At 68.0% G+C, this 57,671-nt stretch carries 50 protein-coding genes (2 of these 50 only partly in view); 42 read left to right on the top strand and 8 right to left on the bottom strand.

The window, feature by feature from the left end:
• The 5 genes in view from HBE64_RS13175 to HBE64_RS13155 are tightly spaced (at most 45 nt apart) and all read left to right on the top strand, a layout consistent with a single transcriptional unit that may run on beyond the window.
• On the top strand, positions 1-1,036 hold the 3' portion of the coding sequence (locus HBE64_RS13175; RefSeq protein WP_167102670.1) for an ABC transporter substrate-binding protein. Its footprint begins 281 nt before the window's first position; the window shows 1,036 of its 1,317 coding nt (coding positions 282-1,317); its start codon lies off the left edge, out of view; its stop codon occupies positions 1,034-1,036.
• 45 nt (positions 1,037-1,081) lie between these two features.
• Positions 1,082-1,936, top strand: a complete 855-nt coding sequence (locus HBE64_RS13170) for a carbohydrate ABC transporter permease (RefSeq protein WP_243841314.1) — start codon at positions 1,082-1,084, stop codon at positions 1,934-1,936.
• A complete protein-coding gene (locus HBE64_RS13165; protein WP_167102667.1) occupies positions 1,933-2,748 on the top strand; it encodes a carbohydrate ABC transporter permease in 816 nt (271 codons plus the stop codon). The genes HBE64_RS13170 and HBE64_RS13165 overlap by 4 nt, the downstream gene beginning before the upstream one ends.
• A gap of 26 nt (positions 2,749-2,774) precedes the next feature.
• Positions 2,775-3,854, top strand: coding sequence for an ABC transporter ATP-binding protein (locus tag HBE64_RS13160; RefSeq protein WP_167102664.1), 1,080 nt, complete (start codon positions 2,775-2,777; stop codon positions 3,852-3,854).
• Positions 3,851-4,600, top strand: coding sequence for an inositol monophosphatase (locus HBE64_RS13155; protein WP_243841313.1), 750 nt, complete (start codon positions 3,851-3,853; stop codon positions 4,598-4,600). The genes HBE64_RS13160 and HBE64_RS13155 overlap by 4 nt, the downstream gene beginning before the upstream one ends.
• A gap of 1 nt (position 4,601) precedes the next feature.
• Here the strand turns inward: HBE64_RS13155 and HBE64_RS13150 are convergent, their stop codons facing one another.
• Positions 4,602-5,804 (bottom strand): serine hydrolase, encoded by a 1,203-nt coding sequence (locus HBE64_RS13150; RefSeq protein ID WP_167102662.1) that lies wholly within the window; start codon positions 5,802-5,804, stop codon positions 4,602-4,604.
• A 146-nt stretch (positions 5,805-5,950) separates the two neighbouring features.
• Here HBE64_RS13150 and pyrR point away from each other — a divergent pair, with 146 nt between their 5' ends.
• The 7 genes from pyrR to pyrF are packed head-to-tail and all read left to right on the top strand — an operon-like array spanning position 5,951 to position 14,590.
• On the top strand, positions 5,951-6,493 hold the full coding sequence (pyrR, locus tag HBE64_RS13145; RefSeq protein WP_243841650.1) for a bifunctional pyr operon transcriptional regulator/uracil phosphoribosyltransferase PyrR: 543 nt from the start codon (positions 5,951-5,953) through the stop codon (positions 6,491-6,493).
• Positions 6,490-7,443: an aspartate carbamoyltransferase catalytic subunit gene (locus HBE64_RS13140; RefSeq protein ID WP_167102655.1), complete on the top strand. Its 954-nt coding sequence runs from the start codon at positions 6,490-6,492 to the stop codon at positions 7,441-7,443. The genes pyrR and HBE64_RS13140 overlap by 4 nt, the downstream gene beginning before the upstream one ends.
• The gene (locus tag HBE64_RS13135; protein WP_167102652.1) at positions 7,440-8,747 is read left to right on the top strand and encodes a dihydroorotase; all 1,308 of its coding nucleotides are present in this window, start codon (positions 7,440-7,442) and stop codon (positions 8,745-8,747) included. The genes HBE64_RS13140 and HBE64_RS13135 overlap by 4 nt, the downstream gene beginning before the upstream one ends.
• Positions 8,744-9,271 (top strand): transporter, encoded by a 528-nt coding sequence (locus HBE64_RS13130; RefSeq protein WP_167102649.1) that lies wholly within the window; start codon positions 8,744-8,746, stop codon positions 9,269-9,271. Before HBE64_RS13135 ends, HBE64_RS13130 begins: the two co-directional genes overlap by 4 nt.
• Positions 9,268-10,392 (top strand): glutamine-hydrolyzing carbamoyl-phosphate synthase small subunit, encoded by a 1,125-nt coding sequence (gene carA / locus HBE64_RS13125; RefSeq protein ID WP_243841312.1) that lies wholly within the window; start codon positions 9,268-9,270, stop codon positions 10,390-10,392. The genes HBE64_RS13130 and carA overlap by 4 nt, the downstream gene beginning before the upstream one ends.
• Entirely contained in the window at positions 10,393-13,734 is a 3,342-nt protein-coding gene (carB, locus tag HBE64_RS13120; protein WP_167102644.1) for a carbamoyl-phosphate synthase large subunit, read from the top strand. It begins immediately after the preceding gene.
• Positions 13,727-14,590 (top strand): orotidine-5'-phosphate decarboxylase, encoded by an 864-nt coding sequence (gene pyrF, locus HBE64_RS13115; protein ID WP_167102641.1) that lies wholly within the window; start codon positions 13,727-13,729, stop codon positions 14,588-14,590. Before carB ends, pyrF begins: the two co-directional genes overlap by 8 nt.
• A gap of 18 nt (positions 14,591-14,608) precedes the next feature.
• Here the strand turns inward: pyrF and ctaD are convergent, their stop codons facing one another.
• Entirely contained in the window at positions 14,609-16,336 is a 1,728-nt protein-coding gene (gene ctaD, locus HBE64_RS13110; RefSeq protein WP_167109154.1) for a cytochrome c oxidase subunit I, read from the bottom strand.
• A gap of 480 nt (positions 16,337-16,816) precedes the next feature.
• Between ctaD and mihF the strand changes: the two genes are divergently transcribed.
• The 5 genes from mihF (at position 16,817) to metK (ending at position 20,724) form a co-directional block, all read left to right on the top strand.
• The gene (mihF, locus tag HBE64_RS13105) at positions 16,817-17,140 is read left to right on the top strand and encodes an integration host factor, actinobacterial type (RefSeq protein WP_036338016.1); all 324 of its coding nucleotides are present in this window, start codon (positions 16,817-16,819) and stop codon (positions 17,138-17,140) included.
• Positions 17,141-17,142: 2 nt separating this feature from the next.
• Positions 17,143-17,733, top strand: a complete 591-nt coding sequence (gene gmk, locus HBE64_RS13100; RefSeq protein WP_167102639.1) for a guanylate kinase — start codon at positions 17,143-17,145, stop codon at positions 17,731-17,733.
• Between the two features lie 96 nt (positions 17,734-17,829).
• A complete protein-coding gene (gene rpoZ, locus HBE64_RS13095) occupies positions 17,830-18,132 on the top strand; it encodes a DNA-directed RNA polymerase subunit omega (RefSeq protein ID WP_059019942.1) in 303 nt (100 codons plus the stop codon).
• Between the two features lie 23 nt (positions 18,133-18,155).
• The gene (coaBC, locus tag HBE64_RS13090) at positions 18,156-19,403 is read left to right on the top strand and encodes a bifunctional phosphopantothenoylcysteine decarboxylase/phosphopantothenate--cysteine ligase CoaBC (protein ID WP_167102636.1); all 1,248 of its coding nucleotides are present in this window, start codon (positions 18,156-18,158) and stop codon (positions 19,401-19,403) included.
• 118 nt (positions 19,404-19,521) lie between these two features.
• Positions 19,522-20,724, top strand: a complete 1,203-nt coding sequence (gene metK, locus HBE64_RS13085) for a methionine adenosyltransferase (RefSeq protein WP_167102634.1) — start codon at positions 19,522-19,524, stop codon at positions 20,722-20,724.
• 72 nt (positions 20,725-20,796) lie between these two features.
• On the opposite strand, the gene HBE64_RS13080 is transcribed toward metK, so the two are convergent.
• Positions 20,797-21,192, bottom strand: a complete 396-nt coding sequence (locus HBE64_RS13080) for a hemophore-related protein (protein ID WP_243841311.1) — start codon at positions 21,190-21,192, stop codon at positions 20,797-20,799.
• Positions 21,193-21,267: 75 nt separating this feature from the next.
• Positions 21,268-22,242 (bottom strand): alpha/beta hydrolase, encoded by a 975-nt coding sequence (locus HBE64_RS13075; protein ID WP_167102631.1) that lies wholly within the window; start codon positions 22,240-22,242, stop codon positions 21,268-21,270.
• Between HBE64_RS13075 and HBE64_RS13070 the strand changes: the two genes are divergently transcribed.
• The 8 genes from HBE64_RS13070 (at position 22,241) to ribD (ending at position 31,524) form a co-directional block, all read left to right on the top strand.
• Positions 22,241-22,942: a lysoplasmalogenase gene (locus HBE64_RS13070; protein ID WP_208300684.1), complete on the top strand. Its 702-nt coding sequence runs from the start codon at positions 22,241-22,243 to the stop codon at positions 22,940-22,942. The genes HBE64_RS13075 and HBE64_RS13070 overlap by 2 nt on opposite strands.
• An 89-nt stretch (positions 22,943-23,031) precedes the next feature.
• Positions 23,032-24,975 carry a primosomal protein N' gene (locus tag HBE64_RS13065; RefSeq protein ID WP_167109150.1) on the top strand — a complete coding sequence of 648 codons (1,944 nt, stop codon included), beginning with the start codon at positions 23,032-23,034 and terminating at the stop codon, positions 24,973-24,975.
• Positions 24,976-25,004: 29 nt separating this feature from the next.
• The gene (locus HBE64_RS13060; RefSeq protein ID WP_167102625.1) at positions 25,005-26,816 is read left to right on the top strand and encodes a DUF2207 domain-containing protein; all 1,812 of its coding nucleotides are present in this window, start codon (positions 25,005-25,007) and stop codon (positions 26,814-26,816) included.
• Complete coding sequence (locus tag HBE64_RS13055; protein ID WP_167102623.1) at positions 26,810-27,346, top strand: LemA family protein; 537 nt, start codon at positions 26,810-26,812, stop codon at positions 27,344-27,346. The genes HBE64_RS13060 and HBE64_RS13055 overlap by 7 nt, the downstream gene beginning before the upstream one ends.
• 27 nt (positions 27,347-27,373) lie before the next feature.
• On the top strand, positions 27,374-28,303 hold the full coding sequence (gene fmt, locus HBE64_RS13050; RefSeq protein ID WP_167102620.1) for a methionyl-tRNA formyltransferase: 930 nt from the start codon (positions 27,374-27,376) through the stop codon (positions 28,301-28,303).
• Positions 28,300-29,799: an RsmB/NOP family class I SAM-dependent RNA methyltransferase gene (locus tag HBE64_RS13045; protein ID WP_167102618.1), complete on the top strand. Its 1,500-nt coding sequence runs from the start codon at positions 28,300-28,302 to the stop codon at positions 29,797-29,799. Before fmt ends, HBE64_RS13045 begins: the two co-directional genes overlap by 4 nt.
• A 22-nt stretch (positions 29,800-29,821) precedes the next feature.
• Entirely contained in the window at positions 29,822-30,508 is a 687-nt protein-coding gene (rpe, locus tag HBE64_RS13040) for a ribulose-phosphate 3-epimerase (protein WP_371743983.1), read from the top strand.
• Positions 30,505-31,524: a bifunctional diaminohydroxyphosphoribosylaminopyrimidine deaminase/5-amino-6-(5-phosphoribosylamino)uracil reductase RibD gene (ribD, locus tag HBE64_RS13035; protein WP_243841310.1), complete on the top strand. Its 1,020-nt coding sequence runs from the start codon at positions 30,505-30,507 to the stop codon at positions 31,522-31,524. The genes rpe and ribD overlap by 4 nt, the downstream gene beginning before the upstream one ends.
• Before the next feature lie 13 nt (positions 31,525-31,537).
• Here the strand turns inward: ribD and HBE64_RS13030 are convergent, their stop codons facing one another.
• Positions 31,538-32,089, bottom strand: a complete 552-nt coding sequence (locus tag HBE64_RS13030; protein ID WP_167102615.1) for a type 1 glutamine amidotransferase domain-containing protein — start codon at positions 32,087-32,089, stop codon at positions 31,538-31,540.
• Between the two features lie 30 nt (positions 32,090-32,119).
• Positions 32,120-32,959, bottom strand: coding sequence for a GntR family transcriptional regulator (locus tag HBE64_RS13025; RefSeq protein WP_167102612.1), 840 nt, complete (start codon positions 32,957-32,959; stop codon positions 32,120-32,122).
• A gap of 197 nt (positions 32,960-33,156) precedes the next feature.
• Here HBE64_RS13025 and HBE64_RS13020 point away from each other — a divergent pair, with 197 nt between their 5' ends.
• From HBE64_RS13020 to lysA, 11 genes are all read left to right on the top strand, one after another.
• Positions 33,157-34,797 carry an ABC transporter substrate-binding protein gene (locus HBE64_RS13020; RefSeq protein WP_167102609.1) on the top strand — a complete coding sequence of 547 codons (1,641 nt, stop codon included), beginning with the start codon at positions 33,157-33,159 and terminating at the stop codon, positions 34,795-34,797.
• A 7-nt stretch (positions 34,798-34,804) separates the two neighbouring features.
• Entirely contained in the window at positions 34,805-35,773 is a 969-nt protein-coding gene (locus HBE64_RS13015) for an ABC transporter permease (RefSeq protein ID WP_167102607.1), read from the top strand.
• The gene (locus HBE64_RS13010) at positions 35,770-36,678 is read left to right on the top strand and encodes an ABC transporter permease (protein WP_167102604.1); all 909 of its coding nucleotides are present in this window, start codon (positions 35,770-35,772) and stop codon (positions 36,676-36,678) included. Before HBE64_RS13015 ends, HBE64_RS13010 begins: the two co-directional genes overlap by 4 nt.
• Complete coding sequence (locus HBE64_RS13005; RefSeq protein WP_167102602.1) at positions 36,675-37,664, top strand: ABC transporter ATP-binding protein; 990 nt, start codon at positions 36,675-36,677, stop codon at positions 37,662-37,664. Before HBE64_RS13010 ends, HBE64_RS13005 begins: the two co-directional genes overlap by 4 nt.
• Positions 37,665-37,669: 5 nt before the next feature.
• Positions 37,670-38,710, top strand: coding sequence for an ABC transporter ATP-binding protein (locus HBE64_RS13000; RefSeq protein ID WP_243841649.1), 1,041 nt, complete (start codon positions 37,670-37,672; stop codon positions 38,708-38,710).
• Positions 38,694-39,878, top strand: a complete 1,185-nt coding sequence (locus HBE64_RS12995; RefSeq protein WP_167102596.1) for a M20 family metallopeptidase — start codon at positions 38,694-38,696, stop codon at positions 39,876-39,878. Before HBE64_RS13000 ends, HBE64_RS12995 begins: the two co-directional genes overlap by 17 nt.
• Before the next feature lie 29 nt (positions 39,879-39,907).
• Positions 39,908-41,353 (top strand): APC family permease, encoded by a 1,446-nt coding sequence (locus tag HBE64_RS12990; RefSeq protein WP_167102593.1) that lies wholly within the window; start codon positions 39,908-39,910, stop codon positions 41,351-41,353.
• A gap of 63 nt (positions 41,354-41,416) precedes the next feature.
• The gene (locus tag HBE64_RS12985; protein WP_167102589.1) at positions 41,417-42,781 is read left to right on the top strand and encodes an aspartate aminotransferase family protein; all 1,365 of its coding nucleotides are present in this window, start codon (positions 41,417-41,419) and stop codon (positions 42,779-42,781) included.
• Positions 42,778-44,190: an FGGY-family carbohydrate kinase gene (locus tag HBE64_RS12980; RefSeq protein WP_167102586.1), complete on the top strand. Its 1,413-nt coding sequence runs from the start codon at positions 42,778-42,780 to the stop codon at positions 44,188-44,190. The genes HBE64_RS12985 and HBE64_RS12980 overlap by 4 nt, the downstream gene beginning before the upstream one ends.
• Positions 44,187-44,909: a glucosamine-6-phosphate deaminase gene (locus HBE64_RS12975; protein WP_167102584.1), complete on the top strand. Its 723-nt coding sequence runs from the start codon at positions 44,187-44,189 to the stop codon at positions 44,907-44,909. The genes HBE64_RS12980 and HBE64_RS12975 overlap by 4 nt, the downstream gene beginning before the upstream one ends.
• A 20-nt stretch (positions 44,910-44,929) precedes the next feature.
• Positions 44,930-46,204: a diaminopimelate decarboxylase gene (gene lysA / locus HBE64_RS12970; RefSeq protein ID WP_167102581.1), complete on the top strand. Its 1,275-nt coding sequence runs from the start codon at positions 44,930-44,932 to the stop codon at positions 46,202-46,204.
• Here the strand turns inward: lysA and HBE64_RS12965 are convergent.
• The gene (locus tag HBE64_RS12965) at positions 46,187-47,749 is read right to left on the bottom strand and encodes an MFS transporter (protein WP_167102578.1); all 1,563 of its coding nucleotides are present in this window, start codon (positions 47,747-47,749) and stop codon (positions 46,187-46,189) included. The two genes, lysA and HBE64_RS12965, sit on opposite strands and share 18 nt — an antisense overlap.
• Positions 47,750-47,765: 16 nt before the next feature.
• The gene (locus HBE64_RS12960; protein WP_167102575.1) at positions 47,766-48,461 is read right to left on the bottom strand and encodes an LppX_LprAFG lipoprotein; all 696 of its coding nucleotides are present in this window, start codon (positions 48,459-48,461) and stop codon (positions 47,766-47,768) included.
• A gap of 87 nt (positions 48,462-48,548) precedes the next feature.
• On the opposite strand from HBE64_RS12960, the gene HBE64_RS12955 reads away from it, so the two are divergent.
• From HBE64_RS12955 to HBE64_RS12930, 6 genes are all read left to right on the top strand, one after another.
• Positions 48,549-49,034, top strand: coding sequence for a GNAT family N-acetyltransferase (locus HBE64_RS12955; RefSeq protein WP_167102572.1), 486 nt, complete (start codon positions 48,549-48,551; stop codon positions 49,032-49,034).
• Positions 49,035-49,044: 10 nt separating this feature from the next.
• On the top strand, positions 49,045-49,644 hold the full coding sequence (locus HBE64_RS12950; RefSeq protein ID WP_167102569.1) for a riboflavin synthase: 600 nt from the start codon (positions 49,045-49,047) through the stop codon (positions 49,642-49,644).
• A 230-nt stretch (positions 49,645-49,874) separates the two neighbouring features.
• Positions 49,875-55,679 (top strand): Ig-like domain-containing protein, encoded by a 5,805-nt coding sequence (locus HBE64_RS12945; RefSeq protein ID WP_167102566.1) that lies wholly within the window; start codon positions 49,875-49,877, stop codon positions 55,677-55,679.
• 167 nt (positions 55,680-55,846) lie between these two features.
• Positions 55,847-57,124, top strand: a complete 1,278-nt coding sequence (locus HBE64_RS12940) for a bifunctional 3,4-dihydroxy-2-butanone-4-phosphate synthase/GTP cyclohydrolase II (RefSeq protein ID WP_167102563.1) — start codon at positions 55,847-55,849, stop codon at positions 57,122-57,124.
• Positions 57,125-57,134: 10 nt separating this feature from the next.
• Entirely contained in the window at positions 57,135-57,614 is a 480-nt protein-coding gene (gene ribH / locus HBE64_RS12935; RefSeq protein WP_167102560.1) for a 6,7-dimethyl-8-ribityllumazine synthase, read from the top strand.
• On the top strand, positions 57,611-57,671 hold the beginning of the coding sequence (locus tag HBE64_RS12930; protein ID WP_167102557.1) for a PH domain-containing protein. Its footprint extends 404 nt past the window's final position; 61 of the gene's 465 nt are visible here — the first part of the coding sequence; the start codon lies at positions 57,611-57,613; the stop codon falls past the right edge of the window. The genes ribH and HBE64_RS12930 overlap by 4 nt, the downstream gene beginning before the upstream one ends.

Raw genomic sequence — 57,671 nt, 5'->3', positions numbered from 1 at the left:
CAAACTGGTCGCTTCGTTCCAGGCCCCGAAGGCGACGTATGACCTCGTCGTCGTCGACAACGTCTGGATGAAGGACTTCGTCGCCGCGAACTGGTTGCAGCCCTTGGATTCTCGCATCGACTCGACGCCGGACTACAACTACGCGGACTTCTTCAAGCCGCTCACCGACATCGACACCGTCGACGGCAAGCGGTACGCCGTGCCGTTCTACAACTATGCGCTGGGCTACATCTACAACGTGCCCGACTACCAGAAGGCCGGGCTGACCGAACCGAAGTCGCTCGACGATCTGGTCGCCAACTCCAAGAAGCTGGTCTCCGGCGATCGGGCCGGGATCGCGATGCAGCCGCAGCGCGGCTACAAGGTCTTCGAGGAGTGGGCCAACTTCTTGTTCGCAGCCGGCGGTTCGATCTACGACGACTCCGGCAAGTACACCCTCGACACCCCCGAAGCCAAGAAGGCGCTCGAGGCCTACGTCGACCTGTACAACACCGCCGCCCCGAAGAACAGCATCAACTGGGGCTTCGACGAGGCGGGCCGCTCGGTGTCCAGTGGGCAGTCGGCTTCGCTGGTGAGCTACAACTGGAATCTGCCGTCGCTGAACGCGCCTGACGGCACCGCGGCCAAGTCCGGCGTCGGCCCGTTCAAGCTCACCGCGATGCCCGGTGGCGTCGACGTGCTGGGGTCGTGGAGCTGGGCGATCCCGTCCAACTCCGGAAATTCCGATGCCGCATGGGCGTTCGTGTCCTGGCTTACCTCCAAGCCGATCGACGTCGAGCGGGTGGTCAAGGGCGGTGCGGTGATCCGCACGAGCAGCACACAGGATCCCAAGGTGCTCGGTGACGGCTTCGGCTCCGACTACTACGCCGTGGTCAAGGACATCCTGTCCAAGGCCAAGCCGCTCAGTAACCAGACCAACGCCGAGGAGATGATCCAGGCCGTCGGAACGGAACTGAACGAAGCCGTGGCCGGCACCAAGAGCATCGACGATGCCCTGCGGGACGCCCAGGCCGCCGCGGAGAAGACCCGAGGCTGATCCAGTGGTGGATCCGGCGGCCGCGACGACGGGGGAGGACACGACATGACCAGATTCAAATACGGGATGTTGAGTCCGCTGCTGGCAACGTTCGTCGCGGTCGTCGGATTCCCACTCGTCTACGCGCTCTACCTCAGCGCCACCGACTACAAGCTCACCGACCGGGGCGCACCGCGCTTCGTCGGCGTCACCAACTACGTCAACACACTGACCAACGCCGACTTCTGGCAGGCGTTCGGCACCACCGCCACCTACGTGCTGGTCGCCGTCGCGCTCGAACTGGTCATCGGCCTGATACTGGCAATGGCGCTACAACGGCAGAAGTGGGCCCGCGACGTGACCCGCGCAATGTTGTTGGCGCCCATGTTCATCACCCCGGTCGCGGTCGGCCTGACCTTCCGCTTCCTGCTCAATGATCAGCTGGGCGCCATCCCGTACGTGCTGAAGAAGGTCGGTGTCGACATCGACTTCCTGGGTTCGGGCCATGCCCTCTATACCCTGGCGCTCATCGACGTCTGGCAGTGGACGCCGTTCATGGTCTTGCTGCTGCTCGCCGGCCTGGAGTCGATTCCCAAACAACCCCTGGAGGCAGCCCGCGTCGACGGCGCACCGCCGTGGTATGTGTTCCGCCGGGTCATCCTGCCGCTGCTGCGGCCGGTGCTCGCGGTCGCGGTCCTGCTGCGCGCGCTGGATGCCATGAAGGTCTTCGAATACGTCTACGCCACCACCAAGGGCGGTCCGGGCACCGAAACGCAGACCCTGCAGTACTACACGTATCAAACCGGCGTGCAGTTCTTCCGGCTCGGCAGTGCGGCGTCGATGGCCTTCGTCGTGCTGGCCGTGGTCCTGACCGCCGTGGTGATCACTTTCCGGCTGTTGGAGAGGAACCGCGAAGCATGAGCGGTGTGAAGGGGTACACGCTGGCCCGGATCGTGCTGCTGTGGGTCGGTGTCGTCGTGGTGATCATGCCAATCGCGTGGATCGTGCTGGCCAGCTTCAAGTCTCCGGTCCAGCTCAACGATCCGGGTCTGGTGTTCTTCGCCCCGAATCTGGACAGCTGGCGCTCGGTGCTGTCCTCGGGCATCCTCGACGCCGCGGCCCGCAGCTTTCTGGTCGCCTTCATCAGTGTCGCCATCAGCCTGGTCGTCGGCTGTATGGGCGCCTACGTCATCACCCGATACCGGGCCGGTGGAACCGCCACCCGATTCGGACTGCTTGCCGCGCAGATGATCCCGCCCGCCGTTCTGGTCTTCCCGTTCCTCACCATGGCCTACGCCCTGCGTCTGCAGGACAGTCTGGTGCCGGTGATCTTCGCCCACCTCAGCTTCGTCGCGCCGGTCGTGACGTGGTTTCTGCTGGGTTTCTTCGAGGCCGTCCCGAAATCCATCGAAGAGCAGGCCCGCGTCGACGGCCTCGGCCGGTTCCGGGCGTTCCTGCTGGTGGTCTTGCCACAGGTGCTGCCGGGGATCGGTGCCTCGGCGATCTTCGGTTTCACCCTGTCGTGGAACGACATGTTCTACGGACTGATCCTGGCACCCGGCAACGCCAAGATTCTCCCGGTGGCCATCGCCGGGTTCAACACGTTCCGCGGCGTTCAAATCGGCTCGATGTGTGCGGCCATCCTCATCGCCGTGGTGCCGGTCGTCATCGCGAGTTTCTTCGTACAGCGCCGCCTGGTCCAAGGCATCAGCGGCGGCGCGGTCAAGACCTAGAGCACGGCAGGAGAGCACGAAACACCATGTCCACAGTCACATTCAGCGGTGTGAACAAGTCCTACACGGACGTTCGTATCGTCCACGACTTCAATCTGGAGATGCCCGACGGCTCATTCACCGTTCTGGTGGGACCCTCGGGATGCGGCAAGTCCACGTCGTTGCGAATGCTGGCCGGACTGGAGCCCGTCACCTCGGGCACCATCCGGATCGGGGACAAGGACGTCACGGCGCTGGAGCCGAAGGACCGCGACATCGCGATGGTGTTCCAGAACTACGCGCTCTATCCGCACCTGACGGTCGAGCAGAACATTGCGTTCCCACTGCGAGCCAAGAAGGTCGCCAAAGCGCAGGCGCGTGAACGAGCTGCCGCCGTCGCCGAGACCCTCGGCCTGACCGCCGCATTGTCACGAAAGCCCAAGGATCTCAGCGGCGGTCAGCAGCAACGCGTCGCCATCGGACGCGCGATCATCCGCGAGCCCGCCGTGTTCCTGTTCGACGAGCCGTTGAGCAACCTCGACGCCAAGCTGCGCGTCGAGACCCGCACCGAACTACTGCGCATCCAGCGCCGGCTGGGCATCACGTCGCTGTATGTGACCCACGACCAGGAAGAGGCGATGACGCTGTCCGACCGGATGGTCGTGATGAACGAGGGGCGCATCGTCCAGCAGGGTGCACCGCTGGAGGTCTACAACAAGCCAGCCAACACCTTCGTCGCCGGGTTCGTGGGCAGCCCGAAGATGAACCTGGTGCCCGGCTTGGTCACCGACGGCGTCTTCCGCTCCGCCGACGGCCTGGTGCTGGCGGTGGGCAACGTTACTGCCCGGCAAGCAGACCCGGTGACACTCGGTTTCCGTCCGGAGGATCTCGTGATCGAGCCCGCCGACGCTGCCGCCGAGCCGGCCGCAACCGGCCGGGTGGCCCTCATCGAACATCTGGGCCCGCGGGCCATTGTCGCCGTCGAGGCGCCCGGCACCACTCTGGTCAGCGTGGTCAACATGGCCGGCCTGGGCGGCTTGGGCGAAGGTGCCGTGGTGACGATGTCGGTGCGCCCGGGCGGAGTCCACGTCTTCGACGCGACGACCGGCGCCCGGATCGAATCGTGACCGCGGCATTGGACACGGCCGAACTGCTCGACGTGGCGCTGGCGGCCGCCCGACGCGGGGCACTCGTGCTCACTTCCGGCGCACAGGGCATCGTGCAGATCACCACCAAGGGTGACGACGGCAACCTGGTGACCAATGTCGACGTCGAGGCCGAACGTGCGGTGCGCGACGTCATCGAATCGCGGCGGCCCGACGACGAGATCACCGGCGAGGAACTTCCGCCGACGGGCAGCCAGCACCACGCCGGGATCCGCTGGTCGATCGATCCGCTGGACGGCACCACAAACTTCACCAGGGGAATCCCGTACTACGCCACGTGTGTCGGCGCGGTCGACGCCGAGGGCCGCTGGCTTGCCGGGGCGGTCGTCGCACCGGCACTGGCCAAGACCTACTTCGCCCACCGCGGCGCGGGGGCCTGGCTTGCCGACGGCGCCGGGGTTCGTCGGCTCACCGGACCCGGCAACGGGGGAGCGCGCGTGCTGGGCATGGGCTACTCGTACTCCGCGGAGGTCCGCACCGAGCAGTTCGCGGCCGTCGGGCAGCAGATGCGCGGCTACACCGACGCCCGCATCCTCGGCTCGGCGGCGCTGGCGATCTGCGCCGTCGCCGAGGGCGCGCTGGACGGATTCGTCGAAACCGACCTCGGCGAACACGATTGGGCCGCAGCCGCTGTCATCGCCGAGGAGGCCGGGTTGCGGGTCAGCAGGCCCGGACCGGGCTCGTCGGCACTGGCGGTGGAACGGTGACCTACAGGCCCAGGCCCGCGTAGGTGCGGCGCACGAACTTCGGCTGCACCGACTGCAGCTTGACCTGCGAGGTGTTCCCCGCCACCGCGGCGGCAGGCGCGCTGAAGTTCGGATAGTTCTGGATCAGGTAGATCAGGATCAGATCGTTGGCCGGGTCGGCCTGCCACCACGTGCCGTAGGCACCGGGCCAACTGAACGTGCCTTCACCGCCGGGCCCGTACAACTGTGCCGATTTCGACGGATCGGTCACCACCGACAGGTTCAGGCCGAACCCGCGGCCCACCCAGAACGGCATCCCCAGGAACGGGTAGTTCTTCTGCTCGGCGGTCAACCGGTCGCTGCGCATCGCCTGCACCGACTCCGCGGAGAGCACCCGCACCCCGTCGGCCTCGCCGCCGCCCAACAGCATTCGGGCGAACCGCAGGTAGTCGTCGACGGTCGTCACCAGGCTGGCCCCGCCCTGACAGAACCGGGGCTCGGTCACCGGTATCGGGCCCATCGCGTCGTGGTGCAGCCCGGTCTCCTCGTCGAGGCGGTACATGGTGGCCGCCCGGGCCCGTTTGGCGGGGGAGATGAAGAACCCAGTGTCGGCCATGCCCAGCGGCTCGAAGATCCGCTCGGTGAGCACGGCGTGCAGCGACTTGCCTTCGATGCGCGACACGACGATGCCGAGCACGTCGGTGGCGTGGCTGTAGGTCAGCCGCTCGCCCGGCTGATGGACCAGGGGTAGCTGCGCGACCTCGGCCAGCCAGTGGTCCTGGTCCTGGCGGAAGGAGACCTGCGCGTATGCCCGGCTGAGCGGGCCGAGGACCGAGAACGTGTAGGCCAGGCCGCTACGATGGGTCATCAGGTCGTCGATGGTGATCGGCCGCCGGGCCGGCACCGTGCGGTCCAGCGGGCCGGTGGGATCGACGAGCACCTGCATGTCGGCCAGCTCAGGGAGCCAACGGCTGACCGGATCGGTCAGCGCCAGCTTGCCCTCCTCGACCAGGGCCATCGCCGCGGCCACCGTCACCGGCTTGGTCATCGAGGCGATGCGGAAGATCGTGTCGCGCTGCATCGGCAGGTTGGCTTCGACGTCCCGAGAGCCGATCTCGTTGACCTGCAGCACTTTTCCGTGTTGCCACACCAAAGTCACAGCCCCGGCCAGCAGTCCGGCGTCGACCGCCTGGGCGATAGAGGTGCGGTTCTCCGCGAGATTCACCGGACGAAGTCTACCCAGGCCGCCCACGCGGCCATCGCGCCGAATGGGTGCTAAGCTGCCGGACAGTTCGACATCCTTTAACGATCCGTCCAGAGAGGCGGAGAAGGAGGTCTGGTCAGCTCGTGGGCTCCACCGACCGGGAATTGATGTCCGCCGCGGACGTCGGCCGTACCGTCTCTCGCATCGCCCATCAAATCATCGAAAAGACCGCGCTCGACGGTCCTGACGCGCCACGCATCGTGCTGCTCGGCATCCCGACCAGGGGTGTCACCCTCGCCAACCGGCTGGCCGCCAAGATTCACGAATTCTCCGGCGTCACCGTCGCTTGCGGCGGCCTGGACATCACGCTGTACCGCGACGACCTGGACTTCAGGCCGCCCCGCGCACTGGAAGAGACCTCCATTCCCGCCGGCGGCATCGACAACGCGCTGGTGATCCTCGTCGACGACGTGCTCTACACCGGGCGCTCGGTCCGCTCGGCGCTCGACGCCCTGCGCGACATCGGCAGGCCCACCGCCGTGCAACTGGCGGTCCTGGTCGACCGCGGTCACCGCGAGCTGCCGCTGCGGGCCGACTACGTCGGCAAGAACGTCCCCACCTCACGCAGCGAGAACGTCAAGGTGCGCCTGACCGAGGACGACGACATCGAAGGCATCTGGATCGCACCGCACGGAGGGCCGGCTAGATGAGTGTCAGGCACCTGCTGTCGGCGGCCGACCTGAGCCGCGACGAGGCCACCGCGATCCTCGACAATGCCGACCGGTTCAAGCAGGCGCTGCTGGGCCGCGAGGTCAAGAAGCTGCCCACCCTGCGCGGGCGCACCATCATCACGATGTTCTACGAGAACTCCACCCGCACCCGGGTGTCGTTCGAGGTGGCCGGCAAGTGGATGAGCGCCGACGTGATCAACGTCAGCGCGTCCGGCTCATCGGTGTCGAAGGGCGAGTCGCTGCGCGACACCGCGCTGACCCTGCGCGCCGCAGGGGCTGACGCGCTGATCATCCGCCATCCCGCCTCCGGTGCCGCCCAGCAGCTGGCGGAGTGGACGCTGGAGCCCGACGGCACCGGACCCAGCGTCATCAATGCCGGTGACGGCACCCACGAACACCCGACGCAGGCGCTGCTGGATGCGCTGACCCTGCGCCAGCGCCTCGGCGACATCGAAGGCCGCCGCGTGGTCATCGTCGGCGACATCCTGCACAGCCGGGTGGCCCGCTCCAATGTGACTCTGCTGCACACCCTGGGTGCCGAGGTGGTGCTGGTGTCGCCGCCGACGCTGCTGCCGGTCGGTGTCTCGCAGTGGCCGGTGACGGTGTCGCACGACCTGGATGCCGAACTGCCCGCCGCCGACGCGGTGATGATGCTGCGGGTGCAGGCCGAGCGGATGAACGGCGGGTTCTTCCCGTCCGAGCGGGAGTACTCGATCCGCTACGGGCTGTCCGACCGCCGTCAGGCGATGCTGTCCGATCATGCGGTGGTGCTGCACCCGGGGCCGATGCTGCGCGGTATGGAGATCTCGTTCTCGGTGGCCGACTCATCGCAATCGGCGGTGCTGCAACAGGTTTCCAACGGTGTGCACGTGCGGATGGCGGTGCTGTTCCATCTACTGGTCGGCACGGACGAGGCGGTGACGGTATGACGCAGACCCAGCCAGTGCTGATCAGGGGCGTGCTGCTCTACGGCGAAGGCGAGCCGGTCGACGTGCTCGTGGCCGACGGCCAGATCGCCGAGATCGGCGCCAAACTCGTCGCCCCCGACGACGCCGACGTGATCGACGCCAGCGGTCAGGTGCTGCTGCCGGGCTTCGTCGACCTGCACACCCACCTGCGCGAGCCGGGCCGCGAATACGCCGAGGACATCGAAACCGGTTCGGCGGCAGCGGCTCTGGGTGGCTACACCGCGGTGTTCGCGATGGCCAACACCGATCCGGTGGCCGACAGCCCGGTGGTGACCGACCACGTCTGGCGGCGCGGTCAGCAGGTCGGCCTTGTCGACGTCCACCCCGTGGGTGCCGTCACGGTCGGCCTGAAAGGCAAACAGCTCACCGAGATGGGGCTGATGGCCGCCGGGGTGGCACAGGTCAAGCTGTTCTCCGACGACGGTGTCTGCGTGGACGACCCGTTGGTGATGCGCCGCGCGCTGGAGTACGCCACCGGACTCGGGGTGTTGATCGCCCAGCACGCCGAGGAGCCGCGACTGACCGTCGGTGCCGTCGCGCACGAGGGCCCCAACGCCGCCCGGCTGGGCCTGGCGGGCTGGCCGCGGGCCGCCGAGGAGTCGATCGTGGCCCGGGATGCGATTCTGGCCCGCGACGCAGGAGCCCGGGTGCACATCTGCCACGCCTCGACGGCAGGCACCGTCGAGATCGTCAAATGGGCTAAGCAGCAGGGTATTTCGATCACCGCAGAGGTCACACCACACCACCTGATGCTCGACGACAGCCGGCTGGCGACCTACGACGGCGTCAACCGGGTCAACCCGCCACTGCGCGAGGCCTCCGATGCGGTGGCGTTGCGCCAGGCGCTGGCCGACGGCGTCATCGACTGTGTGGCCACCGACCACGCGCCGCACGCCGAGCACGAGAAGTGCTGCGAGTTCTCTGTCGCACGGCCGGGCATGCTGGGCCTGCAGACCGCGCTGTCGGTCGTGGTGGACACGATGGTGCGCACCGGGCTGCTGGACTGGCGCGGCGTCGCGCGGGTGATGAGTGAGAACCCGGCCCGCATCGTCGGTCTCGACGACCAGGGCCGGCCGCTGGAAGTGGGCGAACCCGCGAACCTCGTCGTCGTCGAACCGAACGCCGAGTGGGTGGTCGACGGCGCCGAGCTGGCCAGCCGGTCGGCCAATACGCCCTATGCGGCAATGACATTGCCGGCGAAAGTCACCGCGACACTGCTGCGGGGCTCGGTGACCGCGAGGGACGGGAAGAGCCCGGCGCAATGAATACCGGCACGGCGGTGGCGACGTTCGTCTTCGCATTCTTCATCGTCGTGATCATCGGAGCCGTGATCCGCCGGATGCTCAGCGGCTGGAAGCATCGCTCGCAGCGGCAGGCCGAACTGGTCGGCGAGTTCCCGCCGATGCCCGATCTGCTCGGCTCGGCCACCGTCGCACCCACCCGCGGCCTCTATGTCGGCAGCACGCTGGCACCCAATTGGCTGGAACGCATCACCGTCGGCGACGTCGGGTTCCGGTCCAAGGCGGTGCTGACCCGCTATCCCGAAGGCATCCTGCTCGAGCGATCCGGGGCCACCCCGATCTGGATGCCGCAGGACGCGATCACCTCGATTCGCACCGAACGGGCGATGGCCGGGAAGGTCATCCCGGGCGGCGGCCGGGGCAAACCCGATGCGCAGGCGGCGATTCTGACGATCCGCTGGCGGCTGCCGTCGGGCACCGAAATCGACACCGGCTTCCGCGGCGACGACCGCGGCGACTACGCGAGATGGACAGGAGAAGCAGCGTGACGGGTAAAGCCCATCTTGTGCTGGAGGACGGGCGGGTCTACACCGGAACCGAGTTCGGTGCGGCCGGCGAGACTCTCGGCGAGGCGGTGTTCTCCACCGGCATGTCCGGCTACCAGGAGACCCTGACCGATCCGAGCTATCACCGCCAGATCGTGGTGGCCACCGCCCCGCAGATCGGCAACACGGGCTGGAACCACGAGGACGCCGAGAGCCGCGGCGACAAGATCTGGGTGGCCGGCTACGCCGTGCGCGACCCCTCGCCGCGGGCGTCGAACTGGCGGGCCACCGGCACCCTCGAGGACGAGCTCAAGCGTCAGCGCATCGTCGGGATCGCCGGGATCGACACCCGCGCGGTGGTGCGCCACCTGCGCACCCGTGGGTCGATGAAGGCCGGGGTCTTCTCCGGGCCCGCACTGGCCGACGCCGACGAGCTGCTGCGCCGCGTCCGCAGCCAGCCCGCGATGCTCGGCGCCGACCTGGCCGGCGAAGTCAGCACAGATGAGACCTACATCGTGGAACCCGAAGGGGCGCAGCGCTTCACCGTCGTCGCGCTGGATCTGGGCATCAAGACCAACACGCCGCGCAACTTCGCGCTGCGCGGTATCCGGACCCATGTGCTGCCGTCGTCGGCCACCTTCGAACAGATCGCCGACCTCAAGCCCGACGGGGTTTTCCTGTCCAACGGACCCGGCGACCCGGCCACCGCCGACCACGTCGTCGGTGTCACCCGTGAGGTGCTCGGGTCCGGAACACCGCTGTTCGGAATCTGTTTCGGCAACCAGATCCTGGGCCGCGCCCTGGGCCGGTCCACCTACAAGATGGCGTTCGGCCACCGCGGCATCAACGTGCCGGTCATCGACCACACCACCGGCGCGGTGGCGATCACCGCACAGAACCACGGGTTCGCCCTCGAAGGCGAGGCGGGCGAACAGTTCGACACCGACTTCGGGCCCGCGATCGTCAGCCACACCTGTGCCAACGACGGTGTGGTAGAAGGCATCAAACTGCTTGACGGGCGCGCCTTCTCGGTGCAGTACCACCCGGAGGCCGCAGCCGGGCCGCACGACGCCAACTACCTGTTCGACCAGTTCGTCGACCTGATGGAAGACAGGAAGCACTAGATGCCACGCCGTACCGACCTCAACCACGTCCTGGTCATCGGCTCCGGGCCGATCGTCATCGGCCAGGCCTGTGAGTTCGACTACTCGGGCACCCAGGCCTGCCGGGTGTTGCGCGCCGAGGGGCTGACCGTGAGCCTGGTCAACTCCAATCCGGCGACGATCATGACCGACCCGGAATACGCCGACTTCACCTACGTCGAACCGATCACCCCGGCGTTCGTCGAGAAGGTCTTCGCCCAGCAGGCCGAGCGTGGCAACCCGATCGACGCCGTGCTCGCCACCCTCGGCGGACAGACTGCGCTGAACACCGCGGTCGCGCTGCACGAGAACGGCGCCCTGGAGCGCTACGGCGTAGAACTCATCGGCGCGGACTTCGAAGCCATCCAGCGCGGTGAGGACCGGCAGAAGTTCAAGGATATCGTCGCCAAGGTCGGCGGCGAATCCGCCCGCAGCCGAGTCTGTTTCACTATGGCCGAAGTGCGCGACACGGTCGCCGAGTTGGGCCTGCCGGTGGTGGTGCGTCCCTCGTTCACCATGGGCGGCCTCGGGTCCGGCATGGCGCATTCGCTCGAAGACGTCGAGCGGATGGCCGGCGACGGGCTCGCCGCGTCGCCGAGTGCCAACGTGCTCATCGAGGAATCCATCTTCGGGTGGAAGGAGTACGAACTCGAGCTGATGCGCGACGGCCGCGACAACGTGGTGGTGGTCTGCTCGATCGAGAACGTCGACCCGATGGGTGTGCACACCGGCGACTCGGTGACCGTCGCCCCGGCGATGACGCTGACCGACCGCGAGTACCAGACGATGCGGGATCTGGGTATCGCGATCCTGCGCGAGGTCGGCGTCGACACCGGCGGCTGCAACATCCAGTTCGCCGTCGACCCCAAGGACGGCCGGCTGATCGTCATCGAGATGAACCCGCGGGTGTCGCGCTCGAGTGCGTTGGCCTCCAAGGCCACCGGCTTCCCGATCGCCAAGATCGCCGCCAAGCTCGCGATCGGCTACACCCTCGACGAGATCGTCAACGACATCACCAAGGAGACCCCGGCCTGCTTCGAGCCCACGCTGGACTACGTGGTGGTCAAGGCGCCGCGGTTCGCCTTCGAGAAGTTCCCCGGAGCCGACCCGACGCTGACCACCACGATGAAGTCGGTGGGCGAGGCGATGTCGCTGGGCCGCAACTTCGTCGAGGCCCTCGGCAAGGTGATGCGCTCGTTGGAGACCACCAAGGCGGGGTTCTGGACCGGACCCGACGACGACGGCTGGGTCTCCGACGTCCTGGAGCGGCTGCGTACGCCCACCGAGGGACGGCTCTACGACATCGAGCTGGCGCTGCGGCTGGGCGCGAGCGTCGAGGAGGTCGCGGCGGCCTCGGGTGTGGACCCGTGGTTCGTCGAGCAGATCGCCGGTCTGGTGACGCTGCGTCGTGAGCTGATCGACGCCCCCGTGCTCGACGAGGAACTGCTGCGCCGTGCCAAGTACAACGGCCTGTCCGATCGCCAGATCTCCTCGCTGCGGCCCGAATTGGCCGGCGAGACCGGGGTTCGGTCACTGCGTCTGCGGCTGGGCATCCACCCGGTGTTCAAGACGGTGGACACCTGCGCCGCCGAGTTCGAGGCCAAGACGCCCTACCACTACTCCAGCTACGAACTCGATCCCGCGGCCGAAACCGAGGTGGCCCCGCAGACCGAGAAGCCCAAGGTGCTGATCCTGGGGTCCGGGCCCAACCGCATCGGCCAGGGCATCGAATTCGACTACAGCTGTGTGCATGCCGCGACCACACTGACCCAGGCCGGCTTCGAGACGGTGATGGTCAACTGCAACCCGGAGACGGTGTCGACCGACTACGACACCGCCGACCGGCTGTACTTCGAGCCGCTGACATTCGAGGACGTGCTGGAGGTCTACCACGCCGAATCGCAGTCCGGGCAGGGCGGTCCCGGCGTGGTCGGGGTGATCGTGCAACTCGGCGGGCAGACCCCGCTGGGGCTGGCCAAACGCCTCGCCGACGCCGGTGTGCCGATCGTCGGGACCCGGCCCGAGGCCATCGACCTGGCCGAGGACCGCGGCCGGTTCGGCCAGGTGCTCACCAATGCCGGGCTGCCCGCACCGAAGTTCGGCACCGCCACCAGCTTCGAGCAGGCCCGCGACATCGCCGCCAGGATCGGCTATCCCGTCCTGGTCCGGCCGTCCTACGTCCTGGGCGGGCGGGGGATGGAGATCGTCTACGACGAGCAGACCCTGCACGGCTACATCACCCGCGCCACCCAGCTCTCCCCGGAGCATCCGGTGCTCGTCGACCGCTTCCTCGAAGACGCCATCGAAATCGACGTCGACGCGCTGTGCGACGGCACCGAGGTATATATCGGCGGGGTGATGGAGCACATCGAGGAGGCCGGTATCCACTCCGGTGACTCCGCGTGTGCGCTGCCGCCGGTCACGCTGGGGCGCAGCGACATCGAGGCGGTGCGGCGTGCCACCGAGGCCATCGCGCATGGCGTCGGGGTGGTCGGTCTGCTCAATGTGCAGTACGCCCTCAAGGACGACGTGCTCTACGTGCTGGAGGCCAACCCGCGGGCCAGCCGCACCGTGCCGTTCGTGTCCAAGGCCACCGCGGTGCCGCTGGCCAAGGCATGCGCCCGAGTCATGTTGGGAGCCAGCATCTCCCAGCTGCGCGAGGAGGGTGTGCTGGTGCGCACCGGTGACGGGGCCAGCCCCGACCCCAACGCCCCGATCGCGGTCAAGGAGGCGGTGCTGCCGTTCCACCGGTTCCGCAAGGCCGACGGCTCGGGTATCGACTCGCTGCTGGGACCCGAGATGAAGTCGACCGGCGAGGTGATGGGCATCGACCACGACTTCGGCAGCGCGTTCGCCAAGAGCCAGACCGCCGCGTACGGTTCGCTGCCGGCCGACGGCACGGTGTTCGTGTCGGTGGCCAACCGGGACAAACGCTCGCTGGTGTTCCCGGTCAAGCGTCTGGCCGATCTGGGCTTTCGGGTGCTGGCCACCGAGGGCACCGCGGAGATGTTGCGGCGCAACGGTATTCCATGTGACGTGGTGCGCAAGCACTTCGAGGAGCCCGGGGACGGCCGGCCCGCCATGTCGGCCATCGACGCGATCCTGGCCGGCGAGGTGAACATGGTGATCAACACCCCGTACGGCAACTCGGGGCCACGTATCGACGGCTACGAGATCCGCTCGGCGGCGGTGTCGATGAACATCCCGTGCATCACCACCGTGCAGGGCGCCTCGGCGGCCGTGCAGGGCATCGAGGCCGGCATCCGCGGCGACATCGGCGTGCGCTCGCTGCAGGAACTGCACGCCACCTTCGGCCATGGCTGAGGCTGTGCCGACCCCCGAGTCGCTTCGCTCCTGCCCGCCGAGCTTTGGCTCCAGGCTCGCGGCGGCGATCGCCGCACGCGGGCCGCTGTGCGTCGGGATCGACCCACACCCCGAGCTGCTGCAGGCCTGGGAGCTGCCGGTCTCCGCCGACGGCCTGGCCCGGTTCTGTGACATCTGCGTGCAGGCCTTCGCAGGTTTCGCCGTCGTCAAACCGCAGGTGGCGTTCTTCGAGGCTTACGGCTCAGCGGGTTTCGCGGTCCTGGAGCGGACGACCGCGGCGCTGCAGGAGTCGGGCGTGCTGGTGCTCGCCGACGCCAAGCGCGGCGACATCGGATCGACGATGGCCGCCTACGCCCAGGCCTGGGCAGGGGACGGGCCGCTGGCAGCCGACGCCGTCACCGCCTCGCCGTACCTCGGATTCGGTTCGCTGCAACCGCTTCTGGACACCGCTGCCGTCCACGGCCGCGGAGTCTTCGTACTGGCCGCCACCTCGAACCCCGAGGGCGCGAGCGTGCAACGCGCCCGGGTAGGGGAGCGCACCGTCGCGCAGTCGATCGTCGACAACGCCGCGGCGGTCAACCGGGCGTCGCTGCCGCAACCGGGTTCGGTGGGCGTCGTCATCGGCGCCACCCTCGACCAGGTACCCGATGTCAGCGATCTCGGCGGACCGGTCCTGGTCCCCGGAGTCGGGGCACAGGGCGGCCGTCCGGAGTCCCTCGGCGGCCTCGGCGGCGCCCGGCCGGGGCAGCTGCTTCCCGCGGTGTCACGCGAAATCCTGCGCGCCGGACCTGATTTCGCGGCAGTCCGGCGCGCAGGCGAGAAGATGCGTGACGCGCTCGCCTACCTGGCGGGGTAGGCGAGCGACACCTCCGGCCTAGGCCTTCTCGGCAACTTTCTCGGCGTCGTGGTGGTGCTCGCGTCCGACGTGAGCCTCACGGCGCATCCGCTCCACCATGTGCGGGTAGTGCAGCTCGAACGCCGGGCGCTCCGAGCGGATGTTCGGCAGCTCGGTGAAGTTGTGCCGCGGCGGCGGGCACGACGTCGCCCATTCCAGTGAGTTGCCGTGGCCCCACGGGTCGTCGACGGTGACGACCTCGCCGTAGCGCCAGCTGCGGAAGACGTTCCAGGCGAACGGCAGGATCGAGATGCCGAGGATGAACGAGCCGACGGTCGACACGATGTTGAGAGTGGTGAATCCGTCCGTGGGCAGGTAGTCGGCGTAGCGCCGCGGCATGCCCATGTTGCCCAGCCAGTGCTGCACCAGGAACGTGAGGTTGAATCCGATCGCGGTGAGCCAGAAGTGCAGCTTGCCCAGCCGCTCGTCGAGCAGGCGACCGGTCATCTTCGGGAACCAGAAGTAGATGCCGGCGTAGGTCGCGAAGACGATCACGCCGAACAGCACGTAGTGGAAGTGGGCCACCACGAAGTAGGTGTCACTGACGTGGAAGTCCAGCGGCGGGCTGGCCAGCAGCACACCGGAGAGACCACCGAGCAGGAAGATCACCAGGAAGCCCACCGAGAACAACATCGGTGTCTCGAACGTCAGCCGGCCTCTCCACATGGTGCCGATCCAGTTGAAGAACTTGATGCCGGTCGGCACCGCGATCAGGAACGTCATGAACGAGAAGAACGGCAGCAGAACGGCTCCCGTCACGTACATGTGGTGCGCCCACACCGCGACCGACAGGGCCGCGATGCTGATGGTCGCGTAGATCAGCGTGGTGTAGCCGAAGATCGGCTTGCGGGAGAACACCGGGAAAATCTCCGAGACGATGCCGAAGAACGGCAGCGCCAGCACGTAGACCTCCGGGTGGCCGAAGTACCAGAACAGGTGCTGGAACAACGTGACGCCGCCGTTGGCCGGGTCGTAGATGTGCGCGCCGAGACGCCGGTCGGCGGCCAGACCGAAGGCAGCTGCGGTCAGCAGCGGGAAGATCAGCAGCACCAGGATGGACGTGACGAAGATGTTCCAGGTGAAGATCGGCATCCGGAACATGGTCATGCCGGGGCAGCGCATGCAGACGATCGTGGTGATCATGTTGACCGCACCGAGAATGGTGCCCAGGCCGCCGACGGCGACACCCAGGATCCACAGATCCGCACCCGCACCGGGGCTGTGCACCGCATCGGAGAGCGGGACGTAGACCGTCCAGCCGAAGTCGGCCGCACCGCCGGGGGTGATGAAGCCGCCGAGCGCGATGAGGGCGCCGAAGACGAAGAGCCAGAACGACAATGCGTTGAGCCGCGGGAAGGCGACGTCGGGGGCGCCGATCTGCAGCGGCAGCACCAGGTTGGCGAACCCGAACACGATCGGGGTGGCGTAGAACAGCAGCATCGCCGTGCCGTGCATGGTGAACAGCTGGTTGTACTGCTCATTGGACAGGAACTGCAGTCCCGGCAGTGCCAATTCGGCGCGGATGAACAACGCCATCAGACCGGCGACCGCGAAGAAGATGAAACAGGCGACCACGTACATGATCCCGATCAGCTTGTGATCGGTGGTCGTGATGACCTTGTAGATCAGATTGCCTTTGGGACCGCCCCCGTGGGGGAAGGGTCGTTTTGCCGGCAAAAGGGCAGCCTGGGGCGCCTCAGAAACCACGATGTCTCCCAACATCTAGTTTTCCTACAGCACCTTGAGGAGCACTCTAGACCGTCGGCGGCCGGTCCACCTCCGATACCCCCGCTGTTTCGCGAGTGTCGACCGACACACCTCCCGGCACCGCGGGCGTTCGGCGACACGCCCGACACGCCGTCTGCGTGCGGAAAGGCTGAAAATTGGCCACGAACCGGGCTCAGTGACGTGCCGCCGATTCGCCCGCATTCCTACTGGCCAGTAAAACCCCAGATGAAACCGGGTTTTCCGGCGCCGCCGTCGCCTGCGATGGTGTTCGGGAACACGGCGGAAGCTTTGCCCCGTACCGATTCGGACCCGACCTTGTTGGGTCATATCCTGCGGGTTTGCATCCCAAAGCAGGGGGTGGGGTTAGATTTCGTCAGACAGCGTGGGTACGGTCGTCGTCGCTGGCTGAAGAACCCGGCCCAGGCATAACAAATGATGGTGATGAGACGGAGGAACCCCGTGGCCCTTCCCCAGTTGACCGACGAGCAGCGCGCAGCGGCGTTGGAAAAGGCTGCAGCCGCACGTCGAGCACGAGCTGAGCTCAAGGATCGGCTCAAGCGTGGCGGCACCAACCTCAAGCAGGTGCTCAAGGACGCTGAGACCGACGAGGTCCTCGGCAAGATGAAGGTTTCGGCTCTGCTGGAAGCCCTGCCCAAGGTGGGCAAGGTCAAGGCGCAGGAAATCATGACCGAACTCGAGATCGCCCCGACGCGTCGTCTGCGCGGACTCGGCGATCGGCAGCGCAAGGCGCTGCTGGAAAAGTTCGACTTCACTGCCGACTAAGAGTGAACACCGGCGGAGGGCCGGACAGCGGCCGCGGCCGAGTTGTGGTGCTGTCCGGGCCTTCTGCGGTAGGTAAGTCGACTGTCGTCCGCCGCCTGCGTGAGCAGGTGCCCGACCTGCATTTCAGTGTGTCGGCCACCACCAGGGCCCCGCGCCCCGGTGAGGTGGACGGCGTCGACTACCACTTCGTCACCCCCGGGGAGTTCCAGCAGCTGATCGATCGCGGTGAGCTGCTGGAATGGGCGGACATCCACGGCGGACTACACCGGTCCGGCACGTTGGCGGCGCCCGTTGCCCGTGCTGCCGAGGCCGGACATCCGGTGCTGATCGAGGTCGACCTCGCCGGTGCGGCCGCCGTCAAGCAGGCGATGCCCGACGCGGTGACGGTGTTTCTGGCCCCGCCGAGCTGGGAGGCTCTCGAGCAGCGCCTGGTCGGGCGCGGCACCGAGACCGCCGGAGTCAGAGCCCGCCGGTTGGACACCGCCCGCTCCGAGCTGGCCGCCCAGGACACCTTCGACGTGGTGGTGGTGAACAGCCAATTGGAGTCGGCATGCGCCGAATTGGTATCCTTGCTGGTGGGCAACGCGCCGTGACGGCGTGCGAGGCCGCTACGGACCGAACAACAGCCCGCCAGACCCAGCTTTGAGACTCGATCTGGAACCGATCTACACCCCAGGAAGAAGCTTTACGTGACACAAGCCAGCACGGATCACTACGACCCGGCCCCGGGTGCCGCTACGGCCTATGACACGCCGCTGGGCATCACCAATCCGCCCATCGACGAGCTGCTGGACCGCGTGTCGAGCAAGTACGCGCTGGTGATCTATGCGGCCAAGCGGGCGCGCCAGATCAACGATTACTACAACCAGCTCGGCGACGGCATCCTCGAGTACGTCGGACCGCTCGTCGAGCCTGGCCTGCAGGAGAAGCCGCTGTCGATCGCGCTTCGCGAGATCCACGCCGACCTGCTCGAACACACCGAAGGCGAGTAGTCGCACCGGGCCGGGCTTCTGAGATGAACCCGAAGCGGATCATCGTCGGCGTCGCCGGTGGCATCGCCGCATACAAGGCGTGCTCGGTCGTTCGACAGCTCAGTGAAGCCGGCCACGACGTCCGCGTCGTCCCCACCGAGTCGGCACTGCGCTTCGTCGGTGCCGCGACCTTCGAGGCTTTGTCGGGCCACCCCGTGCGCACCGGCGTCTTCGAAGACGTCGACGAGGTTCCCCACGTCCGGCTCGGCCAGCAAGCCGACCTGGTCGTGGTCGCCCCCGCCACCGCCGACCTGCTGGCCCGCGCCGTCGCCGGCCGCGCCGACGACCTGCTGACCGCGACGTTGCTCACCGCCCGCTGCCCGGTGTTGTTCGCCCCGGCCATGCACACCGAGATGTGGCAGCATCCGGCCACCCGCCAGAACGTGGCGACCCTGCGCGAGCGCGGCGCAGTGGTCCTGGAACCGGCGTCCGGGCGGCTCACCGGCTCCGATAGCGGCGCGGGGCGGCTGCCCGAGCCCGAGGAGATCACCACCTTCGCCGAGCTGCTGCTGGCCCGTCATGACGCGCTGCCGCACGACCTGGCCGGTATCAAGGTGCTGGTCACCGCGGGCGGTACCCGCGAGGCGATCGACCCGGTCCGCTTCATCGGCAACCGCAGTTCCGGGAAGCAGGGCTACGCGGTGGCCAGGGTGGCCGCCCAGCGCGGCGCCGATGTCACGCTCATCGCGGGCAACACCGCCGGTCTGGCCGACCCGGCCGGCGTCCACGTCCTGCACATCACGTCGGCCGCTCAGCTGCACGAAGCGGTGACCAAACACGCACCGGATGCCAACGTGCTCGTCATGGCCGCCGCGGTGGCCGACTTCCGGCCGGTCACGGTCGCCGCCAACAAGATCAAGAAGCAGAACGGCGTGCAGGAGGGCCCGACCATTGAGTTGGTCCGCACCGACGACGTCTTGGCCGGCTCGGTTCGGCTGCGCGCCGACGGGCAGCTGCCCAACATGCGTGCCATCCTCGGGTTCGCCGCCGAGACCGGCGACGCCAACGGGGACGTGCTCTTTCACGCCCGGGCCAAACTGACCCGCAAGGCCTGCGATCTGCTCGTCGTGAACGCGGTCGGCGAGGGCCGGGCGTTCGAGGTGGACAGCAATGACGGCTGGCTGCTGGGAGCCGACGGCACCGAGGTGGCACTGGAACACGGTTCGAAGACGCTCATGGCGAGTCGTATCGTGGATGCGATCGTCTCGTTCTTGCGTGGCAGTGAAGCGTAGGCGGTCGGGGGATCACGCTCGATTTGCGCAGAAACCTTGCGCGGGACGCGACGTCCAGGTTGGGTCTTCAGGGGCCAACGATATGATTTGCCCACCTAAGTATTGAAGGGATGTGACCGTGAGCGATAAGGGTCGGCTGTTCACCAGTGAGTCGGTGACCGAAGGACACCCCGACAAGATCTGTGACGCGATCAGCGACTCGGTGCTCGATGCGCTCCTGGCGCAGGACCCGAGCTCGCGCGTCGCGGTGGAGACCCTGGTCACCACTGGTCAGGTGCACGTCGTCGGCGAGGTGACGACCTCCGCGTACGCCGACATCCCCAAGATCGTGCGGGACCGCATCCTGGACATCGGCTACGACTCGTCCACCAAGGGCTTCGACGGCGCCTCCTGCGGCGTCAACGTCGCGATCGGCGCCCAGTCGCCCGATATCGCCCAGGGCGTCGACACCGCCCACGAGGCGCGCGTCGAGGGCGCCGCCGACCCGCTGGACTCCCAGGGTGCCGGCGACCAGGGCCTGATGTTCGGCTACGCCATTCGCGACACCCCGGAGCTGATGCCGCTCCCGATCGCGCTTGCCCACCGGCTGGCCCGGCGGCTGACCGAGGTCCGCAAGCAGGGCGTGCTGCCCTACCTACGGCCTGACGGCAAGACCCAGGTCACCATCCAGTACGAAGGCACCACCCCGCTGCGGCTGGACACCGTCGTGCTGTCCACCCAGCACGCCGACGGCATCGACCTCGACGGCGAGCTCGCCCCCGACATCCGGGCGAAGGTGGTCAAGACCGTGCTCGACGAGCTTGCTCACGAGAGCCTGGACACCTCGGATTTCCGACTGCTGGTCAACCCGACCGGCAAGTTCGTGCTCGGCGGCCCGATGGGCGACGCCGGCCTGACCGGCCGCAAGATCATCGTCGACACCTACGGCGGGTGGGCCCGTCACGGCGGTGGCGCGTTCTCCGGCAAGGATCCGTCCAAGGTGGACCGGTCCGCGGCGTACGCGATGCGCTGGGTGGCCAAAAACGTCGTCGCGGCCGGCCTGGCCGAGCGGGTAGAGGTCCAGGTGGCCTACGCCATCGGTAAGGCCGCGCCCGTCGGTCTGTTCGTGGAGACATTCGGCTCCGAGACCGTCGACCCGGCCCGCATCGAGAAGGCCATCACGGCCGTATTCGACCTGCGCCCCGGCGCGATCATCCGCGATCTGGACCTCAAGCGCCCGATCTACGCCCAGACCGCCGCGTACGGCCACTTCGGCCGCACCGACGTCGACCTGCCGTGGGAGCGCCTGGACAAGGTCGAGGACCTCAAGAACTCCGTCTAACCTGCGCAACGCTCAAGCCCCGCGACCCGATGGGTCGCGGGGCTTGAACGTGTGCGGGTGAAGTTCGGCGGGCTAGCCGACGAACGCGTCGAACGCCCACTGGAACTGCGGCGGAACCACCTGCACGCCGCACTGGTCCTGCAGCGTTCCGAGCGGCGCCAGGATCGCCTTGAAGTCGGCGTACTCCTGCGGGTTGGCGGCGGCATAGTTGCGCAGCGTCTGCTCGGCCTGCGGACGCGGCTGCAGGGCAGCGCTCATCAGGACCTTCTGGCCGTCGGGATGGCTGTTCATGTAGCTCTGGGCCTGACCCTGCACCGTGGCGACGGTGTTGTCGACGCCCGCCTTGCTGCAGTCGGGTGCCGCGAACGCCGCGGGTGCGGCGACGACGGCAAGGGCCATACCCCCGACAAGCGCGCTGAGACCGATGCCGACCATGCGCCGGGTCGCGGCTCCTTCAGCAAATTTCATGGGGATGAGTCCTCCGTGTTGTGGCATGTGTTGCCATTGTGGCCTGTCCCGGACTGCCGCGACAAGATTGGCTGGTCAGCGGTGTAGAGCTGCCCGCAGAGCCGTCAGGCCACGCTGCGTCGCCTCGGTCGCCGCCGGGACCACGCCTGCGTAGCCAAGATAGCCATGCACCAGTGTGTCGGCATTGTGCAGCTCAACTGTTACACCGGCCGCCGCCAGCAGCTCGGCGTAGCGGGCTCCGTCATCACGCAGCGGATCGTGACCGGCGACGGCGACGTAGGCGGGCGCCACCGCCGACAGGTCGTCGGCGCGACCGGGGGCCAGCGTTGCGGGCGGGTCGCTGAGGTCGAGGTGACCGGCGTACCAGCGGGTGAACGCGGCGATCGCGGCGTTGTCGAGTACCGGCGCGTCGGCGTTCTCGGCGAACGACGGCAGCGAGGTGTCCCACATCGTCGAGGGATACCAGAGCAGCTGGAACGCCAGCTGCGGTCCGCCGCTGTCGCGGGCGAGTTGGGCGACGACCGCCGAGAGTGTGCCGCCGGCGGAATCGCCGGCCACTGCCAGCCGCGAGGCGTCGGCGCCGAACCGGCCGGCGTTGTCGGCCACCCAGCGGGTCGCCGCCCAGACGTCCTCGACGGCGGCGGGGTAGGGATGCTCGGGTGCGAGCCGGTAGTCCACCGACACCACGAGAGTCTGGGCGGCCACCGCATGATCCCGCGCGGTGCCGTCGTGGGTGTCGAGGTCGCCGACAGCGAACCCGCCGCCGTGGAAGTACATCGTCACCGGAGGGCAGGAGCGGAGCGACCCGGGAATGGACCCCGGAGGCTGCTCGATGCCGTCGGGCCAGTAGACCCGGATCGGGATCGGGCCGCCCGGGCCGTCGATGTGGTGGTCCTCGACGCGCAGACCCGGATGGACCGGTCGGCGCGGCAGCTCGCGCAGTCGCTGGCGGGCCTCCTCGACTCCGCCGTCGACGGTCAACTGGAACGGCACGGCTTCCAGTACCTTCTGCAGGATGGCGTCCACCGGCGGTCTGTCCAAGCTTGGCATGAGCTCACCGTACGCACGGCCGCTGACGAGATGGTGGGCGGCGGCTGCGGCCACGGCCGTCGGCTACGGGATCTTCCTGGTGCTCACCGCGGTGGCTCTGCCGGCGAACGCCGAGCTGACCGGGCGCTTCCCGGGACAGCCCGCCGTCAAGGCGCTGATGGCCGTGCTCCTTGCGGTGGCCGCCCGGTGGCATCCGATCGTGCGGGAGCGGCGCTGGCTGGTCGCTGCGCTGCTGTTCTCCGCAGGCGGCGACTTCTTCCTGGCGATGCCGTGGTGGAAGCCGTCGTTCGTCCTGGGCCTCGGCTCGTTTCTGGTGGCCCACCTCTGCTACCTGGGTGCCCTGCTGCCGCTGCGCGGGCGCAGCGCGCCCCGACTGGTTGCCGCGGCGGTGATGGTGGTCCTGTGCGCGGGCCTGCTGATCTGGTTCTGGCCCACGCTGACCGCCGAGGGCCTGACGATCCCGGTGACGGTCTACATCGGGGTGCTCGGGGCGATGGTGTGCGCGGCGCTGCTGGCGCAACTGCCCACGCCGTGGACGGCTGCGGGTGCGGTGTGCTTCGCGATCTCCGACGGCCTGATCGGCATCGGCAAGTTCGTCCTGGCGTCCAACGCGCTGGAGGTGCCGATCTGGTGGGTGTACGCGACGTCCCAGGTGTTGATCACGGCCGGATTCTTCTTCGGCCGCGCCCCGCGCGACTGAGGTGCGTTGTCGGCGTGCATCGGTAGTCTTCGACGGTGCCGAACATCCGGCAGGCCGCTGAACACGAACCCATCGCGCGCGTACTGCCGATGCTGTCGGTGCCACACCTGGACCGCGAGTTCGACTACCTGGTCTCGGCCGAACAATCCGACGACGCCCAGCCCGGTGTCCGGGTGCGGGTCCGATTCCACGGCCGGCTGGTCGACGCCTTCGTTCTCGAGCGGCGCTCCGACACCGACCATGTTGGCCAACTCGGCTGGCTGGACCGGGTGATCTCGGCGCAGCCGGTGCTCACCCCTGAGGTGCGCCGCCTCGTCGACGCGGTCGCCGCCCGCTACGCGGGCACCCGCCCCGATGTTCTGCGGCTGGCGATCCCGCCACGGCACGCCAGGGCGGAGAAGGACGACGCCGCCACACCGTTGCTACCGGTGACCGATCCGGTCGACCCGGCGGGGTGGGCGCGTTACGGCCGCGGGGAGCAGTTCCTGACGGCGCTGCGCGAGGGCAGAGCGGCCCGGGCGGTCTGGCAGGCGCTGCCGGGGGAGCAGTGGTGCGACCGCATAGCCGAAGCCGCCGCGGCAGCGGTCAGCGGCGGCTACGGCGTGCTGGCCATCGTGCCCGACCAGCGCGACATCGACGCGGTGTGGCGGGCGGCGACCGCCCGGATCGACGAGACCGCCGTGGTGGCGCTGTCGGCCGGGCTCGGACCGTCGGCGCGCTACCGGCGGTGGCTGTCGGTGCTGCGCGGCCACGCCCGACTCGTCATCGGGACCCGCAGCGCAGTGTTCGCACCGGTGGAACGGCTCGGCCTGGTCATCGTCTGGGATGACGGTGACGACACGCTGGCCGAACCACGAGCCCCCTACCCGCACGCCCGCGAGGTCGCCATGTTGCGCGCCCACCAGCTGCGCTGCGCCGCGGTGATCGGCGGCTACGCCCGCACTGCCGAGGCGCAGGCTCTGGTGCGCAGCGGCTGGGCGCACGATCTGGTGGCGGCCCGCCCGGTGGTCCGGGCCTGTTCGCCGCGGGTGGTCGCGCTGGAGGACGGCGGCTACGCCGAGGAACGCGATGCTGCGGCCCGCACCGCACGGCTGCCGTCGGTGGCGTTGCGCGCCGCCAGGGCGGCCCTCGAGCGCGGCGCGCCCGTGCTGATCCAGGTGCCCCGCCGCGGCTACATCCCCTCAGTGGCCTGCGCGCGCTGCCGAACGATCGCCCGCTGCCGGCACTGCACGGGGCCGCTGTCGCTGTCGGGCGCGTCCTCGGGGGCGGTCTGCCGCTGGTGCGGCCGCATCGACCCGGCGCTGCGCTGCCGCCGCTGCGGCTCGGACGCGATCCGCGCAGTGGTGGTCGGCGCGCGGCGCACCGCCGAGGAGATGGGCCGGGCCTTCCCGGGCACGACGGTGGTGACGTCGGCGGGCGATACCGTGCACAGCGAGATCGGACCCGGGCCCGCGCTCGTCGTCGCCACCCCGGGCGCCGAACCACACGCCCCCGACGGCTACGGCGCGGCCCTGCTGCTGGACAGCTGGGCAATGCTGGGCCGCCAGGACCTGCGCGCCGCCGAGGACACCCTGCGGCGCTGGATGGCGGCGTCGGCCCTGGTGCAGTCCCGCGCCGACGGGGGCGTGGTCGCCGTCGTCGCGGAGTCGACCATCCCGACCGTGCAGGCCCTGGTCAAATGGGATCCGGTCGGGCACGCCGAAGCCGAATTGGACTCCCGCGCCGAGGTGGGGCTGCCGCCCAGCGTGCACATGGCCGTGGTCGACGGTGGTTCCGAGGCGGTCCGTGCGCTGCTCGAGCACGCCGAACTGCCGGAGGACGCGGACCTGCTGGGCCCCGTGGACCTGCCACCGGGGGTGCGCCGCCCACCGGCCACCGCCGCCGAGGAACCGGTGATCCGGATGCTGGTGCGGGTGCGCCGGGACGAGGGTCTGGCACTGGCGGCGTCCCTGCGCCAGGCCACCGCGATCCACAGTGCCCGCCACGATCACGAGGCGGTTCGGGTACAGATCGACCCGTTGCACATAGGGTAAGCCGGGGCCCAACACACTTCGGAGGTGTCATGAAGGGATTCGGCCGTGCCATCGCGTGGTCGATCTCGTTGCTGCTCATTGCGATTGGGCTGCTGTGGCCGGTGCTCTTCAGCTTCACGCCGAGCGGTGGAGCCGCCTACGACCCGGTCGTGATCACCAACTATCGCGCCGACTTCGTCGTCGACGGCGCCGGCCGGATGGATGCGACCGAGATCATCACCGGCAAATTCCCGGGTGGCCGGCACGGCATCTTCCGCTACTGGGACATCGCCAACCAGAACGATCCGCATGTCCGCCAGGTGCCGCAGGTCACCGAGATCCTGATGGACGACCGGCCGATCCCGTACCAGATGCTGTGGGAAAGCGGCGAACGGTTCCGCGTCGCCAAGATCGGCGACCCGGACCAGGTGCTCGACTACGGGACGCACGTCTTCCGCATCCGCTACACCATCGACGGTGTACTGGATCCCGGCACCACCGGGGCCAACCGGACATTCGCATCGACCACGGGAAGCCAGTCCGCGCCGTCGGCCTTCTTCTGGAACGTCATCGCGCCGGCGTGGAACAACCAGATCGACCGCGCCGACATCACCGTCACCCTGCCCGGCGGTGTGCCCGGCGCGCAGTGCTCGGTGGGCACCGGCGTCGGCCGGGCCTGCGACGGGCTGACCGTCGACGGCGACACGGTCCGCTTCTCGGCCACGGGGCTGGCGCCGCGCACACCGGTGACGGTGCGCGCCGCCGTCGACGTGCCGACCCCGGCGCGCACCGAACTGCCGTGGTCATACCGCTGGGATCGGGTGCTCGGAAGGTCGCTGCCGACCACCCTGTGGCTGCTGGGCCTGACCCTGACCGCGGGCCTCGGCGGCTACCTGTGGTGGCGGACCACCGTCGAACCGTCGCCGGGATTCCCGCTGCAGTACGCCCCGCCCAAGGGCCTCGGTCCGGTGCAGTGCGAGTACATCCGAACCGAGAAGGTGCCCACGGACGGGTTAACCGCCACGATGTTCTACCTCGCAGACCGCGGACTGGTCTCGCTCAACCAGGCCGGCAAGAAGAATTGGACCATTCGTGCCACCGGCGAGCCCGGCGCGTGGGTCGACGTCGACGCGGTCAGTGTGGCGGTCGGCTCGCTGCTGGGCCTGAACAGACCTGGGGCGGAGTTCGACGCCGACGGCACGGTCTCCTCTGGCCGGAAGCTGACCACCGCCAAGGAGCTGATGGCCGAGACGGTCAAGAAGTGGGCACTCGACGAGGGCCTGATCGTCAAACGCCGCGTCGAGCTGTGGTTGCGGTTCGCCAACCTGGTCGCCCTTGTGCTTGCCGTCTGCGGCTTCTTCCGGATCCTCTTCCCGATCACGTTGTGGGGCCTGCCATTCGCGGTGTTCTTCCTGCTGTCGGCGGGCGCCTGGCGCAGCGGTGTGGGCAGCAGGCGCTCACCGGCCGGCCGCCAACTGTGGTCCGAGGTCGGCGGTTTCTATCGCATGCTGTCCACCGACTCGGCGGAGTCGCGGTTCGACTTCGCCGCCCGCAAGGATCTCTACACCGCCTACATTCCGTTCGCCGTAGCCGGTGGCGTGGCCGCGCTGTGGGCGCGCAAGTACCAGGCCGCCACCAACCAGCCGCCGCCGGATCCGCAGTGGTACCACTCCTCGTCGGGCACCAGCTGGCATTCCGCGGGCGGCGGTGGTGCTAGTTTCGACAGCTTCGAGTCGGCATTGTCGTCGTCCATCAGTGCCTACAGCGCCTCACAGTCATCGTCGTCGAGCAGCAGCGGCGGCGGCGGGTTCAGCGGCGGTGGCGGTGGTGGCGGCGGCGGAGGAGGAGGCGGTTCATGGTGACCTTCGTGCTCGTACTGGTGCTGCTGATCGCGGTACTGGTACTCGGCGGATTCGTGGTGGGCTACAACAAGGTTCGCGCCGCCGACGTCCGCGTCGACGAGGCGCTCGGCGGCATCGACGTGCAGCTGACCCGACGCGCGTCGCTGATCCCCAGCCTGGTCAGCACCGTGCAGACCTTCGCCGCCCACGAGAAGGCGATCCTCGATCACGTCGCCGACGCCCAAGCCGCCCTGGCGGCGGCGACCGCCGGTAAGTCGGTGGCGCAGCGCGGTGCGGCGGAGCAGCAGTTCGACACCGCCGTCGGGCAGGTGCTGGCACTGGGTCAGACCTACCCACAGCTGAACTCGTCGAACAACTTTCTGAACCTGCAGCAGAACCTCGCCGACACCGAGGACAAGCTGGCCTTCGCCCGCCAGTACTACAACGACGCCGTGGCAACGGTGAACCGGCTGACCACGACCATCCCGTGGATGTTCGTGGCCGGAATGGCCGGGGTAAAGCAACGTGAGTTCTATCAGGTGCCACGATGACCGCCTGCGGAAGCCCGAAGTAGGCTCATGCGAATCGTTTTCGCCGGTACCCCCGAACCGGCACTGCCGTCGTTGCAGCGGTTCATCGACTCGCCGCGGCACGAGGTGGTCGCGGTGCTGACCCGCCCGGACGCCGCCGCGGGCCGACGCGGCAAAACCGCGCCGTCGCCGGTGGCCCAACTGGCCCTCGACGCCGGGATTCCGGTGTTGCGGCCGCCGCGGCCGAACACCCCGGAGTTCGTCACCGAACTGACCGATCTGGGGCCGGACTGCTGTGCGGTGGTGGCCTATGGAGCGCTGCTCGGCGAGGCGCTGCTGGCAGTACCGGCGCGGGGCTGGATCAATCTGCACTTCTCACTGCTACCCGCCTGGCGGGGTGCCGCGCCCGTCCAGGCAGCCATCGCCGCGGGTGACACCGTCACGGGCGCAACGACTTTCCTCATCGAACCCAGCCTGGATTCCGGTCCGGTCTACGGCGTGGTGACCGAGACGATCCGGCCGTCCGACACCGCAGGGGCGCTGTTGGGCAGGCTGGCGATCTCGGGTGCGGGCCTGCTCGAGACCACCCTGGACGGCATCGAGGACGGCGCACTGAGCCCGGTGCCGCAGCCCGCGGATGGGATCAGCCTTGCCCCGAAGATCACCGTCGAGCAGGCCCGCATCCGCTGGGAGCTGCCCGCTCACGTCATCGAACGCCAGATCCGTGCGGTGACGCCCGGCCCCGGTGCCTGGACGATGGTCGGCGACATCCGCGTCAAGGTCGGGCCGGTGAGCGTCGAAGAGAACGTAGAGTCGCTGCCGCCCGGTCAGATTCGAGCCGAACGTTCGACGGTCCTGGTGGGAACCGGCTCGCACCCGGTGGTACTCGGGCTGGTGCAGCCACCTGGCAAGAAACCGATGAACGCCGCGGACTGGGCCCGCGGCGCCCGGCTGAACGAAACGGTGCGTGCCTCGTGACCGAACGCTCGCCGCGCGGCGGCAACGACCGCGACCGCGGAAAAGGACAGAGCGGCAGACCTTTTCAGGGGCGTGGCCGCGACGGTAAGACCGGTGGGCCGCCGCGGCGCGATGCCGGCCAGCAGCGGCCGCCTCGCCGCCCGCAGCGCGCCCCGCTCGATCCCGCCCGGCAGGTCGCGTTCGACGTCCTGCGCGCGGTCTCCGAGCGCGACGCCTACGCCAATCTGGCCCTGCCCGCCATGCTGGCCGAGCGCGGTATGAGCGGCCGCGACGCGGCCTTCGCCACCGAGCTCGCCTATGGCACATCTCGCATGCGGGGCCTGCTCGACGCGGTGATCGCGGCGGCGGCCGGTCGCCCGACCGATCAGATCGACCCGGTGCTGCTGGACTTGTTGCGCCTCGGCGGCTACCAGCTCCTGCGTACCAATGTGGCGCCGCACGCCGCAGTCTCGACGACGGTCGAGCAGGCCGGGATCGAATTCGACAGTGTGCGAGCCGGTTTCGTCAACGGCGTGTTGCGCGCGATCTCCGCTCGCGACGAAGCAGCCTGGATGGCCGAACTGGCGCCGGCGCAGGACAGCGATCCCGTCGGGCACCTGGCGTTCGTGCACGCCCACCCGCGCTGGATCGCCCAGGCGTTCACCGACGCGCTCGGCGCGGACGCCGCCGAACTCGACGCGGCGCTGGCCGCCGACGATGCCCGGCCCGCCGTGCACCTGGCCGCCCGGCCCGGCGCGCTGACCGCCACCGAACTCGCGCAGGAGGCCGGCGCGACGGTCGGGCGCTACTCGCCGTATGCGGTCTACCTTTCCGGTGGCGATCCCGGCCAGCTGGCCGCGGTGCGCGACTCGAAGGCGCTGGTGCAAGACGAGGGCAGCCAGTTGGTGGCCCGCGCGCTGACGCTGGCGCCGCTGCTCGGCGAGGACGGCGGCCGGTGGCTTGATCTGTGTTCGGGGCCGGGCGGTAAGACTGCTCTGATCGCTGCGATCGCCGCCCAACAGGGTGGCACCGTGACCGCGATCGAACCCGCGCCGCGGCGGGCCGATCTCGTCGAGCAGAACACCCGCGGCCTGCCGGTCGAGGTGCTGCGGGTCGACGGCCGCGAGTCCGGGTTGGAGCCGAACAGCTTTGACCGCGTCCTGGTCGACGCGCCGTGTACCGGGCTGGGCGCGCTACGCAGGCGCCCGGAGGCCCGCTGGCGCCGCACTCCGGCCGATGTCCCGGCGTTGGCCAAACTGCAGCGCGAACTGCTGGCCGCCGCGATCGCGCTGACCCGGCCAGGCGGGGTGGTGCTCTACGCCACCTGTTCACCGCACCTGGCCGAGACCGTCGGCGTGGTGTCCGACGCGCTGCGCCGCCAGCCGGTCACCGCGCTGGACACCCGGCCGTTGTTCGCCCCGGTGGACGAGCTGGGCCCCGGACCGTACGTGCAGTTGTGGCCGCATCGGCACGGCACCGACGCCATGTTCGCCGCCGCCCTGCAAAAACACCTCTGAACCAGCCTTTAGGCTGACAGCCATGGCGACACCGTCCCGACCATTGATCGCACCGTCGATCCTGTCCGCCGATTTCGCCCGTCTCGCCGAGGAGGCCGCGGCCGTCGAGGGTGCGGACTGGCTGCACGTGGACGTGATGGACGCGCACTTCGTGCCCAACCTCACCCTCGGGCTGCCGGTGGTGGAAAGCCTGCTGGCGGCCACCGACATTCCGATGGACTGCCATCTGATGATCGAGAACCCGGAGCGCTGGGCGCCGCCCTACGCCGAGGCCGGCGCCTACAACGTGACGTTCCACGCCGAGGCGACCGACAATCCGGTGTCGGTGGCCCGCGACATCCGCGCCGCCGGCGCCAAGGCCGGCCTGGCGGTCAAACCCGGCACGCCGCTGGAGCCCTACCTGGAGATCCTGCGCGACTTCGACACCCTGCTGGTGATGTCGGTCGAGCCGGGCTTCGGCGGGCAGAGCTTCATCCCCGAGGTGCTGGCGAAAGTCGCGACGGCGCGCCGGCTCGTCGACGCGGGGGAGTTGACGATCCTGGTGGAGATCGACGGCGGCATCAACGCCGACACCATCGAGATGGCCGCCGAGGCCGGAGTGGACTGCTTCGTGGCGGGCTCGGCGGTCTACGGGGCGCAGGACCCGGCCGCGGCGGTGGAAGCCCTGCGCCGCAGGGCCGGTGCCGCCTCACCGCATCTGACCCTATGATCGCCGCGACACCGGCGATGATCGAGGCCGCGATGCGGCTGGCCCTCGAGCGGGCACAGCGGGTCAAAGGCACCACATATCCCAATCCCCCTGTGGGAGCGGTCATCCTGAGCCAGGACGGCGATATCGTCGGGGTCGGCGGCACGGAGCCCGCTGGCGGGCCGCACGCCGAGGTGATCGCCTTGCGGGCGGCGGGGCAACTGGCCAGGGGCGGCACCGCCGTAGTGACCCTCGAGCCCTGCAACCACCACGGCCGCACCCCGCCCTGCGTCGACGCGTTGATCGCGGCGGGCGTGGCGGCGGTGGTCTATGCGGTCGCCGACCCCAACCCGGTGGCCTCGGGTGGCGCCCAGCGGTTGCGCGCGGCCGGTGTCACGGTCACCAGCGGGGTGTGCGCCGACGAGGTGACGATCGGCCCGCTGCGCGAGTGGCTGCACAAGCAGCGCACCGGGCGGCCGCATGTCACGTGGAAGTTCGCCACGAGCGTCGACGGCCGCAGCGCCGCCGCCGACGGGTCGTCGCAGTGGATCACCAGTGACGCCGCCCGCGCCGATGTGCACCGGCGGCGGGCGGCGGCCGACGCGATCGTGGTCGGCACCGGTACGGTGCTCGTCGACAACCCGACGCTGACCGCACGGCTGCCCGGCGGCGGCCTCGCCGAACGTCAGCCGCTGCGGGTGGTGGTGGGCAAGCGTGAGATATCCACGGAATCCAATGTACTCAACGATGATTCGCGCACCATGGTGATCCGTACCCATGACCCGCACGAGGTGATTCGCGCGCTGACCGACCGTACCGATGTACTCCTCGAGGGTGGCCCGACGCTGGCGGGAGCCTTCCTGCGGGCGGGGGTGATCGACCGGATCCTGGCCTACGTCGCGCCCATTCTGCTCGGTGGTCCGATCACCGCCGTCGACGACGTGGGCGTGCTCAGCATCGCCCGGGCGCTGCGGTGGCGGTACGACGGTGTCGACCGGATCGGGCCGGACCTGTTGCTCAGCCTGGTTCCCGGCTAGGAGACTGCTCCGGTCAGGAGAAGGCTTCGACCAGCTTCGCGCAGAAGGCCGGCAGGTCATCGGGCTTGCGGCTGGACACCAGCGTGTTGGGCCCTTGTGTGCACACCACGACCTGCTCGTCGACCCACTGGGCGCCGGCGTTGCGCAGATCGGTCTGCAGGCTGGGCCACGATGTGATCTGGCGGCCCTCGACGACGTTGGCTTCGACCAGGGTCCAGGGGCCGTGGCAGATCACCGCCACCGGCTTGCCGGCGTCGAAGAAACTCCTGACGAAGCCGACCGCGTCGGCGTTGGTGCGCAGATAGTCCGGGTTGGCCAGCCCGCCGGGCAGCACCAGGGCGTCGTAGTCGCTGGCCGACACGCTCTCGGCAGCCTTCTCCGCGTCGAACGTGTCGGCGGGGGTGAGATGGTTGAACGCCTGGATCTTGCCCAGCTCGGTGGAGACCAGTTCCGCCTCGCCTCCGGCCTGCTGCACGGCCTCCCACGGTGCTGTGAGTTCCACCTGCTCGGTGCCCTCGGGGGCGACCAGGAACGCGATCTTCTTCTCAGTTAGTTCGTTGCTCATGGGCGAAGGCATACCCATCAGCCGGGCCGATCAACACTGTGGTGAAGACAGCGGGGCCACAGACCAATTGGACAGTTCCGAGGGGCCCAGGATGCGGTGCCGGGTCTGGCCGGCGGTGTAGAACGTGAACTTCGTGGCGCGGTAGCACTGCTCGAAGCAGTCGAAGGCCTTCCCATCGGCATCGAAGCTGACGCCGCGGACCCGCACGATCGGATCGGCGGTGCCCACCCCGAGATGGCCGGCCTCCCAACTACTGGGGGTGTCCACTTCGATTGCCTGCTCGGTGTATTCGTCGGTGAGCTGGTAGCGCTCCTCGATGAAGCGGTACAGCGACCCGCCTGCCGACAGTGCCTCGTGGTCGATCGCCGGGACCCGGCTCAGCGGAAGGACGGCGCGCTCGAGGATGATGTCGGCGCTGCCGAGGCTGCGTTTGCGCCAGATCTCCCAGACCGGTTGCCCGGCGTCGACACTGAGTGCGGTGGCGATGGCGGTGCTCGGCAATCCGACACCGATGGAGATCAGCGAGGTGATGACCTTCGGCGGGTCGCCGTCCTTGTCGAGCAGGGTGTGGAGCAGCTCGCCGGGACGGGTCGGGTCACTGGCGATGCGGGGTTCGGCGACGAACGTGCCCAGCCCCTGGCGGCGGGTGATCTTTCCGGCCCGCTCCAGTTCGTCGAGCGCCCGGCGCACGCTGATGTTGCTGACCGCGGCGATCTCGGCGAGTTCGGCGGCGGACGGCAGGCGGTCGCCGGGTTTGAGCCCGCGCTCGGCCATGATGCGCAGCACCAGGTCGTAGACGTGCTGGTAGCGCAGCTTGCGGTCGGCCGGAGCCGCAGGGGGGCTTGCCGAGCGCTTCGGCTTGGTGGCCATCGTCACCGCCTTTCGCTAGCGGGGGAGTCATGTGAATGCTAACTATGCGGTGCAGGGAACGTGGCTGGTAACACCACTGCGATCTGCTCATTCCGAGCCGGAAAGAGAAAAGAGCTGGAAACAATCCGGCAATCGCTCGGCAATGACCGACACTCATACTACTGTGTATACAAACTGGTGTCGGGAAGGGTTTTCACATGGCCGAGATGGATCGTCGCAGCTTCTTCCGGACATCGGCGGTGGTCGCCGCCGCCCTCGGCGGAGCCGCCGCACTCGCGTCATGCGCTCCGAAGACGGCGACCAGTACGGTGCTGCGCGTCGGGTCCACGACTGACATCGACTCGCTCAACCCGTTCACGGCCGCCTCGACACAGTCCTACGACGTCTTCCAACTCGTCTACGACAAACTGATGGACTACGACGCCCAGCTCAACATCACACCGTCACTGGCCACCGCCGTGGACCGCAGTCCCGACGGTAAGACCTTCACCTACACCCTGCGCTCGGGCGTGAAATGGCAGGACGGCAAGGACTTCAGTGCCGACGACGTCATCTTCACCTTCCTGTTGGTGCGGGACAACAGCTACGGCACCTACGGCGCCTACTTCAAGGATCTGACCGACGTGACCAAGGTCGGCGACGGCCAGGTCCGCCTGACTTATGCGCAGCCGCAGACGCTGGAGCCCGGCATCATCATGCCGATGGTGCCGAAGCACCTGTGGGAAGGCGTCGCCAAGGACGACCTGCCCAAGTACGCCAACGACAAGCCGGTCGGCACCGGACCGTTCAACTTCGTGTCGTGGCAGAAGGGCAGCGTTGCCACGGTCACCAGGAACGACTCGTGGTGGGGACCCAAGCCCGCCGCCGAGAAGGTCACCTGGACGAAGTTCGGCTCCGACGACGTCGTCACCCAGGCGCTGCGCACCGGCGACATCGACATCGTCTCCGAAGTGCCGCCCACCATCTACACCGGTCTGCAGAATGCCTCGGACGTGAAAACCACAGCGATGGAATCGTTCTCGTTCCACATGATCGGCTTCAACTGTTCGACTGCTCCCGGCTCGAAGGGCAACCCGATCCTGAAAGACCAGGTGGTGCGCCAGGCGCTGTCCTGTGCCGTCAGCCGCCAGCAGCTCGTCGAACTCGCCCTGGCCGGTTACGGGGAACCCGGAGCCGATCTGCTGCCCCCCACCTTCGGTGACTTCCACTACGTCCCGGGCCCGGACGCCGTCCTCGACAACAACCCGGCCAAAGCCAAGCAACTCCTTGACGGTGCCGGCTACACCGACCGCAACGGAGATGGCATCCGGGAGGCGAAAGACGGTGCGCCACTGGAGTTCCGGCTTCTGGTGATCGCCGACACCACTGTCGACATGAAGGCCGCCGACCTGTTCGTCTCGGCGGCCAAGGCCGTCGGAATCAACCTGAAGCTCTCCAGCACCGACGCCGACAGCATGAGCGCCACCGTCTACAACGCCGAAACCCCCGACTGGGACATCATGGTGTGGGGCTGGGACTCGGAGTTCTACGACCCGTCCTATCTGCTGGGCATCCCGACCACCGATCAGATCGGCGGCAACAACGACACCTTCTGGACCGACCCGCGCTACGACGAGCTCTACGCCCAGCAGAAGACCACCGTCGACCGCGCCGCCCGGGTCAAGCTCGTCCAGGAGATGCAGGCGATCCACTATGCGGCCTGCCCCTACATCGTGATGTGGTACCAGAAGAAGCTGACCGGCACGCGCACCAACACCTGGACGGGTTGGCAGCCAATGAACGGTGGCATGATCCTGAACTTCCCGCGGGTGAACTACCTCGACGTGAAGCCGGCCTGACAAGTCGATGCTTCGGTACCTGACCCAGAAATTCTCCTACCTGGTGTTCACGCTCATCGCGGTGGTTGCGACCAATTTCGTTCTCTTCCACCTGATGCCGGGAGACCCGGTCACCCACATCGCCCGCGGCCAGCACCTGGACGCCGAGGCCATCGCACGACTGCGCAGCTACTACGGCCTGGACCAGTCGATGGCGTCGCAGTTCCTCACCTATCTGCAGAACCTGCTCAAGGGCGACCTCGGCTTCTCCTACACCTACCAGGCGTCGGTCGGACCGATCGTGGTGAAAGCCCTTGGCAATACCCTGATCCTGGTGACCATCTCGACGTTGCTGGTGATCATCCTCGGCGTGCTGATCGGGGTGTTCGCCGCATCGCGGCGGGAATCGCGTGCCGACCGCAGCCTCGTCATCGGGTCGCTGGTGTTCTGGAGCCTGCCGACATTCTGGGTCGGCATGTTGTTGATCTTCGTCTTCGCGGTGACGCTGGGCTGGTTCCCCATCGCCGGGATGTACACCGCCGACGCGCTCTACCCGACGATGTTCACCCGGATCGCTGATCTGGCGCGACATCTCATCTTGCCGACGGTGGCGATGGTGCTCGTCGACATCGCACAGTTCGTCCTGATCACCCGCAGTTCGCTGTTGGCGACCCTGTCAGAGGACTACATGACCACCGCGCGTGCCAAGGGCCTGAGCCCGCGCCGGGTGCTGTGGCGGCACGGCGTGCGCAACGCACTGCTGCCGGTGGTCACCGCGACGACGCTGTACGCCAGCGCCACGGTGGGCGGCACCATCCAGGTCGAGACCGTGTTCTCCTGGCCCGGCATGGGTCAGCTGATCTACCTATCGGTGATCAGACGCGACTATCCCGTGATGGAGGCCTGCTTCCTGATCTTCGCCGTCGTGGTCGTGGTGGCCAACTTCGCCAGCGACATGGTGTACCGCGCCCTCGATCCGCGGGTGCGGCTGACATGACCGGACCGATCCCCAACCTGGAGCCCGAGCCGGCCGCCGCCCACGTCACCGGGGGATGGCGCGGCGTCGTTCGACAACTGGTTGCCGACCCGATGGGCCGAACCGGCTTGCTGAGTGTCGCCGTTGTGGTGTTGGTGGCGATCATCGGACCGTTGCTCGCCCCGTATGACCGCACCGACGTCGCCGGGTCGCGATCCGGAATCCTGCAGCCGCCCAGTGCCCTTCACTGGCTGGGCACCGACGAACTCGGCCGCGACGTGCTGCGCCAGGTGCTGGCCGGAACGTCGGTGTCGTTGGAGATCGGTCTCATCGCCACCCTCATCACGGTCCTGATCGGGACGCTCGTGGGTGTTCTGGCCGGCTGGTTCACCGGATTCGTCGACGCGATGCTGATGCGGGTCACCGACTTCTTCCTGGTGCTGCCCAACCTGCCGTTGATGATCGCGCTCGGCGCCATCATCGGCCAGAGCCTGCCGATGATCGTGCTGGTCATCGCGATCACCAGTTGGCCCAGCACGGCCCGCATTGTGCGTTCGCAGGCTTTGGCGTTGCGCGAACGGGAAGTCGTGGCGCGGGCCAGGACTGTGGGGCTGTCGTCGGTGGGAATTCTGTGGCGGCTGATCCTGCCCGGCGTCCTGGCGTTGGTGATCGCCAACGCGGTCCTGGTGATCGCCGGGTCCATTCTCGCCGAGGCGACGTTGTCGTTCCTCGGGCTGGGCGACCCCATCCGGACCTCGTGGGGCCAGATTCTGCACAACGCGTTCGCCGCGGGCGCGGTCGGAAACGGCAACTGGTGGTACTTCCTTCCGCCCGGTGTCGGGATCGTGCTCGTGGTCCTCGCGTTCTCGCTGATCGGGCAGAGCCTGGAGCGCATCCTCAATCCCCGGCTGGCGGTGGCCGAATGACGCTTCTGTCGGTTCGCGACCTCAGCGTCAGCTACGGCGCCGGAGAGTCGGCGGTCCGTGCGGTCGACGGCGTCGACCTCGATGTCGGCGCCGGCGAGGTGGTCGGTCTGGCTGGTGAATCCGGTTGCGGTAAAAGCACACTCGCGCTGGCCGTGGCGCAGCTGCTGCCACACGGCGCGACGGTGACCGCTGATGAACTCAGTTTCGCCGGTACCGATCTGCGGGCGGTGAACGACGTGGAGTTGCGGTCGCTGCGCTGGCGACGTCTCGCGTTGGTCTTCCAGGGGGCGATGAACGGATTCAACCCGGTCATGACGATCGGTGACCAGGTCGGTGAGGCCATCCGGGCGCACGAACCCGGCACCAAGCGGCGCGTGGTTCACGACCGGGTCGCCGAACTGCTCACCCAGGTCGGCATCGCGCCGAATCGGGCTGCCGATTACCCGCACCAGCTCTCCGGCGGTATGAAGCAACGCGCGATGATCGCGATGGCGCTGGCTTGTGGTCCTGATCTGGTGATCGCCGACGAGCCGACCACCGCGCTCGACGTCATGACCCAGGCACAGATTCTGGAGCTGATCCGGGGGCTGGCCGACGAACTCGGACTGGCCATGCTGATCATCTCCCACGACCTCACCGTCCTGGCCGAGCTGTGCGACCGGGTCGCGGTGATGTACGCCGGCCGCATCGTCGAATACGGACGCGCCGAGGCCATCCTGACCGCCGGAGCCCGGCCCGCACACCCCTACACCCGACGCCTGCTCGACTGCTATCCGCGTCTTGACGCCGGCCAGGCGTCCATCAGTGGAATCCCCGGCAGCCCTCCGAATCTCGCCCATCCGCCGGCCGGCTGCCGGTTCGCCGACAGGTGTACCGAGACTCTGTCGCGCTGCGTCGTCGACGATCCCGCGCTGCGCCCGGTGTCCGAGTCGGGTCATGTCGCGGCATGCCATCTGCTCCAACCGGTGGCGGGGGTGACCCGGTGACCGAGATGTCGTCGCGGCCGGTGACCGCCGAACTTCGCGACCTGCGGGTGCATTTCCCGGTGCGCCATGGGCGCACCACGCTGACCGCGCGTGCCGTCGACGGCGTCGATCTGACCGTCCACGAGGGGGAGATCGTCGCCCTGGTGGGTGAATCAGGCTGCGGGAAGACGACTATCGCGCGCACCCTCATGCGGCTCGTCGATGCCACGTCGGGCACGGTCTCGGTCGCCGGCACCGACATCACGCACACCAAGGGCCGAACACTGCGCCGCTTGCGGCACAACTTCCAGATGATCTTCCAGGATCCGTTCGAGAGCCTGGCGCCCAATGCGACAGCATTCGACGTCGTCGGCGAAGGTCTGGCCGTCCACCGCCCGGACCTCGGTGCAGCGGCGCGGGGCACAGCAGTGCTGGCAGCTCTGGAGAAGTGCGGGCTGAACCCGCCCGAGGCCATCGCCGATCGGCGGATCTTTCAACTCTCCGGCGGTCAGCGCCAGCGCGTCGCGATCGCGGCCGCCCTTGCCGTCGAGCCGCGGTTGCTGGTGGCCGACGAGCCGGTGTCGATGCTAGACGTGTCGTTGCGCGCCGGAGTGATTCGTCTGCTCCTCGACATGCGCGAAAAGCTGGGAATTGCAATCCTGTTCATCACCCACGACCTGGCGCTGGCCGGTGTGTTCGCCGACCGTGTCGCGGTGCTGTATCTGGGGCAGGTGGTGGAGCAGGGAGCCGCCGCCGAGGTCATCGGTACGCCCCGGCACCCCTACACCCAGGCGTTGGTCGACGTGATGCCCAAAGCAGGCGGCGGCCGGCGCAGTTCGCGCGCACTTCTGACCGGCGAACCACCGAATGTCACCAATACCGATCCCGGTTGCCGGTTCGCCCCGCGCTGCCCGCTGCGCCGCCGGCTCGGGGAACCCGAACGCTGTCGGGCCGAGCAACCGGTGCTGCGCATGGTCGCCCCGGAACATGTTGTGGCCTGTCATTTTTCCGAAAGCGAAGTATCACCAACCCCAAAGGAGAACACACCAGATGACCGTCACTCGTGAGGAAGCGATCGAGTTGCTCGAGGCCATGGTGAAGATCGACTCGGTGACGCCGTGGCTCATCCCGGGCGGCGCCGGCGAGGGTGAGGTGGCCGCTTTCGCGCGCGACTGGTTCACCGAACTGGGACTGGAGGTGACGCTCGAGGAGGTCGAGCCGGGCCGGCCCAACGTGCTGGCCTGGCTGCGGGGCAGCAAGCCCGGGCCGACCATCTGCCTGTCCGCGCACAGCGACACCGTCGGCTACGAGAACTGGGCCGACCGCGCCCTGCGCCCGGTGATCGACGGCGATCTGATGATCGGGCTCGGTGCCGCCGACGACAAGGGTGGCTGTGCCGCGGCGATGCTCGCGGTGCGCGAATTGGTGCGCTCTGGAACGGAACTGGCGGGCAACATCCTCGTCGCTCTGGTGATCGACGAAGAAGGTGTCAGCATCGGCACCGAGCACCTGGTGGCCCACCACGCCGACGAGATCGACTACGCGATCAACCTGGAACCGGAAGGCTCCCGGACGATCTTCGGTGAGCACCAGGGCTTCGGATGGATCGACATCATCGTGCACGGGGTCCCCGCACACGGCTCGGCCCCGGACAAGGGCGTCGACGCCATCGTCCACATGGCCGAGGTTCTGACCAGGCTGCATAAGCTCGACGAGACGGTGTGGAAGCCCAATCCCGACCCGAAGAACGGGCGGACCGTCTTCCACACCGGAACCATCAAGGGCGGCACCGACTACGCCACCTACCCCAACCAGGTCGTCGTCGGCATCGAGATCGGCACCCAGCCGGGGGAGACGCTGGCCAACCGGGTCACCGAGATCGAGGAGATCTTCACCGAGGTCGCCAAGACCGACCCGAAGTTCCGCGGCGAGGTCAAGGTCCGGCTGGACCGCGACCCGTTCACCGGAGAAGGCAACGGTGCCCTGCTCGATGCCCTTGCCGACGCCACCGAGGAAGTGAACGGGGTGCGCTCCCCAATCACCGGATTGAACGCCTGGACCGACGCGGCGCTGTTCCAGAGCGCCGGCATCCCCACCGTCTTGTTCGGGCCCGAAGGGGGCAACTACCACGCGGCCGAGGAGTGGGTGTCGATCCCGGATCTGATCGCCACCACCGAGATCCTGCGCCGCGCCCTGGTGACCCTCATCGGCTCCTCGGTGCCGACGGCGCAGTGACCACCGATATCACGAGGAGATGACTGTCGATGACCGCTTCAGCTGACAACACCGCCGGTCGCGGCTTGCGCTCGGGCGCGCTGCGCGCCGTCGACGTGGTGGTGATGGCTCTGGCCAGTTCGGGGCCCATCCAGAGCGTGGCCGTCTCGCTGGCCGCCATCCTGGCCACCGTGGCCTACGCCGGCTTCGTGCCGATTCTCATCTGTTTCGTCCCGATGCTGGGCATCGCACTGGGGTACCAGCGCCTGCATGCGTGGCAGCCCAGCGCGGGTGCCACCTACACGTGGGTGGGCCGGGTGCTCAATCCGCACGCCGGATTCTTCGCCGGCTGGATCATGTTGCTGTACTACACAGTTGGCACGACCAGCCTGACCATTCCCCTCGGGAGTTACCTGCTCTCGTTCTTCTCCGACACCGCCGCGGACAACACGGTCGCGGTGGCCGCTGTCGGCACGGCCTTCGACCTGATCGTCACGGCGGTGGCCGCGTTGGGTGTGGCGTTGTCGGCCCGATTCCAATTGGCGTGGGCTATCTTCGAGTACGCGCTGCTGATCGGCTTCGCCGTGCTGGCCGTGGTCTTCATCGCGCACGGCCATAGTGATGTGGTCAAGCCGAGCGTCTCGTGGTTCACGATCGAGGGTGCGGGCGGCTTCAAGTCGTTGATCTCCGGTGTGCTGCTGGCGATCTTCCTGTATTCCGGTTGGGACACTGCGGCATACGTCGGTGAGGAGTCCAGCGGCCGAACTGCCGGCCGCGCCGCGGTGACCAGTGTCATCCTGCTGTTCGTCATCTACTCGGTGTCGGTGCTCGCATTCCAGGGCATCGCGCCGATGCAGGACATGCAAGACCACGCGGCGAACATCCTTGCGTTCGTGGGCGAACGGATCGGCGGTGGCGTCTGGGCCAACGTGATGATCGTCGCGGTGCTCGGCGGAACGCTGGCGTCGCTGCTCGCGGCGATCGTCAGTGCCTCCAGAATCGGGTTCGCCATGGGCCGCGATCGCGTCGTGCCGAGCTGGCTGGCCACCGTGAGCCCCAAGTACGGCACACCGTTGAACGCGACGATCCTGTTCGGTCTGCTGAACATCGCGTTTCTGTGGGGTTCGACCCTCATCGGCGCGGTGGGCGAGGCCCTGTCGAACATCGTCAGCACACTCGGGCTGATGGCGGCCATCTTCTACCTGCTCACGGCCGTCACCGCGATCTGGTGCTACCGGCGCCAGATCACCTCGTCGGCAAAGGATTTCGCCATCGGCGGTCTGATGCCCGGCCTCGGCGCGGCGTTCATGGCGTTCGTCGTCGTGTACTCGATCGCCTCGGGCTCGCTCACCGGGATCGAACTCGCCTTCGGCGTCGGTCTCGCGCTGGCAGGTCTGGTGCTGTCGGTCATCTCGGCCAAGGTCGGGCGGGCGCCGTTCTACACCGACCCCGGCGGCGGCGAGCCCATCCCGGATGCAGTGGGCGCACCGCGATGACCGGATGCGCCGACCCGACCCATGACCTTCCCACAATCTTCTGAAAGTGAAAGAGAATCTCTGATGCAATTCACCGACGCCTACGCGGCCCGGACGCCCGTCACCAAAGCGCTCTATGAGCGGGCCCGTCGCACTGTCCCCGGCGGGGCGGGGTCGACGGCCCGGCTTCCGCGCAACGGCTGGAAGCCCTATCCGATCTTCATGTCCGAGGGCACCGGGTCACGCCTGACCGATGTCGACGGCAACACCTATATCGACTATCTGCTGGGGCTGGGCCCGATGATCCTGGGGCACCGCCACCCGGTGGTCACCGAGGCCGTCAGCCGGGCGGTGCACGATCTGGGCACCTGCTTCGGGCTGCCCTACGAGCTGGAGATCGAGGCCGCCGAGAAGGTGGTCGCTACGGTGCCCGGGATCGAACAGGTGCGATTCACCAACTCCGGCTCGGAGGCGGTGGGCACCGCGGTTCGGTTGGCCCGCGCCACCACCGGGCGCCGCATCGTTGTCCGGTTCGAGGGCCACTACCACGGCTGGCAGGACACGGTGTACTGGTCGAATCACGTCGACCCGGTCCTGGCCGGGCCCGCCGACCATCCGCGTCCCGTCGCAATGGGGCCGGGCGTGCCCGCCGAACTCGAGGACACCCTGGTCGTGCTGACATGGAACGACCCGGACAGCTTCGTCGCGCTGATGGACAGCCGCGGCGACGAGATCGCCGCGGTGCTCACCGAGCCGGCGGTGTTCAACACCGGCTGCATCCTGCCCGAACCCGGATACCTGGAACTGCTGCGTTCCGAGACCCGCAAGCACGGTGCGTTGTTGATCTTCGACGAGGTGATCACCGGATTCCGGTTCGCCCGCGGCGGCGCCCAGGAGTGGTTCGGCGTCACGCCGGATCTCACCACGCTGGCCAAGGGGCTCGGCGGGGGATTCCCGGTGGCCGCAGTCGGCGGATCGGTCGAGGCGATGCACATGATCGCCGACGGCACCTACTCCCATTCGGGCACCTACAACGCCAACGTCGTGCAGTGCGCGGCGGTGTCGGCCACCATGGACGTGTTGGCCGAGCCGGGCCTCTACGAGCGGCAGCGGGCCCTCGGGTACCGGCTTGCCGCGGGCCTCAACGATCTGGCGGCCGAGCGCGGTCTGGACGCGTACTGCGAAGGGCTGGGCACGGTGTTCCAGCTGTGGTTCGCCGACGGGCCGATCCACAACTGGCGCGATGCGGTGGCCCGGGCTGACGAGCCCCTGTTCACCCGCTGGTATGAAGAGATGGTGATTCGCGGCGTGCTGTTCCATCCGCTGCAGTTCGAGAACCTGTTCGTCTCGCTCGTGCACGACGACAAGGACATCGACGAGACGCTGGAGGCGGCGGCCGACGCGCTGAGCGTGGTGGCCAAGACCCGCGCAGCCGCCTCCCGGTCGTGAGCGACGTCCCGGTTGTTCTGGGCGTCGACCTCGGCACGTCGGCGATCAAGGTCGTCGCGGTCGGCGAGGACGGTGTGGTCGCCGCCAGGGCGCGTTGTGGATACCCGACTGCACGGCCGGAAACCGGTGCGGCCGAACAGGATCCACGGGACTGGTGGCAGGCCCTGGCGGCCGCCGGGGACCAGGTCGCCCGCGAGGTTGCGCCACATCGATGGCGGGGAGTCGGCCTGAGTGCGATGCTGCCGACGCTCGTCGAGCTCGACGGTGACGGCTGGCCCGCCGGTCCGGCGATCACCTGGGAGGACGCCCGCGCCGAGGATCAGGCGGACGTCCTGCTGCAGCGGTTCGGCGACGAGGCCCTATACCGCATCACCGGCCAGCGGGTCGACGGGCGCTACCTGGGCCCGATGCACGCGCGGCTGCGTGCCCTGGGCCGTGCCGGTGTGACGGTCGCCGGCGCCAAAGATGTGTTGTTCGAACAACTCACCGGCCGGCTGCTCACCGATCCGAGCACCGCGGCGGGCAGCGCCGTGTTCGACATCGAACGCGGACAGTGGGACACCGGCCTCGCCGCGGCGGCAGGTATCACCGCCTTACCCGATGTCGCGCGGGCGGACTCGGCCGAGCCGCTGTCAGCCCGGTGGCGGGACCGATGGGGACTCGGGGATCTGCCGGTGGTGCTCGGTGCGGCCGACTCGGTGCTCGGCGCACTGGGGGTGGGTGCGGTCGACCACGGGGATGTCGGGGTGATCGCGGGTACTTCTGCGATCGTGCTGGGAATCTCGGACGAACCGACCCGGGATCAGCAGCTGCGCTACCTCGTGACGCCCCTGGCGGGGGACGGCTGGGGTCTGGAGATGGATCTGCTGGCGATAGGTTCGGCGTTCGACGCGGTTGCCCGGCTGTTCGGGCTGAGCGGTCCCGCCGCGCTACTCGACGCGGCGGGGTCGATTCCGCTCGAGCAGGCTCCGCTGTTTCTGCCCTACCTGGCCCCCGGCGAGCAGGGCGCACTGTGGGACCCGAGCCTGACCGGAACCCTCACCGGGCTTCGGCTCGGGATGGGCGTCGGCCATATCGCGCGCGGGCTGCTCACCGGGATCGTCGTCGAATTACGGCGCTGTATCGACATTCTGGCCGCTACCACCGGGCGCCACGGCCCGATCCTGCTCGGCGGTGGCAGCGCGGTCAGCCCGCTGATGTGGCAGGACCTCGCCGATGCGACCGGCCGCGAAGTGCGGGCGGACCCCCTGACCGGGGACCATTCGGCACTCGGTGCGGCGCTGTTCGCGGCCGCTGCGCTGGGCCGGCCGATCTATCGCACCGCCACGACGACGGTGGTCACACCTCGCCCGCAACGGCACGCCTGGTGGACCGAGGCGCTGGCCCGTCACGACGAGGCCAGGCGATGATCGTCAACATCGTCGACGAGGACGCGTTCGCCGCTGCCGCCGCCGACGAACTGCTCGGGCGGCTGCCACCGATTGCGCCGCGGTTGGGAGTGGCGACCGGCGGCACGCCGATGCGGCTCTACGACGAACTCGCCCGCCGCAGCAGGGCAGGTGAGATCGACCTGTCGTCGGCCGTCGTCGTCGCCCTCGACGAGTACGTCGGCCTTGGATCGGCCGACCCGCACAGCTACGCGGCCTACGTGCGTGAACGGATCGCCGAGCCACTCGGCATCGCTGCCGAGAATGTGGTTGTACCGCAAGGTGATTCACCGGATCCCGCAACCGCCGCAGCCGAATTCGACGCCCGGATCGCCGCGGTCGGCGGCGTCGACGTGCAGATCGCCGGTATCGGCGCCAACGGCCACCTGGGCTTCAACGAGCCGGGATCGCCGCTGGCGTCCACCACCCGCGTCGTGGCGCTCTCCGAGCAGACCCGCTCGGACAATGCGCGCTTCTTCGGTGGTCGGGTCGAGGAGGTTCCCCGCCACGCCATCACGCAGGGGCTGGCGACCATCTGCCGGGCGCGCGGCATCCTCCTGCTCGCCTCGGGCCGGGCGAAGGCGCAGCCGTTGGTGGCCGCGCTGCTCGGGCCGGTCGACGCCGCGGTGCCCGCATCGGTGCTGCAGAGTCATCGGGATGTCACAGTGATCGCCGACCACGCCGCTGCTGCAATGCTGTGACACCGACCCAGGAGCGATAGATGAGCATTCCGGAGGTGCTGGGCCTGTTCCCACCCGGCAGCGCTCTCGACGACGACGGGACTATCACGGTCGGCGGCTGCCGCCTCGACGAGCTCGCCGCCGAGTTCGGCACCCCGGTCATGGTCGTCGACGAGGACGCGCTGCGGGCCAAGGCCCGGGAGTATCTGGCCGCGTTCCGGGGCCTGTGGCCGCGCTCTGACGTCGCGTTCGCGTCGAAGGCGTTCCCGTGCACCGCGATCCAGCGGGTGATGAGCGAGGAGGGCCTGCACCTCGATGTGGCGGGCGGGGGAGAGATCGTCACCGCGCTGTCCGCCGGTGCCGATCCGGCCCGAATGCTGTTGCACGGTAACGCGAAAACCGACGAGGAACTCGAACTCGCGGTCGCCAACGGTGTCGGGTTGGTGGTGGTCGACAACTTCGACGACATCGACAGGCTGGAACGCATCGTGCCGGCCGGCCGGCGTCAGGGCTGCCTGGTGCGCGTCATTCCCGGTGTGCAGGGCAGTACCCACGCGGCCATGGCCACCGGGCACGCCGGCTCGAAGTTCGGCTTGCTGCCCGTCGACGCCCGCGCCGCGATCGAGACGATCCGTCGCAGTAGAGTGCTGCGCTGCGACGGCGTGCACACCCACGTCGGCTCGCAACTGCTCGACGCCACCCAGCTGGCTGCCGCGGTGGAACCGGTCGCCGAATTGGGTAGTTTCGACGTCTACGACTTCGGCGGGGGCCTCGGGGTGCGCTACACCTACGACGACCAGCCGCCCTCGGTGCGCGAGTACGCCGCGATGATGGTCGAGCGGGCCCGCGGCCTGGTGCCGGCCGGCGCCCGGATCATCGTCGAGCCGGGCCGCTCGATGACCGCCGCCGCGGCGTGCACCGTCTACCGCGTCACCACCGTCAAGCACGGCGAGCGTACCCACGTCGCCGTGGACGGCGGGATGGGCGACAACCTCGAGGTGTCGCTGTACGGCCAGCGGTTCGAGGCGACGGTGGTCGACCGGGTCGGTGGCGGCCGGCCCGTCACGGTGGTCGGCAGGCACTGCGAGTCGGGCGATCAACTGATCGACGTTGTGCCCCTTGATAATCCGGCTGTCGGCGACCTGCTGGCGGTACCGGTCACTGGGGCGTACTGCTACACGATGGCCAACCAGTACAACGGTGCGCGCCGGATTCCGGTGGTCTTCATCGCCGGCGGCAAGGCCCGCTTGGTGGTACGCCGGGACACCTGGGCTGACCTGTTGGCCCGCGATGTTCCGCTACCGCAGGGCGGCTAGCTCCTCGTCCTCGTCGGCGTCGGCGTGTGCCGTCTTGCCGCCGATGAAGACGGCCAGCGCGGCCCCGACCAGGCAGACGATCACGGTGATGGAGAAGATCGACCCGTACTGCATCGCGAATGCCTTACGGCCGTTCTGGGCGAGCTGAGCGGCGATCTCCAGGACGTTGGTGCCGGTAGGTTTCGGCATGGTCGCCATGATCTGGTTGAACCGGTACAGGCCCCAGGCGCTCAGCGCGGCAACGCCGATCAGCATGCCGGTCATCCGGGCGACAACCACCAGAGACGACGCGATGCCGTGCTGTGCGGCGGGAACCACCCGCAGCGCCGCCGACGTCAGTGGACCGATCACCAGCCCCAGTCCGAGACCGGCGACGGCGAGGTCGGTGCCGAGCACCGGCAGCGATACCGGGCCCAGGTGGTGGTAGGCGGTCATCACGTCGACATCCCATTTGGAGATCAGCCAGTAGCCGCCCGCGGCGATCAGCATCCCGACCGCCGCCACGATCCGGTCACCGATCCTGGTGGCGATCCAGCCACCCAGCAGGGCGCCGATGGGCAGCGCAAACAGGAAGTGCACCAACAGGAATACGGTTTCCTTCGGGTCCTTGCCCAGCACGCCCTGACCGAACAACTCGACGTTGACCAACGTCACCATCAGGGCCGCGCCCGCGCACAAGGACGTGCCCAGCGACGCCAGGAACGGGATGAACCGAACCCCGGCGGGCTCGATCAGCCGGGTCTTGGCGAAGCGCTCCCACACCGCGAACGCGATCGCCGCCACCACCGCGCCGAGCACGAGCGGCAGCCCGTAACTCGGCAGAATCTGCTTGCCGTCCGGCGACGGGTTGTAGAGCCCGATCACGGCCAGTCCCAGTGCGATGGCCAGGAGCACACCGCCGACGACGTCGACGCGCTCCGGATTCGAGCTGCGGTCGTGCGAGGGCAGGCTGAAGTGGATCAGCACCATGGCGATCACGGTCAGCGGCACGTTGATCCAGAACACGTCCTGCCACTTCGACAGGACCGTGACCACGGCGATGCCGTAGAGCGGGCCGAGCACGCTGCCCAGTTCCTGGGCCGCGCCGATACCGCCGAGGACGGCGGCCCGGCTGCGGGCTGCCCACAGGTCGGCGGCCAGCGCCAGCGTGACGGGAAGCAGCGCGCCGCTGGCCACACCCTGGATGAGCCGCCCGACGACCAGCATCGTCAGGTCGCCCGACAGAGCTGTCACCACCGATCCGACCGCGAAGGTGGCCAGGCTGAGCTGCAGGATGAGCTTGCGGCCGAACCGGTCCGACAGCCGGCCCAGCAGTGGCATCGCGGCGATGTAGCCCAGCAGGTAGACCGTGATGATCGGCGTGACCTGCTGGATCTTGTTCACCGGAATGCCGACGGTCTGCATGATGTCGGTCATGATCGTGACCACGACATAGGTGTCGAGGGCGCCGAGCAGAACGGCCAGGCTGCCCGCCCCGATCGCGATCCGTCGGCTCCGGCCGGTGTTGTCCGTCCGGTCCGCTGCGGTGGTGTGGGCGTCAGTCATTGAAATGCGGTGGCGATCAGACCGCGGGCTTGGTGACGGTGACCGGCTTGTCCCAGTCCGAGAGCGTCAGCTGGATGCTGTTGCCGTCGCTCGGGTCCACCTTGGCCTGCACGAGCTGGTGCGGGTCGCTCTTCTGGATCCATACCGTCGCGGGCACGGCACCGGTCGCCTTGACTTGGGGGATGAGCTTGTTGACGGCATCGCCGGTGACCTTGCCCGAGATCTTGACCGTGTCCACACCGTTGATGGTGTCACTGGCTTGAGACTTGGCGTCGGTGACGCTGGCCAGCATGTTGGCCAGGCCGCTGTCCGGGTTCAGGATCACCGAGGGGTCGTAGACGTCGGCGGCAGGCCCCATGTCGAGCCAGTTGTTCGGGGTCAGCGCCGCGTACAGCGTGCCCTCGAGCACGACCAGCTGGATGTCGACGTCAGAGCCACCCATCGAGATGGTGGAGTTACCCGAGACGGCCACACTGGGCACGTTGGTGAGGTCGCCGGTGAGCTTCTTGACCGGCAGCCCGTCGATCTTGCCGTTGACGGTGATCTCCAGGTGCGCGCTCTTGAGCGCTTTGGTGGTGGTGATGGACTGCTGTAGCAACCCCTGCGCATCGGGCAGGTTCTCGGCAGGCTTGGAGGAGCAGCCCGCGACGACCAGCGTGGCTGTCGAGAGCAGGGCGGCAAGGACGGCGAACATTCGGCGGCGCGTCGGCATAGCTGCATCGTAGTGGGTCGGCCGGACTCGACCTCATCGGCGATGCCGGGGTTGCCCAGTCGTGACCAGGTCGGTATGAGTGTGAGTATGGGCAGTGACCTGCAATTTCATCATGCCCCGGCTGGCACGGGTGAGGGTGCGGCGTTGGTGGCGGCGATGGTGGCCGAGATGCGTGATCTGTACGACGGACTCGACATCGAGGGCGAGAACATGCCGAAGGCGGGCGCGGCCGAGCTCGGCCCGCCCGGCGGTACCTATCTGGTGGGCTACCGCGACGGCCGGCCGGTCTGCGGGGGCGGGATCAAGCGGCTGCCCGACGGCGCTTGCGAGATCAAGCGCATGTACGTCGTGCCCGACGAGCGTGGCAAAGGGCTCGCCAAGGTGCTGTTGCAGGCGCTCGAGGATGCCGCGCGCGGGCTCGGCTACCAGCTCGCGAGGCTGGACACCGGTGCGCGGCAACCGCACGCTCAGCGCATGTACGAGGCGGCGGGGTACCAGCCGGTGGGCAATTTCAACGGTAATCCGGTGGCGATCTACTTCGGTGAGAAGCGGTTGGTCGCCGGCGGGGACTAGATTGAGGCCCGTGTTCACCGGAATCGTCGAGGAGCTGGGCGAGATTGTCGGCAAGGACGAGCTGGGCGATTCCGCCCGGTTCGTGATCCGCGGGCCCGTCGTCACTGCTGATGCGCGCCACGGCGACTCGATCGCCGTCAACGGTGTGTGCCTGACCGTTGTCGACGTGCTGCCCGACGGTCAGTTCAGCGCTGATGTGATGGCCGAGACCCTGCGGCGCTCCAGCCTGGCTGCGGTCGACGTGGGCAGCGCCGTCAACCTGGAGCGGGCTGCGGCCGTCGACAGCAGGCTCGGCGGCCACATCGTCCAGGGTCACGTCGACGGCACCGGCCACGTCGTCTCCCGGACGCCGTCGGAGCACTGGGAGGTGGTCCGCGTCGCGCTGCCGCCGGAACTGTCGCGCTACGTCGTGGAGAAGGGCTCCATCACCGTCGACGGAATCTCGTTGACCGTCTCGGGTCTCGGCGACGACTGGTTCGAGGTGTCGCTGATCCCGACCACGCTGGCGCTCACCACGCTGGGCAGAGCGCCGGTGGGTGCTCCGGTGAATCTTGAAGTAGATGTCATTGCAAAGTATGTTGAGCGGTTGCTCGGCGATCGCCTGCGCTGACCCATCCTTTGCTGTGAAGCCGACCCTGAGCACAACCACGCAAATTCACGGCGAGCCCCGTTTTGGGCGTTTCGCCTATAAAACTGCAGTTCAAGGGTTTTTCCGAAATTGAACCTGAGATTTGTCTTAGCCAAACGGTCGAGGCAATGTTAAGTTGCAGGGCGATGCGTGGCATGCGTCTCCCCGGTCGGGCGGGGTGACAGCAGTCACCCCGACGCGAAGGAGCTGCCGTGGCTGCCGCCAGCCCACGCAACCCGCGTCGGACCAAGGGCCGCCACCGCAAGCCCACCGTCATCGAATCGTCCAACTGCGCACACTGGTTGCGGGTTGGGACCGTCGGTATCGGGCTGGGTGCGGCGATCGCGAGCGGCCAGGGCATCGCGGCAGCGGCCCCGGATGACTCGTCGAACAGCGGCCCCGCCAAGGATGCCTCGGACACCGCGTCGACAGCCCAGCAGGGTTCGGCCTCGGGGAGTACCGCCAACAAGGCCGGCCCCAAGCGGCCGCCCACGACGAAGGTGTCCGGCCAGGCCGGCGACACGAACGACAAGGACACCCCGCACAAGGACACGGTCGGCGGTTCGAAGGCCGATTCCGGCCCTGACACCAGCGGCTCCACGGCCAGCGATCAGCCCGCCGCGGGCAGTTCGAACAAACGCGCCCAGCCGCAGATAAAGATCAAGCCCAACAAGACATCCGACGCCGATTCCCCCTCCTCGACACCATCGGCCCAGGCAACTCCGGCGACCGAACCCGCCGTCAAATCCGATAGCGGCACGACGGTCAACACCCCAGCACCGTCGGCGGCGGTGACGGCCGCCGAGCCCAGCACCACCGTCGCGGTCACAGCTGTCCCGGCGGTGGCTGCCGCCGTGTCCAACGCTGTTGCGGCGCAAACAGCCTCCACGCCAGTGGTTTTCACCAGCATCGCCGACATGTTGAACTGGGTGGGGCAGGGGTTGGAGGAGTCGCTCGCGCTGGCGATACGCAACACGCGTTCACCCAAAGGTGTGCACAGCCCGTCGGCGACCACCACAACCGGTCCGCCGGCGCCCGCTACGGCGACCGGGGCCCCCGAGGCTGCCGCTGTCACCCCGATCTCTCCCTCGGATGCGGTCGCGACGCTGACTGCCGCGTACAACGGCAACACGTCGGTCGAATCTCAGCACGAGGCAATGCAGTTCAGCCTCCAGCCGACAAACCTGGTGAACATCGTTCTGGCGCCCGTGATCAATGCCATCAGTCTTCTCGGCGACCTCGCAGAGTTGGGCACCGCGGTGCTCAACCGTGACGGAGTCGACGTTGTCGACGAAATCGGCGATGTCACAAGGGATCTCATCGGGATGATCCCGGTGGTCGGCCAGCCGATCGCTGCTGGGCTTTATCATCTCGCCACACCACAGGCCACCACCACCGCCGCTGCCACTGCCACTGCCACTGCCAGTGTCACGGCGGCTGCCGCCGCGGCGCCAGCTGCCGCCGCGACACCGGCGGTCGGGACGGCCGAGTGGTACTTCCAAGGTGTTCTGACGTGGGCGGTCAATCGGCTCGCAGGCTGGCCCGGTACGCCGGGAAAGTTCGTCGACATCACGAACAACCAAGTGGACCAGACACTCGACCAGGCCACCGCTCAGTTACAGAACCTGATCGACAACGCGATCGCAGGGAGTCCGGCGAGGTGGGTCAATGACCTGCTGGGCATCTTCGGCATGTTCTTCCAGTCCGCGATCCCTAATTACACGTTCACGAACACCCTTAATGCCTGGGGCGATTTCCTAAACCGGATTGTGCCGCCATTCACGATCGACTCCGGGGCGGGCACCTTCGGCATCATCACGGCGTACAAGATCATGGGTGCGGCGGTGGTCGGCACGGCCACGGTGCTCCAAGACATGCTCAACGGCGTCTACGACCCGGTCCAGATCGAGAAGGACGTCGTCAAAGCGACCACCGGCGCTGACAGTGTGGACATGACCGCGATCGCGCTGTCCGTCGGCTTCGGCGACGGCGGCGCTTTCAGTCACCCGGAACGCGCGTGGAACATCACGCTGCCCACGTGGACCGCCGATCAGGTGAACCCGTTCACGATCGTCACCTACGTCGCGCTGGTCGGGATCTACAAGCGCTTCCAGGAGATGGCCGCGCTGCAGACGTACACGACCAGCACGACCTACGAGAATGGCCTCCAGACAGCTGGTTTGACGCCCGAGACGGCTTCCGAGTACGCGTACGGCACGTTCCATGTGGTCGATCAGGCCGGTCGGCCGGTCAACTTCTTCGGGGTGTCTCAGGGTGGGACCTATACCTCGGCCTGGGGTGCTCAGGTCACGATCAACAACGCCGACGGTGGGTACTCGTACACGAATACGCTTCCGGGACCGGCGTTCTTTGCGGCTGGCGCGGCCGGCCAGTACGACACCGTCAACATTCCGGTGACGTCCGCGGACGGCGCCCCCTACACACTCACCTTCAAGATCAAGATCCTCACCGTCGCCAATACGCCGTTGCCGGGCACGAGTTTCACCACGAGCACGACCTACAACTCCGGCTACCCGAGCAAGGTTGCGGGTTCCGAGTACGCGTACGGAAGCTTCCACGCGGTCGATCAGAACGGCAATGCGGCGAGCTATTCGCCGGCCGCCGGGAACACCTACACATCCGCCTGGGGTGCCCTGGTCACGATCAACAGCGCTGGCGGTGGCTTCTCCTACACCCAGACCCTTCCCAGTTCCGCGTACTTCCACGCGGCCACCTCGGACAACCCGGACGACAGATACGACACGGTGCAGGTAACCGTGAAGGGCGCTGACGGCCAGAATTACCTGGTCACCCAGAAGATTCAGATCGTCGGCGGGACGAACGCCAACCCCACGGCGTCCCCGACCACGGGCGCCGCCGACGGTTTGGGCGTGGTGCGCGGCAGCGTCGGCGGCAGCGACTCCGACGGTGACCAGCTGACCTATTCGCTCGTCGGCTCGTCGGTCAACGGCCTGACCGGCAACTCCGCCTACACCAAGAACGGCGCCAACAACGGCGGCATCGTCACCCTCAAATCAGACGGAACCTTCACCTACGTCTCGACGTCGACGGCCGGCGCCACGCAGTCCTTCCAGGTGCAGATGACCGACGCCCACGGCGGCAGCACAATCACGACGGTCACGGTGCCCAACACCACCTCGCTCACCCCAGCCAACATCAATACGTCGACGCAGAACGTGGTGACAGGGTCGGTGCCGACGCCCGTCCTCGATACCGGAATGTTCACCTACACGCTGGGCGCCGCCCCGTCGAAGGGCACCGTCACGTCGTGGAACGCGGCCACCGGCGCCTTCACCTACGCCCGTGACCCGAATTTGGGCCATACGGTGACACCCGGTGACGTGGTGACGGTGATCGCCACCGATGCCAACGGCCGCACGGTCAGCATGAGCTTCGCCGTCAACCCGGGCATCGCCAACAGTGCGCCGGTGGGTGCCGGGCTCACCACCGACTCGCCCGTCGGTGCGCCGGTCTACACCAGTGTCGGAGTTCTCAACTGGTCCGACATCCAGCAGACGACCGGCACGCTTCACGCGACGGACCCCAATAACGACGCGGTGCATTTTGCCAGTGGTACGTACACCACGACCAACGGTGGTTCTGTCACGGTCAATGCTGACGGCACGTTCAGTTACACGATGGAAAAGGACGCATACGACGACGGGGCGCTGATCCACACCCACGATCCCTACTGGCACCACGTTGTCGGAGCGACCGATACGTTCACGGTCAACGTCAGTGACGACTTCGGTGGTACCACCGCGGTGACGTACGCGGTCCCGATCGCATCGCTCAACAAGGCGCCGACGTTGAGCGGTGGGGTCGCCAGTTCGAGCACGAGTGGTCTGGGTGTGGTGCGCGGCAGTATCTCGAGTGCCTCTGACGGTGACGGCGACACCGTGACTTACCGCCTGCTCAACACCAGCGGCGGCTCGGCGTACGGCACTAACGGCGGCATCGTGACGATGAGTGGCACGTCGTTCACCTATGTCCCGAAGGTGGGGGTCAGCTCGGATTCGTTCCAGGTGCAGGCTGATGACGGTCATGGTGGGGTCACCACGGCGACGGTCACGCTGAGCGGGCTGGGCACGCCGTCGCCGCAGACCAACACCAACGCGGCCGGCGGCGTCACCAACGGTTCGCTGAACGTCCCGGCCGGCGATACCGGTCTGGGGCTGACCTACAGCCTGGGTACCGGCCCGTCGAAGGGCACCGTGGTGGTCAACGCCGACGGCACCTACACCTACACGCGTACTGCCGGGCTGGGCCACACCACGACCCCGAACGATTCGTTCACCATCAATGCCACCGACGCCACCGGTAAGTCTGTGGTCATCGCCACGATCAACGTCGCTCCGACGGTGGCCAACACCGCACCGGTGGGTAACGGTGTGACCGTGGCCAGTTCGTCGCTGGATCGGATTGTGGGTCCGTACGACAAGCAGAGCACGTCGGGAACACTGAAAGCCCTTGATGCCGAAGGTGATTCGGTCACATGGGCTGCAGGCACCTACAACACCGCCAACGGTGGGACCATCACCGTGGCCGCCAACGGGTCGTTCACATACTCGTTGCAGAAGTATGCGTGGTTCGGGGTCTCGGACAGCTACTGGCACGACCACGCTGTGGTCGGCGACCCCGGTGACACGTTCACCGTCGCGATCAGCGACGCGTTCGGCGGCACCACCAACGCCACCTATGCGATCCCGATCGAGAAGCAGAACGCGGCCCCGACGTTGAGCGGAAGTATCGCAAGCTCGAGCACCAGCGGCCTTGGCGTAGTGCGCGGCACCATCTCGGGTGCCTCTGACGGTGACGGCGACACCGTGACCTACCGCCTGCTCAACACCAGCGGCGGCTCGGCTTACACGACCAACGGCGGCATCGTCACGATGAGCGGCACCTCGTTCACCTATGTCCCGAAGGTGGGGGTCAGCTCGGATTCGTTCCAGGTGCAGGCTGATGACGGTCATGGTGGCCTCACCACGGCGACGGTCACGCTGAGCGGGCTGAGCACGCCGTCGCCGCAGACCAACACCAACGGCGTGCCCGGTTCCACGAGCGGTTCGCTGAACGTCCCGGCCGGCGACACCGGACTGGGGCTGACCTACAGCCTGGGAACCGGCCCGTCGAAGGGCACCGTGGTGGTCAACGCTGACGGCACCTACACCTACACGCGTACTTCCGGCCTTGGTCACACCACGACACCGAACGATTCGTTCACCATCAAGGCCACCGACGCCACTGGCAAGTCGGTGATCATCGCCACGATCAACGTCGCCCCGACGGTGAGCAACAGTGCGCCTGTGGCGACGGTCAACGGCAGCTCCGGGACGGTCACGCTGTCCGGTCCGGGATCCAAGACCAACCCCAACGCGGCCGGAGTTCAGACGATCACCGGCCTATCGTTCGTCGCCAGCGACGCCGACTCCGACTCACTGCTGATCAACAACAAGTTCGATGGCACCGGCACGACCTTCGCCCTGGCCAGCGGCGGCACCATCGCCACCGCCAACGGCGGCACCGTGACCGTCAACTCCAACGGCACCATGTCGTACTCGATCAGCCAGAGCGCGGCCTACTTCCACGCCGCGGCCAAGATGGGGGCTACCGCAGCGCAAAAGACGGACTGGTTCAACTTCACCGTCACCGACGGCTACGGCGGCACCAGCACCGTCATGGTGGTCATCCCGATCTACGCCGAAAACAGGGACCCGACTACGAGCGCCGTCAAGGTCGGCAACAGCTGGACATCCATAAAGGCGACCGATCCCGATGGCGAGACGATCTCGACCACGAAACTCAGCGCCCCGCCCAGTGACGCCAACCCCGGCTCGGGCTACATCGTCTCCACCGGGGACTCCCTGACCGGCAGCCTCAACCTCGGCACCGCCGCCCTCACCAAGTTCTCCGGCTTTACCATCACCGTCTACGACGGGTACTGGAGGACCTCCAACGGCGTGGTGACCAGCACGCCGGGCCAGAAGCAGGTCTGATCCATCCTGTCGCGTACGTCACATCGCGCGTCTGGCCTGCGCATATTCAGGCCCGAGACCGCCGGCAGTCGACTAAGCGGACCGTTGACAAGGACGGGCAATAACTCGGGTCCACTCGTGGTTCATACTGTGTGCAGCAGAATCAGGGCAGAGGGCAGGCGGCGAGGATGACGAGGCTGGACACCGTCGAACGGGCGGTTGCCGATATCGCGGCGGGCAAGGCCGTCGTCGTCATCGATGACGAGGACCGCGAGAACGAGGGCGATCTGATCTTCGCCGCCGAGAAGGCCACCCCCGAGCTGGTGGCGTTCATGGTCCGTTACACCTCGGGCTACCTGTGTGTGCCTCTGGACGGCGACATCTGCGACCGTCTGGGTCTGCTGCCGATGTACGCAGTCAACCAGGACAAGCACGGCACCGCCTACACCGTCACCGTGGATGCGAAAAACGGTGTGGGAACTGGTATTTCGGCCTCTGATCGGGCCACCACCATGAGGCTGCTTGCTGATCCTTCCAGCGTTGCCCAGGACTTCACCAAGCCCGGCCACGTCGTCCCATTGCGCGCCAAGGACGGCGGGGTGTTGCGCCGCCCGGGTCACACCGAGGCCGCTGTGGACCTGGCCCGGATGGCCGGCCTGCAGCCGGCGGGGGCGATCTGCGAGATCGTCAGCCAGAAGGACGAAGGCGCGATGGCCCAGACCGACGAGCTGCGCGTCTTCGCCGACGAGCACGATCTGGCCCTGATCTCGATCGCCGACCTCATTGAATGGCGTCGCAAGCACGAGAAGCACATCGAGCGGATCGCCGAGGCGCGCATCCCCACCCGCCACGGTGAGTTCCGCGCAGTGGGCTACTCCAGCGTCTACGAAGAGGTCGAGCACGTCGCCTTGGTGCGCGGCGACATCGCCGGCCCGGAGAACGACGGCCACGACGTGCTGGTGCGGGTCCACTCGGAGTGTCTCACCGGGGACGTGTTCGGTTCGCGCCGATGCGACTGCGGGCCGCAGCTGGACGCCGCGCTGGCGATGGTGGCCCGCGAGGGCCGCGGAATCGTGCTCTATATGCGCGGCCACGAAGGCCGCGGCATCGGGCTGATGCACAAGCTGCAGGCCTACCAGCTGCAGGATGCCGGCGCCGACACCGTCGACGCCAACCTCGAACTCGGCCTGCCCGCCGACGCCCGCGACTACGGCATCGGCGCCCAGATCCTCGTCGACCTCGGTGTGCGCTCGATGCGGCTGCTCACCAACAACCCGGCCAAACGGGTGGGCCTGGACGGCTACGGGCTGAACATCATCGAGCGGGTGCCGTTGCCGGTGCGCGCCAACGCCGAGAACATCCGCTATCTGATGACCAAGCGCGACCGGATGGGCCACGACCTGACCGGTCTCGACGACTACGACGAAGCAGTGCGACTGCCCGGCGACTTGGGCGGAGCCCTGTGAGCGCCGCCAAATGAGCGGGGGCGCAGGCATTCCGGACCTTCCGGAGATGGACGCCTCCCAGGTGTCGCTGGCGATCGTGGCCAGCACCTGGCACGGAAAGATCTGCAACGCTCTGCTCGACGGCGCCCGCCGCGTCGCCGACGACTCCGGTATCGCCGAGCCGACAGTGGTGCGGGTACTCGGAGCCATCGAGATCCCGGTCGTAGCACAGGAACTCGCGCGCACCCATGACGCGGTGGTCGCCCTCGGTGTGGTGATCCGCGGCCAGACACCGCATTTCGACTATGTGTGTGACGCGGTCACGCAGGGCCTGACGAGGGTCTCGCTGGACGCCTCGACGCCGGTGGCCAACGGCGTGCTCACCACCGACAACGAGGAGCAGGCCCTCGATCGGGCCGGGCTGCCCGATTCGGCCGAGGACAAGGGCGCCCAGGCGGCGGCCGCCGCGCTGTCGACGGCGTTGACACTGCGCCATCTGCGCGGAGCATGACCGGATCCACGACCGAGTGGGATGTCGTGCTGCGGCCACGACTCATCCGGATCGTCG

The sequence above is a fragment of the Mycobacterium sp. DL592 genome, assembly GCF_011694515.1.
In the GTDB taxonomy this organism is placed as follows: domain Bacteria; phylum Actinomycetota; class Actinomycetes; order Mycobacteriales; family Mycobacteriaceae; genus Mycobacterium.
The sequence above is the reverse complement of the archived record's forward strand: the minus strand, read 5'-3'. Positions and strand labels throughout refer to the sequence as shown.

Excerpts from the sequence above, each read along its gene's own strand:
- HBE64_RS13170 (WP_243841314.1), top strand. The coding sequence starts at position 1,082 with ATGACCAGATTCAAATACGGGATGTTGAGTCCGCTGCTGGCAACGTTC.
- HBE64_RS13165 (WP_167102667.1), top strand. The coding sequence starts at position 1,933 with ATGAGCGGTGTGAAGGGGTACACGCTGGCCCGGATCGTGCTGCTGTGG.
- HBE64_RS13160 (WP_167102664.1), top strand. The coding sequence starts at position 2,775 with ATGTCCACAGTCACATTCAGCGGTGTGAACAAGTCCTACACGGACGTT.
- pyrR (WP_243841650.1), top strand. The coding sequence starts at position 5,951 with ATGTCCGCCGCGGACGTCGGCCGTACCGTCTCTCGCATCGCCCATCAA.
- HBE64_RS13140 (WP_167102655.1), top strand. The coding sequence starts at position 6,490 with ATGAGTGTCAGGCACCTGCTGTCGGCGGCCGACCTGAGCCGCGACGAG.
- HBE64_RS13135 (WP_167102652.1), top strand. The coding sequence starts at position 7,440 with ATGACGCAGACCCAGCCAGTGCTGATCAGGGGCGTGCTGCTCTACGGC.
- HBE64_RS13130 (WP_167102649.1), top strand. The coding sequence starts at position 8,744 with ATGAATACCGGCACGGCGGTGGCGACGTTCGTCTTCGCATTCTTCATC.
- carB (WP_167102644.1), top strand. The coding sequence starts at position 10,393 with ATGCCACGCCGTACCGACCTCAACCACGTCCTGGTCATCGGCTCCGGG.
- pyrF (WP_167102641.1), top strand. The coding sequence starts at position 13,727 with ATGGCTGAGGCTGTGCCGACCCCCGAGTCGCTTCGCTCCTGCCCGCCG.
- coaBC (WP_167102636.1), top strand. The coding sequence starts at position 18,156 with ATGAACCCGAAGCGGATCATCGTCGGCGTCGCCGGTGGCATCGCCGCA.
- HBE64_RS13080 (WP_243841311.1), bottom strand. The coding sequence starts at position 21,192 with ATGAAATTTGCTGAAGGAGCCGCGACCCGGCGCATGGTCGGCATCGGT.
- HBE64_RS13070 (WP_208300684.1), top strand. The coding sequence starts at position 22,241 with ATGAGCTCACCGTACGCACGGCCGCTGACGAGATGGTGGGCGGCGGCT.
- HBE64_RS13075 (WP_167102631.1), bottom strand. The coding sequence starts at position 22,242 with ATGCCAAGCTTGGACAGACCGCCGGTGGACGCCATCCTGCAGAAGGTA.
- HBE64_RS13065 (WP_167109150.1), top strand. The coding sequence starts at position 23,032 with ATGCTGTCGGTGCCACACCTGGACCGCGAGTTCGACTACCTGGTCTCG.
- HBE64_RS13060 (WP_167102625.1), top strand. The coding sequence starts at position 25,005 with ATGAAGGGATTCGGCCGTGCCATCGCGTGGTCGATCTCGTTGCTGCTC.
- HBE64_RS13055 (WP_167102623.1), top strand. The coding sequence starts at position 26,810 with ATGGTGACCTTCGTGCTCGTACTGGTGCTGCTGATCGCGGTACTGGTA.
- fmt (WP_167102620.1), top strand. The coding sequence starts at position 27,374 with ATGCGAATCGTTTTCGCCGGTACCCCCGAACCGGCACTGCCGTCGTTG.
- rpe (WP_371743983.1), top strand. The coding sequence starts at position 29,822 with ATGGCGACACCGTCCCGACCATTGATCGCACCGTCGATCCTGTCCGCC.
- ribD (WP_243841310.1), top strand. The coding sequence starts at position 30,505 with ATGATCGCCGCGACACCGGCGATGATCGAGGCCGCGATGCGGCTGGCC.
- HBE64_RS13030 (WP_167102615.1), bottom strand. The coding sequence starts at position 32,089 with ATGAGCAACGAACTAACTGAGAAGAAGATCGCGTTCCTGGTCGCCCCC.
- HBE64_RS13025 (WP_167102612.1), bottom strand. The coding sequence starts at position 32,959 with ATGGCCACCAAGCCGAAGCGCTCGGCAAGCCCCCCTGCGGCTCCGGCC.
- HBE64_RS13020 (WP_167102609.1), top strand. The coding sequence starts at position 33,157 with ATGGCCGAGATGGATCGTCGCAGCTTCTTCCGGACATCGGCGGTGGTC.
- HBE64_RS13015 (WP_167102607.1), top strand. The coding sequence starts at position 34,805 with ATGCTTCGGTACCTGACCCAGAAATTCTCCTACCTGGTGTTCACGCTC.
- HBE64_RS13010 (WP_167102604.1), top strand. The coding sequence starts at position 35,770 with ATGACCGGACCGATCCCCAACCTGGAGCCCGAGCCGGCCGCCGCCCAC.
- HBE64_RS13005 (WP_167102602.1), top strand. The coding sequence starts at position 36,675 with ATGACGCTTCTGTCGGTTCGCGACCTCAGCGTCAGCTACGGCGCCGGA.
- HBE64_RS13000 (WP_243841649.1), top strand. The coding sequence starts at position 37,670 with ATGTCGTCGCGGCCGGTGACCGCCGAACTTCGCGACCTGCGGGTGCAT.
- HBE64_RS12995 (WP_167102596.1), top strand. The coding sequence starts at position 38,694 with ATGACCGTCACTCGTGAGGAAGCGATCGAGTTGCTCGAGGCCATGGTG.
- HBE64_RS12990 (WP_167102593.1), top strand. The coding sequence starts at position 39,908 with ATGACCGCTTCAGCTGACAACACCGCCGGTCGCGGCTTGCGCTCGGGC.
- HBE64_RS12985 (WP_167102589.1), top strand. The coding sequence starts at position 41,417 with ATGCAATTCACCGACGCCTACGCGGCCCGGACGCCCGTCACCAAAGCG.
- HBE64_RS12975 (WP_167102584.1), top strand. The coding sequence starts at position 44,187 with ATGATCGTCAACATCGTCGACGAGGACGCGTTCGCCGCTGCCGCCGCC.
- lysA (WP_167102581.1), top strand. The coding sequence starts at position 44,930 with ATGAGCATTCCGGAGGTGCTGGGCCTGTTCCCACCCGGCAGCGCTCTC.
- HBE64_RS12965 (WP_167102578.1), bottom strand. The coding sequence starts at position 47,749 with ATGACTGACGCCCACACCACCGCAGCGGACCGGACGGACAACACCGGC.
- HBE64_RS12960 (WP_167102575.1), bottom strand. The coding sequence starts at position 48,461 with ATGCCGACGCGCCGCCGAATGTTCGCCGTCCTTGCCGCCCTGCTCTCG.
- HBE64_RS12955 (WP_167102572.1), top strand. The coding sequence starts at position 48,549 with ATGGGCAGTGACCTGCAATTTCATCATGCCCCGGCTGGCACGGGTGAG.
- HBE64_RS12940 (WP_167102563.1), top strand. The coding sequence starts at position 55,847 with ATGACGAGGCTGGACACCGTCGAACGGGCGGTTGCCGATATCGCGGCG.
- ribH (WP_167102560.1), top strand. The coding sequence starts at position 57,135 with ATGAGCGGGGGCGCAGGCATTCCGGACCTTCCGGAGATGGACGCCTCC.